The following is a 55,955-nucleotide window of genomic DNA, read 5'->3' as shown; positions in this document are numbered from 1 at the left end:
GGACGCGTTGTCACCTTCGGCATTCGAAACCCCGCCGACTACCGCGCAAAAGACGTGCGCTACACGTTGACCGGCATGCGCTTTACCGTCGCGCTGCGCGGCGCCAACCACACCTTCCACCTGCCCGTCTTCGGCGAGCATATGGTGTACAATGCCCTTGCAGCTATCGCCGTCGCCGACCTCCTGGGCATCTCCCCCGCGGCCATGCGCGAGGGGATGCGCCGTTTTCGCCCGCCCAAAATGCGCCTGCAGATGATCCGCGGCAAACAGGGGCGGCTGCTCATCAATGATGCCTATAACGCCAACCCGTCGGCCATGATCGCCGGGCTAGCGATCCTCCCGCACCTTCCGCACAAGGGCAAGCGCATCGCCGTCCTCGGCGACATGATGGAACTGGGCACCCTCACCCACTCGGGCCACAGACGCGTCGGCCGCTACATCGCCGCACACCGGCCTGTCGACGTGCTCGTGACGGTGGGCCGCTATGGCCGCATCATCGCCGAGGCGGCCCGCGAACGGGGCTTCGGACCCGTGTACACATTCCCCACCCGTGAAGACGCCCTCAAGTACCTGCTGAAGACGCCACCGGGTTCCGTATTGTACTTCAAGGCGTCGCGACGCCTGCGTTTTGAACGCCTGCTTCGTCCCCTGCGCAAGGATGAACGGTAACCCACCGCGCCCCGCGCCGGCCACTCTCACGCCTTCCGCCGGGAAGGCCGATGGGAGTGGCTTTTTGCGGCCCAATTTGTAATATAACAGTTTGCAAAACAGGAGATGTGTTATATAATGAAGACAGATCCCGCGCAAGGAGGTCTTCCTCATGCGTTCCCTGGCCGAGTTTTACGGGTGGACCACGCCGGAGATGATGCCGACGCCGTGGGACCAGGATGTGAAGCGGCAGCTTGTCTCCGCACGCCAACCCCTGGTGCGACGCTGCGAGTGCGCATGCTGCGGCGCCTCCTTCCTCGCTCCCCCGGGTTCGGTGCTCTACGAATGCGAACGCTGCCTCAACCAACGCGACGAATAGGGCTTGGCCGCAAACGCCAAACGGCCCCGGCTGCTGCCGCGAACCCTTCGCGGGCAACCGGGGCCGTTTCCCTTCGCCTTACATCCGCTCCGGCGCCGACACGCCGATGAGACGCAGACCGTTTCTCAGGACGGTCTGCACCGCCTTGGCCAGGGCCAGTCGCCCCTGCGTCAATTCGGCGTCATCGGTAAGGATGCGTTCGGCATTGTAGTAGCTGTGGAAGAGCGCCGCCAGGTCGTAGACGTACCGGACGATGCGGTGCGGCTCGAGCGCTTCGGCAGCCGCGACGATCTCTTCGGGAAACGCCGCCAGTTTCTTCATCAGGTCCACTTCTTTCTCCTCCGTCAGGCGGTGAAGACCCGCCGGCGGATCGGCGAGGGCAATCCCCTGTTCCGCCGCCTGACGGAACACGCTGCAGATGCGGGCATGGGCGTACTGAACGTAATAAACAGGGTTTTCATTGGACTGGGACACCGCCAGGTCGAGGTCGAAGTCGAGGTGCGTGTCCGGGCTGCGCGCGGTTAGGAAGTAGCGCATGGCGTCGACGCCGACCTCGTCCATCAGCTCGCGCAACGTGACCGCCTTGCCGGTGCGCTTGGACATGCGCACCTCCTCGCCGTTCTGGTACAGGCGGACGATCTGGTTGATGAGCACGACGAGCCGGTCCGGGTCATAGCCGAGCGCAGCCATCGCCGCTTTCATCCGCGGAATGTAGCCGTGGTGGTCGGCCCCCCAGATGTTGATCACCTTATCGAAGCCGCGCTTGAACTTGTCATCGTGATAGGCGATGTCCGGCGTCAAATAGGTGTACGTGCCGTCGCTCTTCACCAGGACGCGGTCCTTGTCGTCGCCAAAGGCCGTGGAGCGGAACCACACCGCGCCGTCCTTCTCGTAGGTGTGGCCGCGCTCGGCCAGCTCGTTCAAGATGGCCTCCACCTTGCCCGATTCGTACAGCGACGTCTCGCTGTACCATACGTCGAACCGCACGCCAAAGTCGGCCAGATCGCGCTTGATCTTGGCCATTTCCTTTTCCAGCCCATAGCGACGGAAGAAGGCCAGCCGCTCCTCGTCCGGCAGCTTGAGCAGCGCGTCGCCGTGCTCGCGGGCCAGCTCCCGGCCGAATTCGACGATGTCGTCCCCATGATAGCCGTCGGCGATCATCGGCACGTCCTCGCCGAGGGCCTGGCGGTAGCGAATCTCGATCGACTGGGCCAGCTTGGCGATCTGATTGCCGGCGTCGTTGATGTAGTACTCGCGCGTCACATCATAACCGGCCATTTCCAGCAAGTTGCACAGCGCGTCACCCAACGCCGCTCCCCGCGCGTGGCCGACATGCAGGCTGCCGGTGGGGTTGGCGCTGACGAACTCCACCTGTACCTTTTGTCCGCGACCGACGTCGGCCTTCCCGTACGCCTCGCCCATGGCCAACACTTCGCGCACCACGTCGGCCAGGTAGGAGTTGTCCAAAAACAGGTTGATGAAGCCGGGGCCGGCCACCTCCACTCGCTTCACCCCGGCCGCCGCCGGATCAAACCGGCTCACAATGGCCTCGGCGATTTGCCGCGGCGGCTGTTTGGCCACCCGGGTAAGCTGCATCGCGAGGTTCGTCGCGTAATCGCCGTGGGCTTTGTCCCGCGGCACATCCAGCTGGATCTCCGGCAAGGCGTTCTCCTCGATGCCCAGCGCGGCCAGTGCCGCCTTCTTCAGTTCCGTGACCAGCCGCGCCTTCACCTGTTCGGTTGCGTACATGGGCGCGCTTCTCCCTCCTTTATCATGACCGTTAACCGACGTTCGCCCATCGGCTCTCCCCCCAGCGTCCACGCATAGGCAATGCGAATGACCAAACCGGGCGGGTCCTCCGTTTCCGCCACGTCAACCGTCCGGGTGTGCGTGGTCAACGCAAAGCGTCCATACGGCGTGCTGAAGGTCCCCGACGTCACCGCACCAGGAACGAACACTTGTTCCATCGACCGCGCGCCGCGCCGCAGGAGCACCACCCGGTTCGGCTGCACCTTGAGGATGGTGGAGACACGCCCGTCGTCCTGCTCCTCGTCGTAGCGGACGTACCAGCCTTCCGGACGCCGATACAGGAAGCCTGTGTACATAAAGGCCTCCTGCCGCCCGTCCGCCACCGTCGCCAGTTCGATGCGTACCGGCCGTCCGCTATCCATCTGGCTCCCCCTTCCTGTCTTCGCTCCATTGTAGCCCTTTCCGCCGAGGAACACAAGCGGGTTGGTCACAAGCAACAAACGCCCTTTCCCACCCACAGGGCGGAAAAGGGCGTGCGTGCAGCAGGTCTTCCCCTCGCGCGTCACCGGACCCACCCGAGGAGAATTTCCCGCACCAGCTTGGCGGCCACGATCGGCGTCTGTTCCGTCGGGTCGTATACCGGGGCCACTTCCACAATGTCGGCGCCCACCACGCGCACATCGGAACGCGCAATGGCATGGATCGTCTCGAGCAATTCGCGCGACGTGATGCCGCCGGACTCGGCCGTGCCCGTGCCGGGCGCGAAGGCCGGGTCGAGGACGTCGATGTCGATCGTCACGTAGACCGGGCGCCCCGCCAGCTCCGGCAGCACCCGCTTGACGGGTTCCAGCACCTCAAAGGGGTAAAAATGCAGGTGCTGGCGGGCAAAGGCGAATTCCTCCCGGGTTCCCGAGCGGACACCGAAGGAATAGACGCGGTCCCCGCCCAACAGATCGACGGCCTTGCGAATCGGCGTGGCGTGGGACAACTCCTCACCCTCGTATTCCGTACGCAGGTCGGCGTGGGCATCGATGTGCACAAGCACCACGTCGGGATACGCCTCATGAACGGCCTGGATCACCGGCCATGAACAGAGATGTTCTCCGCCCAGGCCGAGGGGGAACTTCCCGTCGGCGAGGAACGTGCGCACCGCGTCGCGGATGCGCTCGAGGCTTCGCGCCGCGTTGCCGAAGGGCAGCGGGATGTCCCCCGCGTCAAAGTAGGCCACCTCGTCCAGATGCCGGTCAAGGTACGGGCTGTACTCTTCGAGGCCAATCGACGCCTCGCGGATGCGCGCCGGGCCAAAGCGCGAACCCGGACGAAAGCTGACCGTCCAGTCCATCGGCATGCCGTAGATCACGGCGCGCGCCTCGGCATAGCTGGCGCGGCTGGCGATGAAGACCTTGCCCGAATACGCTTCGTCAAACCGCATGCATCGTCCCCCCGATGGCTGCGGTGCGCAGGTGCCCGGCCCCTTACTCGCCGTCTTGTGTCAGGTCGGCGACAAACTTGGGCAAGCTGAAGGCTGCGCGGTGCAGCGCAGGCGTATAGTATTTTGTGTCGATGGCGCGGATGCGGGCTTCGTCGACGTCAAGCGGGTCATAGCGCTTGGAACCGAGGGTAAAGCTCCACAGCCCGCTCGGATACGTCGGGATGCTGGCCAAATACAGCCGCGTGATGGGGAAAAGGCTCTTGACGTCGCGGAACACGCGGCGGATAAGATCGGCGTTGAACCACGGCGACTCGGTTTGGGCCACGAACAGGCCGTCTTCACGGAGAGCCTCAAAAATGCCTTGATAAAACCCTTTTTCAAACAATCCGACGGCCGGCCCCACCGGATCGGTGGAATCGACCAGAATCACGTCATAGCAGTTGCGGTTCTCGGCGATGTGCTTGATGCCGTCCTCGATGCGCACGTCAACGCGCGGATCGTCCAACTTGCCGGCGATGGCGGGGAAAAAGCGCTTCGATGCCTCGATCACGGCGCCGTCGATCTCCACCAGCGTGGCCTTTTCCACCGAGGGGTGCTTCAGGATTTCGCGAATGGCCCCGCCGTCACCCCCGCCGACGACCAACACATGGCGCGGATTCGGATGGGTATTCAAGGCTACGTGGACGATCATTTCGTGATAGGCGAACTCGTCCACGTCCGTGGTCATCACCATGCCGTCAAGGACGAGCATGTTGCCAAACTGCTTCGTTTCAATCACGTCAAGCCGCTGATACGGCGTCTGTTCGGTATGCAGCGTGCGGTTGATTTTCGTGGTGATGCCGTGGTTTTCCGTTTGCTTTTCCGTATACCACAATTCCATCGGATTCCACCTCGTCCTCTTTCATACCTGATCATTGTAACGCACTTTCGGCAAAAGGCAAGGCCCTTTTGGCAAATGCCGTATAGGCAAAATCTTCGCACGGCTATACTGACAGGTACCGGCGGTAGGAAAACCGCATGCCAAGCTGGACGCGGGAAAGGAGGGGAACGCGTGCAAATCATGTGGGGCGACCCGCAGCCGAAGTGGGCCCGGCGGCTCAGGCGCACCCTTGTGCGGCTGCTAATCCTGACCGGACTTGTTGCCCTCTGTACGATCGCCGTTTTGCTCTACCTGCGCGCCCAGCCCCTGCCCAAAGGAAACACTTCCGCGACGACCGTGCTTCTGGCCGCCGACGGATCAATCCTCGATGAACTACACGGCGGCCAAAACCGAAAACCCGTCTCGCTCCGCGCCATCTCCCCCTACGTCATTGCCGCCACGCTGGCCGTGGAGGACCGGCGCTTCTTCGAGCACATGGGGTTCGACTGGCGGCGCATGGCCAAGGCGGTATACGTGGACCTCAAGGAAATGCGCTTTGCCGAAGGCGCCAGCACGATCACCATGCAGCTGGCGCGCAACCTGTACCTGAGCCACGAGAAAACGGTGGCCCGCAAGCTCAAGGAAGCGTTCTACGCCCTCCAACTGGAGCTGCACTACAGCAAGGAGCGCATCCTCGAGCTATACCTCAATCAGATTTATTATGGCCACGGCGCCTACGGCATCCAGGCGGCGGCGCAGACGTTCTTCGGGAAGGACGCCAAAGACCTCACCTTGGCCGAAAGCGCGCTCTTGGTCGGCCTGCCGAAGGGACCGTCCCTCTATTCCCCCTATCGCCACTTTGATCGGGCCAAGGCGCGTCAGAAAACGGTCCTCGACGCCATGGTGGCAACAGGCTACCTCCGGCCGGAGGAAGCCGCGGCGGCGTTGGCCGAACCGCTGCGCCTCGTGCCGCTTGACGCACGCATGCGCGAACCCATGGCGCCCTACTTTCGCGACGCCGTCGTGGACGTGTTGGCAGAACGCTACGGGTTGACCGAAGATCAGATCTTTCGCGGCGGGCTGCGTGTGCATACCACCCTCGATCCCAAGGTGCAGCGGGCGGCCGAGGAAGCGGTCAAGCAGCTCCTGCCCAAGGATCGTCCCCTGCAGGTGGCGCTCGTGGCCGTCGACCCCCAAACCGGGGCCGTGCGGGCCCTGGTCGGGGGACGGGACTACCGGGCCAGTCCTTACAACCGCGCCTTTGCGCGGCGTCAGCCGGGCTCCACGTTCAAGCCTGTGGTGTACCTCGCCGCATTGGAAAACGGGTTTACGCCGCTGACGCTGCAGCGAAGCGAACCCACAACCTTCACCTATGACAACGGAAGAACCTACACGCCCAAAAACTTCGGGGACAAGTACCCCAATGCCGACATCCCCCTGTACCAGGCCATCGCCCAATCGGACAACATCTACGCCGTCAAGACCCTGATGTTCCTTGGCCCAGACAAGGTGATCGACACGGCAAGGCGGCTGGGCATCACCTCGCCGCTGAAGCCGTACCCGTCCCTGGCCCTCGGCAGCATGGAGGTGACGCCCTTTGAGATGGCCTACGCCTACGCCGCGCTGGCCAACCTGGGCGAGCGGCCAAGCCCGCTCCTCGTCACACGAGTGGAAGACGCCAACGGCAACGTGCTGGTGGACGAACAGCCCACACACGTGCGCGTCGCCGAAGCCGCCCACGCCTATGTGCTCACCCACATGCTGCAGGGCGTCTTTGCCGAGGGAACGGGTTCCAGCGTCCGCAACCTGTTGAAGCGGCCGGCCGCCGGAAAAACCGGCACCACCGACTACGACGCCTGGCTGAGCGGGTATACGCCCCAGCTCGCCGTCACGGTGTGGCTGGGCTATGACGACAAGCGCCCGCTGCAAACCACCGCCGACGGGTACCTGGCCAAGCGGCTGTGGGCCAGCTTTGTCGAGCGGGCACTGGCCGACGTGCAACCGGCCCTGTTTCCTGTCCCCGACGGCGTGACGACCGTCTACATTGACCCGGCGACGGGTAAGTTGGCCACCGAAAACTGCCCCCGGCCCAAGGTCCTGGCCTTTGTCAGCGGCACCGAGCCGACAGATTATTGCCAGGCCCATTTGCCCGCGGGCAAACGGCCGGTGCCCCCGAACCAACGGGGCCCGTCCGATTCCCTCTGGCACCGCCTCAAAAACTGGTGGCGACCGTAGGCCCACGCGTGCCACCGGGGAAGATCCACGCGAAAAGGGACCGGCGCGAGACCGGTCCCTTTTCGCGTCCCTGTGTACGTGTGCATAAGCTTCTTTTAGTGTATCCGATGCGTGACGTCGCACACAACGACGTTGCGCAATTTGTCACAGAGCCTTCAATTTTCCTGCTCCCCCTGGCTATCGCCGCCCATCTCCTGCAGGCGTTTCTGCAGCGCCTCGCGCTGGACCTCAAACCCGGGTTTGCCGAGCAAGGCAAACATGTTCCGTTTGTACGCTTCCACGCCGGGCTGGTCAAAGGGGTTGACCCCGAGCAGGTAGCCGCTTACGCCGCAAGCTTTCTCGAAGAAGTAGACCAGTTCGCCGAACGCGCGCGCCGACAGCTCGGGCACGCGCAGCACGAGGTTCGGCACGCCGCCGTCAACATGGGCCAACACAGTGCCCTCAAAGGCACGCCGGTTGACGTGGTGCACGCTCGCGCCGGCGAGGAAGGCCAGCCCGTCGCCGTCAGTGCCGTCGTCGGGGATGGTCACATCGCGGGCCGGGCGCTCGACAAACAAGACCGTCTCGAACAGATGGCGCCGGCCGTCCTGGATATATTGCCCCATGGAGTGGAGGTCGGTGGTAAACTGCACCGACGCGGGAAAGATGCCCTTGTGGTCTTTCCCTTCGCTTTCGCCAAAGAGCTGCTTCCACCACTCAGCAAAGGTGGCCAGCGACGGCTCGTAGCCGACCAACAGTTCGACGGTGTAGCCCTTGCGGTACAGCGCGGTGCGGTACGCCGCATACTGGTAGGCCGGGTTATCGGCCAGGCGCGGCACGGCAAAGGCTTCGCGGGCCGCCTGCGCCCCTTCTATCATCGCCGCAATGTCGATGCCGGCCACGGCGATCGGCAGGAGCCCCACCGCCGTCAGCACCGAGTAGCGGCCGCCGATGTCGTCGGGGATGACGAAGGTTTCGTACCCTTCCTCCGCTGCCAGCCGGCGCAGGGCCCCCCGCGCCCTGTCCGTCGTGGCCACGATGCGCCGCCGCGCCACCTCCGGGCCCGCCGTGCGGTAGAGCCACTCGCGGATGACGCGGAAGGCGATGGCCGGCTCAGTCGTCGTACCCGACTTGGAGACGACATTAACGTACACCGTCTTGCCCTCAAGCTGTTCCAGCAGATGCGCCAGGTACGCGCCGGACAGGTGGTGGCCCGCAAAGTAGATCTCCGGGCCGCTCCGCTTGTCGCGCGGCAGCAGGTTGTAAAAGGGGGAAGTCAACATCTCGATGGCCGCCCGGGCCCCCAGGTACGAACCGCCAATGCCGATCACCACGAAAGCGTCGGCCTCATCGCGAATGCGCGCCGCCGTCTCCCGGATGCGCGCAAACTCGTCACGATCGTACGTCACGGGCCAATCAACCCAGCCCAAAAAGTCGGCTCCCGGCCCCGTTTTCTGATGCAGCTGATCATGGGCCAGCCGGACATACGGCTCCAGATAGGCCAACTCCCGCTCGGACACAAACGGCTGCGCGTGGCGCGGGTCAAAGGCGATGGACACGCCCATGCTTGCCTCCTCCTTCCCTGACAGAACATGCGCCCTCTTCAGGATGACACGGAAGGCCCGTTCCGGGCAAGAAACGGCGAGGTTGTGGTATGCTCAAGCCAGGTTTGCCCCCAACATTTCACGAAAGCGAGGTGCCCGCTGTGCGCATCGGCGTCGACATGGTGGACATCGCACGCATCCAAGCGCTCGCCGCCGACGAACGGTTCGTCTCGCGCGTCTTCACCCCGGCCGAGCGCGCCCTCCTCGAGGGCCTGCCGCCGCGGCGCCAGGCCGAAATACTGGCCGGCCGGTTCGCGGCCAAGGAAGCCGTTGCCAAAGCCCTGGGCACGGGGTTTTCCGGCGGCGTCCGCCCCCTCGACATCGAGACGCTGCGCGGCCCCTCCGGCGAGCCGGTGCTGCGGCTGCACGGCGAGACCCGGCGGCGGGCGGAGGCCCTCGGCCTTCGCAAGTGGCACGTCAGCCTGTCCCACACCCGCGATGTGGTCGTGGCCTTTGTGGCGCTCACCGGTGATACGGCTCCCCGCGCTGGATCTTGAAGGCGCGGTACAGCTGCTCAAGCAAGATCACGCGCACCAGCTGATGGGGAAACGTCATCCGCGACAGCGAAAGCCGCACGTCGGCCCGCTTCAGCACCGCGGGGGAAAGGCCCAGCGTCCCCCCGATGAGAAAGGCGACGCGGCTCCTGCCGTACGTCGCCAGCCGCCCCAATTCGGCGGCCAGCTCTTCCGACGACCACATCACGCCGTCCAGCGCGAGGGCAATCACATAATCGTCCGGTCCGAGGCGCTCGAGCAGCCGGCGCCCTTCCTTTTCCTTGATCTGCTCCGCGTCACGCGCCGACAGGCGGTCCGGCACCGGCTCGTCCGGTACTTCCACGAGGGCCACCGCGGCATACGGCCGCAAGCGCTTTGCATATTCAGCCACGCCGTCTTTGATAAAGCGTTCTTTTGCTTTTCCCACGCTCACGATGGTGATCCGCATCGACGGTCTCCCCTGCCGATTTTTTCACAACGGGATCCCAAAGGCCAACCAGATTTTACAAAAGCAGATTCAAAAAAACCTCATAACACGTTTACACTTTAAACACCTTTTTGTTTTTTAATAAAAAATGTGGAAATCAAATCCTTATCAGGGAGGGGAAGCATGCGCTTTCGACAGCACCTTGTCCACATCGTTCTCCTTCTGGTCGTCGCGTTGGCGGCCCTGCCGCTCGCCGCGGCCGCGGCCACGCCGGAACAGACGGTCGTCGAGCTGGTCAACGCAGAACGGGCTAAGGCCGGTCTGCCGCCGCTCGTTCACGACGCGCGGCTTAGCCAAATCGCCCTGATCAAGGCGCAAGATATGTACCGCAATCACTACTTCTCCCATACGTCCCCGACGTACGGTTCGCCGTTTGACATGCTGAAGCGGTTCGGCGTCTCGTATGCGTACGCGGGCGAAAACATCGCCAAGGGTTACCCGGACGCCAAATCAGTGATGGCCGGTTGGATGGGAAGTCCGGGCCACCGGCAGAACATTCTCCACCCGGCGTACGACAACATCGGGATAGCCCACTACAACGGAATCTGGGTGCAGCTGTTTACCGGTGATGCCACGGTTGGCGGTCAGGGTTCGGCAAGCGGCGTTCAGAAGCCCGCACAGCCGGGCGGAACACCGGCGGTCGTGCCATACACCGTTAAACCCGGCGACACGCTGTACCGCATTGCCAAAGCGTACGGCGTGCCGCTGTGGAAACTGATCGCCGCCAACCCGCAAATCAAAAACCCCAATCTGATCTACGTCGGCCAAACGGTCTACGTGCCCACACGGTAACGCCCAAGCGGTGAGCAGGATCACGCTGCTCACCGCTTTTCCGTTTCCGGCTTGGTGTCTTCCCCGTCCGGCGGCGCCCACACCACATAGGTGGCCACGCGGCCGCAGTAGCGACAGACGCGCTTGGCGATCTCCGGCATTTCGCTGAGCTCCGCCACGTGGTGCACGTCGTCGATGTGGGGCGCCACCTGCTGATGGTCAACGGCGTCGTCGAGGGCCATCTCCACGTGTTCCGGACAGCAGAGAATCCACATGCGTACCCTTTCCATCGCCTCCCGTTCCCCTCCTTCCTCCACGCGCTCCGGGGAAAGAAAAGGCCAGGGGGAGCGCCCCTGACCCTGATGGCCGGTTCGCCGGCCCGACGAGCGACCGCCTAGGACTGCGGGTCACTCATCAGTTTGACCTCTACGGTCTTTTCCAATCCGCCGCGGTACACGGTCACCCGCACCGTGTCACCCGGCCGCTTGTGCTTGTACAGGTATTTGCGCAGTTGTCCCGCGTTCTCGATTTTCTGGTCGTCCAGCTTCACGATCACGTCGTACTGCTGGAGCCCCGCGCGCGCGGCCGGACCCATCGGCGTAAGCCCCACGATGATGACGCCGTAGTCCACATCCGAAGGCAAGTGCAGCGGGTCGTCGTGCCAGTACTGCGAGGGAACCGATGCCACATCGCGGATCTGCACGCCAAGGTATGCGCGCTGGGGTTTGCCGTAGCGCACGAGGTCGTGCAGCACCGGCTCCGCGTCGTTGATGGGAATGGAAAAACCAAGGCCCTCCACGCCGGGAGCGGAGATCTTCGCACTGTTGATGCCGATCACCTGGCCGTTGATGTTGATGAGCGGCCCGCCGCTGTTCCCTTGGTTGATGGCCGCGTCGGTTTGGATCACGTCCAGCTCCCAGTCGACCTGTTTGTCGCCGTTGACATCCCGCGGAACCGTCCGGTGAATGGAGCTGATGATGCCCGCCGTAACCGAACGGGCAAATTCCAGCCCCAAGGGATTGCCGATCGCGACGGCCGGCTCGCCGACGCGCAGGTTGTCGGAGTTGCCGAACTGGGCCACCGCCTCGATGCCGTCATCCGGGATTTCCAGGACCGCGAGATCCATAAACGGGTCGACGCCCAGAAGCTTTACGTTCCGCACCCGCGCGCCGTTCGGCAAGACCACCTCCAGGCGACCTTCCCCGTTGGCGGCAGTCTCCACCACATGATAGTTGGTGGCAATGTGCGCACGGCCGTTCACCCGTTCGAAGACAAAGCCCGACCCCACTTCCCGATCGACGCTTTGCGTCGACCAAAAGTCCTCCTGCACCGTGACCACCCCGACCACCGCCTTCTCCACCTTGGCCACGGCGTCGGCGATGGCCGTGTTCACATCGACATTGATCGTGCGGTGTTCGCTGGGACCGGAAGGGGCGGGCGACGTGTCGCCGATGGGAGCGGGCTGGAGCGGTCCCCACCCCGCCGCCACCAGTCCGAAAAACACGACGAGCCCCCCGGCAATGCCCGACAAAAGGGGAACCCAAACGCGTGAAACACCCCGGCGACGCGGCGGGGCGGAAAATCCGTCATCATAAAAGCCCATCGCGGTCACCTCCACACGGTGCCCCGACAGGCGTGCCCGCGTCTCGGCGCGCCTGACGAGGTATGCGCAGTCCTCCTCGCGTCAAAGCTGGTACTGCACCATCCACCATCCTTCATTGTACCACTCCATCCTGATCCCGAGGAGGTCCCACCATGCGCAACGCCACGCTGCACGATGTCCACGTCCTGGCCCATCTGGCCGATCTGAAGGAAGACCTCTACCAGCAAACCCTGCTCACGACGGCGCTCATCGCGCTGCTAACCGAAAAGGGAATCCTGCACGACCGCGAACTGCTCGACAAATGCCGGCAGCTGGAGCAGGAGCTCGCGGCCGAGCTGCCGGCCCTCAGCCCAGATCATCCAGGCGCGTGGGACGATCGAAATACGTATCGAGCAACGTGAGGTCCTCGCCGTCCCGGAGCCCGTTTTCCTCCAAAATGGCCTGCACCGTTAAGCGGGCCAACTCCATGAGATTGTTGTCGCGGCTCAAATGAGCCAAGTACACCTTGGGACGCTCGCCGCCGATGATCTCCGCCAGGGCCTCTCCGCAGTCGTCGTTGGACAGATGGCCGACGTCGCTCAGGATGCGCCGCTTGACGCTCCACGGATAGGGCCCCATGCGCAACATCTCCACGTCGTGGTTGGCTTCGAAGATATACACGTCGGAGCCGGCCACCTTTTCTTTGATGCGGCTGCTGACATAGCCCAAATCCGTCGTCAGGCTCAGTTTTTGTTCCCCGTGGTACACGCAAAAGCCGACGGGCTCCGCCGCGTCGTGCGACACGCCGTACGACTCCACAAAGAGATCCCCAAACTGGAGCACCTCACCAGTCTCAAAGACGCGGCGCTGCTCGGGGGCAAGGGGACCCAGGCTGTCCCCGAGGGCCTCCCACGTGGCCGCGTTGGCGTAGACCGGCAGGTTGTACCGCCGGGCCAAAACGCCGACCCCTTTCACGTGATCGGCATGCTCGTGGGTGATGAGAATCGCGTCAAGCGACGCCGGGGAGATGCGCACCTCCTTGAGCGCCGCCTCGATTTGCCTCCCGCTGAGGCCCGCATCAATGAGCACATGGGCATGCGACGTTCCCACCACCAGCGCATTGCCCGTGCTGCCACTGGCCAGAATGGAATAGCGCATCCCCGACTCCTCCCGTCTCCCTTGTCCCATGCGTTCTCCCTCCATTATTTCAGGAGCAAGGACGCCCGTTCAAGAGACGGCGGACGCTCAATGCCGCCGGTGATGGCGTTGACGTAGTAGACACGGCCGGAAGCCAGGATGCGCCATACGGGCAGGAGGGCCTGCTCCTCGGAGCCCGTCGGATAGCCGGTATACCCGAGCTCAACGTGCTGGACAACGGCGCCCGGGGGAAGAAGTCCATTCCGGACGAGGGTAAACAGCGCGGCCTGCGGCGGCACCGCGGGATACGCGAGGCCCATTTGCCGCACTTCGGCGTACCGCTGCACATAGCCGCGCAGCACGCCGTTTTCCACCGTCGCTTCCACGGTCACGTCAAACAACGGCAAGTTGTTGACCGTCTGGACAAACACATGCCTGCTGTCCAGCGATTGCACCGGGTCGTACCGGTATTCGGGGAAGCGGAACACCTCGTCGGCCAAGCGTTCCGCGACCGCATCGGGCCGGGGACTCGGCACGTGCAGCGCCCGCTTCCACACCGCCAAAAGCAACCCTTGGTGCTCCCACACCTCTTTGCCGCCGGCGCGGATCGCTCCCAGGTCATACGGCGAGCGGACATAGAGCACGGCTACGTTGGGCACCGTCTCAGGAAGCGGAATCTCGACACGAATCCCCCACAGCTCCAGCAGGTCGCGCGTGGCATCCGCTGTCGCGTCGGCGCGGGATGACGCCGGTTCCCCGAGCACGCGGACCTTGTATACCTCGTGTCCGAGGAATAGGTCCAGCAGCAAGAAGGCGATGATAAGCAGCGTTTTCGCCCTACTCCAGTCCATGATGCCCCCGCCTCGTCTCCGCTTCCTGCCCGATCAGCAGCATCTCGCCCGTCGTACGCTCGAGAAGCCACACCGGCGTCAGGTCGACAAAGGTTTCGCGATAGCGGCACAGATAGGCCAGGCTCAACCGTTCGATGTCGCGGGTCGGGATGTGCCACGCCGCAAGCTGCCGCAGGACGTCCGCCACATGGGGCAGCGCCGTCGCCTCGTGCCCCACGTAGCGTTCCAGGCACACGGTGGAACGGGTGTACACGCGGACACCGCCTCCCCACACTTCCAGTTCCATGCGTCCTACGTCACGGCCCTCCGGCCCCACCAGCGGATACCCGTTCAGGTACTCGCGAAAGCGCACCCGCTGGCGACCGTCCTCCCCCTGCGTCAACCGAGCCAGGGCGAAGGATCCGGTCCAGCCCCCATGGCGGTTGACGAACTGGACGGCCATCGACAGGCCGTCGGGCTGCTTCACCGGCGTCATTTGGACGGTCCGGTCGTAATAGTCCAGCAGATAGTCCTTCCCCGCCATCTGTACCGTCCGATGGCCATCAGTGTAAACCATTCGGCCATCCGCCTCGCGCCCGGAACGGATCAGTCTCGGGTTGACGAACAGCGACTGCACAAAGGCGCGGTCGGGAATGGTTCGGTACTCGTAACGAAACTTTCGCACGCGAGGCGGATCGGCGGGCACGTACAACACGCGGGCCAGCCCGTCGCGCTCGTTGGGAGACGCGATCGGCATCGCCTCGACGCGAAGCGAGGCGCGGCCCATCTTCAGGTAGGCGTCTAGCGTCTGGGTGGTCAGGTTGGGCCGGGCCGCCACCGCCTTTCCGAGCGCATCGGACACCCAGTAGGCCCGTAGTCCCCCCTTCCCGTCGCGGTAGACCACAATGCGTCGCACCGTGGGAAGAACCGGCGCGAGGGCCTCCCTGTCGACCCCCAGCGGTTGCAGGAGGGTTACGGGAATTTCTCCTCCGAAGACCAGCTCGAGTCCCGTTCCGCGCCGCGCATACGCTTCCCACACGGTTCGGGTATAAGGCTCCGGAACAAAGCCCTGGAAGGTCCATTCGCGGAAGCGTACGGCGATCACGCCATGGATAGGTGTTCCCGGATAGGCAGCGGTGTGCGTGCCGTCGCCATGGTGAAACACCACTTCAACCGGGGTCACGACGTCAAAAAGCCCGCGCTTTTCCCCGATCGATGCGGTCGGCACATAGGTCTCCCCCTCGAGGGGCAGCGTCTCCGGGGCAGCGTCCCACAACTTCCAGGACAAGGCCGCGCTCAGCGCCACCAGGATGCTCAGCACCGCCGTCTTAACCCGTTCCCACATCGGCCGCTCGCGCCTCCTCGTCGAGGGGCAGGCGAACCGTCACCGTGGTCCCCCTGCCCACCTCGCTGTCGATGACAATCTCGCCGCCGTGGGCGCGAACAATTTCCCGGGCAATGGACAGCCCCAGCCCCGTTCCACCCAGCTCCCGGGACCGCGCCTTGTCCACGCGATAAAAGCGCTCAAAGACCCGCGGCAGGTCCTCGGCGGGGATGCCGATCCCCGTATCGGTGACGGTGACCGTCACCCACGGCCCGTCGGCGCGCGCGGAGACGGAAACGGTTCCCCCCGGACCGGTGTACTTGAGGGCGTTGGACAGCAAATTGTCAAACACCTGCAGCATCTTGTCCCGATCCAGAGAAATGGGCGGAAGCGGATCGGCCAAGGAGAGGGTCAAGGCGATGTTCCGCGCGTCGGCCTGGAACTGAAAATGTTCCTTCACCTGATACAGCAGGTGCGACAGGGACGTGGGGGTTTTTTCCATGCGCCACTGCTTGGAATCGATTTTGGACAATTGCAACAAATCGTGGACAAGGCGGATCATGCGTTCCGTCTCGTTTTGCGCCACGCGCAGAAAGCGCGGCCCGAGTTCGGGATCGCCCATCACGCCTTCCTGAAGCACTTCGAGATAGCTTTTGAGGGTGGTCAACGGCGTACGCAGCTCGTGGGACACGTTGGCCACGAATTCGCGCCGTTCCCGCTCGAGCGTTTCCTGCTCCGTGACGTCGGACAGCACGGCAATCACCCCGCGCCGCGCCGTGCCGCGACGGATGGGGGTGATGGCGATTCGCAGAAACCGCGGGCGGTGGGCCCCCTCCTCTTGCTCCACAATCCACGCCCCACCGGCACCCACACCGTCTTCCGGGTCGCGGTCCCTGGGAAACGGCAAGCATTCCACCAGCGGCAGCCCGAGAAGGGCGTCCTCGGTCCGGCCCAGCATGTGGGCGGCGCGCCGGTTGACGAGGATGACGCGACCGCGGGAGTCGGCCGCCACCACCCCGTCCTGCATGTTGGCCAGCACGGAGGCAAGTTTTTCCCGCTCTTCCTCATGGTCCGCCAGCGCCTTCTGCAGGCGCGCCGTCAGGTGGTTGAAGGCCCGGCCCAGCTGGCCGATCTCGTCGTCGCTGTAAATGCGTACACGACGGGTGAAATCGCCCTTGGCCATGGCATCGGTTTGCCGGATAATGTCCTGGATGGGGCGTGTAATGGTGCGCGACAGCGCCGCCCCCAGCACCGCAGCGAGCACAACGGCCAACACGCCCGCCGTGGCCAGGATGCCGTTGATCCGGTGCAGAACGCCGTACATTGGCTCCAGCGATGCCTTCACCCACACGGCCCCCAGCACGGCATCCCCCCGTTTGACGGGCACCGCCACCACCTGCACGCGATCACCCGTGCCCGGATCGTTCCGCACCGTCTCCGTCGGCGTGCCCAGAAGGGCACGGTACACTTCGAGATACCCGTTTTTCTTTCCCACCACATTCCCCGTGTCAAACGACGCCGCCAGGATGGTGCCGTTCCGGTCGATCACCTGCACCTCGCTGCCGATAACGGAGACGAAGCGGCTAACAAGCGTCGGCAGGTTGCCGCCGAGGTCCGCCGGCACCCCCTTTTCGGCATAGGCTGCCAGGTACGGCTCCACATGGGCCGCCAGCAAATCGGTCTGGGCGCGCACCGTGGTGCGAAAGTTCTCCAAATAGAACTGTTCAATGGCGCGCACGGAATACGCCCCCGCAAACTGGAGCACGAGGATCAGCAGAAGAATGTAGACGAGCACCACTTTGGCGCGGATCGAGCGAAACAGCCGCCCCATCGTCACACGCCCCCATCACCCGGAGCAGTGAGCAGGTAGCCGACGCCGCGGCGCGTGAGGAGATAAGCCGGCTGGCTGGGGCAATCCTCGATTTTCTCCCGCAGGCGGCGCACGGTGACATCAACGGTGCGGACGTCGCCGTAATAGTCGTACCCCCAGACGGCCTCCAGCAGGTGCTCGCGTGTCAGCACCTTGCCCCGATGCCGGGCGAAATAAGCCAACAATTCAAACTCGCGCTGGGTAAGCCGGATCGGTTGCCCCCGCTTGACCACCCGGTAGGCCCCCAGGTCGATGACCAGGTCCCCGATTTTCCAGACGTTCTTTTCGTCCCGCGCCCCGCGCTGCAACCGCCGCAGGTTGGCCTTCACGCGGGCGATCAGTTCCCGCATGCCAAAGGGCTTGGTGACATAGTCGTCGGCGCCGAGCTCCAGCCCCATCACGACGTCGAATTCCGCATCCCGCGCGGTAATCATGATGATGGGGACGTCCGATTCCTGGCGGATGTCGCGGCAAACGGCAAACCCGTCTTTTTTGGGGAGCATGATGTCGAGCAAAATGAGATCCGGCCTGTCGCGGCGCGCCTTTTCCACCGCCTCTTCGCCGTCGAAGGCCAGGAGGACGCCGAAGCCTTCCTTCTCGAGGCTGAATTTGAGGATCTCCGCGATCGGCCGTTCATCGTCCACCACCAAAATGCGCCCACGCATGGGCTTCCCCCCTCGCTCGACCTGCATTCGAACCCGGAAAGAAGCGGCGTTCGCCGGAAAACAAAAGCGCCCCCACCCGGGGGCACCCTTGTCGACTACAGGTAGCGCAGCGGATTCACCTTGACCCCGTTTCGGATCACTTCAAAGTGCAAATGCACGCCCGTAGCATGGCCGGTGTCGCCCATGACGCCGATCACCTGCCCTTTTTCCACCACGGCGCCGACGCGCGTTTTGATTCGGTCCAGGTGGCCATACAGGGTGCGCAGGCCGTTGCCGTGATCGAGAATCACCGTGTACCCATAATCACCGTTCCAGCCGGCAAACACCACGCGACCGTTGTCGGCAGCCAAGATGTCGCGGTTCCGGGCGCCGGCGATGTCGAGGCCGGTATGCATCTTGCCCCACCGGTAGTGGAATCCGCTCGTGATGCGTCCCCCGCGTGTCGGCCACGCCAATCTCCCCGTCCCTTTCGACGCGATCACCTTGGTTCCCTTCACGATTACCTTCGTCACCGGTTCGGCGAGCACCGCCTGCGACAGCAGCTCCTTGTTCACCAAGGCGCCGTTTTTCTTGACGAGCCGATAGGTGACGCGCTTCTGCCCGTTTTTCCCTTCCCGGATGACCCGCGTTTCCCCCTGCGGGAGGTGGGGATCCCGACGCACCTCGACGGCGAACGGCATCGTCTCGACCACCGTCACCTCTTCCACCGTTTTCACCGTCACCTTGGGCCGACGCGCCGTCACGTTGACCGTTTGCCCGATTTGCAACAGGGTACCCTCCGTCAGGCCGGGATTGAGCCGCTTAAGCTCGGCTGTTGTCAGGTTGTAGCGGGCGGCGATACAAGATAGGCAGTCGCCCGGCTGCACTACATGCCGCTTCGGCTCCGGCGTACCCGTCTCCAACAGCTTCCTCAACTCCGCTTCCGTCAGCACCTCGCGCGGGTCAACCTTTGCCGGCTCAACGTCGATGCGCTCGACAAACGACACCTGCCGCGTTGCGCGATTTTCCTCCGCTCGTGAGGCGATGGTCACCGCGCGCTTCGGGGAAGCAAGCTCCGGTGCATAGCTAGCCTTGATGGCATTGAGGACGCGCGCCACCGTCTGCGCATCGGGCGCATACGCCACCGTCTTGCCGTCGATCACCACCCGGACGGCCTCCGCCTTCACCCGGACGCGCTGGGCGAGGGTGCGCAACGTGCCCGCGTTGTCAAAGGCACCCTTATACGCCCGCCGCTCCGCAACGCGCAAGGACGCGTCCACGTGGAGGCGAAGTCCGTCATGCTGGGCAGCATATTTTCGGGTTTGGTTGTCCAGCCACGCGCGCACGATCCCCGGATCGCTCACGGTCCCGATGTACGCACCGTTCCAGTAGACATCGTACACCGTCCGCGCGTGCGCCTGGTAATGCTGAAACGCAAACGCCGCGGTGGCAATCAGAATGGACAGGACCACCACGCCCTTCGCCATGATTGATTTTTCCTTCATCGTACCCTCCTCGTCCTACCGAAAGGTTCTGCTCCCCACCCTCCTCCGCATTCCGACACGCGCCGCAATACGGAATATTCTGGAACATAAACAAAACGCGAGCAACGGCAGGTTTCGCTGTTCTCCTCCCCTCTTCGCCAAAAATGGACAAGCCTTGGCACGCTTTCCACTGTACCACAACTGATTTCCGACGATCAAGGTCAGATTTTGGAATAGGTTTCGACAACTTCGCAAACACTACCGGTACCGCACGCCAAACAAAAGGAGGGCACAAGATGGAGGAACGAACGATCCTGGCCGCCTTTCGCTCGGAAGACGACGCGCGCACGGCCGCGCGGCGGCTGCGCGATCTGGGCATCGCGGCGGTAGACATCGGCCGGGTACACCCGTACCCCCATGAGGGTGCGGCTGACCGGCCGACCCATCCGCTGACCGGGCGCATCCAGAGCCTGGCGAACCTCACCTTGGGGGCGGCGGACCCCAACCCCGATGCCGCCGCTCTGCTGGCCGCCGATGTGTCGGCCAGCGGCATGGCCGACGGCAATCCCTTCGAATTGGGCCGCGACATCGTCCTGACCGCCGTCGTCCCTGCCGCGCGCGCCGCGGAAGCCGAACGGATTGTGCGCGACGCGGGCGGAAGGCTGTAAAATCGTTCGCGTACGCTCTTCCCAACTCGATACATGAAAAATCCCCGCAAACTTCTGCGGGGATTTCTTTTCGCGATCACAATGTCCATACCGGCAACACGGCAAACGAATTCCTACGCCCACACCCCGCGCACCTCGTTGGTCTGGTCACGGCTCGGGCCGACGGAGAACAGCGACAGCGGGATCCCGGTCAACTGGGCAATCCGTTCGAGGTAGTGACGCGCATTGACCGGCAGCTCGTTCAGCGAGCGTACGCCGGTGATGTCCTCCGTCCATCCCGGCAGCTCCTCGTAGACCGGCTCGCACGCGGCCAGTACGCGCAAATTGGCCGGGAAGTGCTCGAGAATCTGCCCGTTGTATTTATAGGCCACACAGATCTTCACCGTCGGCAGGCCCGACAGCACGTCAAGGCAGTTGATGGACAGGTCGGTGATGCCGCTTACCCTCCGCGCGTGGCGGACAATCACGCTGTCGAACCAGCCGATGCGCCGCGGCCGTCCGGTCGTCGTGCCGTACTCGTTGCCCCGCTCGCGGATATAGTCGGCGATGTCGCCGTGAATCTCCGTCGGGAACGGCCCGTCGCCCACCCGCGTCGTGTAGGCTTTGGCCACGCCGACGACGTGGTGGATTTTCGTCGGGCCCACGCCGGCCCCGATGCATACACCGCCGGCGATGGGGTTGGACGAGGTAACGTAGGGATACGTCCCCTGGTCAATATCGAGCATCACGCCCTGGGCCCCTTCGAACAACACCCGCCGGCCCTGGTCGATGGCCTCGTTCAGCACGACGGAGGTGTCCGTGACGAAGGGACGAAGGATCTCCGCGTAATGGCGGTACTCCTCGTACACCGCGTCGAGATCGAACCCTTCCGTCTCGTACACCCGTTCCAACAGCCGGTTTTTCTCCGCCAAGTTGCGGGCCAGCTTCTCGCGGAAGACCTCTTCATCGAGCAGATCGGCGACGCGGATCCCCACGCGTGCCGCCTTGTCCATGTATGCCGGACCGATCCCCTTGCGCGTCGTTCCGATTTTGCCGGCGCCCTTGCGCTCCTCTTCCACAATGTCCAACTTGATGTGGTACGGCAGGATAACGTGGGCGCGGTCGCTGACGTACAGATTTGTCACCGGGACGCCGTTTTCCCGCAGGTACGCGAGCTCCTCGGCAAAGGCTTTGGGGTCGATCACCATCCCGTTGCCGATCACGCACACTTTCTCCGGATAGAAGATGCCCGAGGGAATGAGGTGGAGCTTGTATTTCTTCCCGCCGAAGGAAATGGTGTGCCCGGCGTTGTTGCCCCCTTGGTAGCGGGCCACCACTTCCGCCCGCTGGGCAAGGTAATCGGTCACCTTGCCCTTTCCTTCGTCCCCCCACATCGTGCCGACGACGACCACCGTAGACACCATGCGCCACCTCCGCTGCCAGTCTCGCCTGCGGCCTTCGCGGGCCCGCTCCGGCGGAACCTCGCATCACCGCAACCTTCGCGCACGTTCAGTGTAGCAAGGGCGTAAGGCCTTGTCAACGGAAAAACGAACAATATCCACATCAAACAAAAAATCGTTCGGTATCACGACGCCTCATCCTGCGCGTACCGGCGATCCAGGCTGACAAACTTGTTGTACTCCTTCAAGAAGACCAACTCCACCTTCCCTGTCGGCCCGTTGCGCTGCTTGGCGATGATCACCTCGACAATGTTTTTGCGGTCGGTCTCTGGGTCGTAGTAGTCGTCACGGTAGAGAAAGGCCACGATGTCGGCATCCTGCTCAATCGATCCGCTCTCCCGGATGTCCGACAGGATCGGGCGCTTGTCCTGCCGCTGTTCGACGGCGCGGCTGAGCTGCGACAGGGCGATGACCGGCACGTGCAGCTCGCGGGCGATGCCCTTGAGCGAGCGGGAGATCTCGGAGATTTCCTGCTGGCGATTTTCGGCGTACCGGCTGCGCCCTTGGATCAACTGGAGATAGTCGATCACCACCAGGCTGAGCCCGCGTTCCGCTTTCAGCCGGCGCAGCTTGGAGCGGATCTCGGTCACCGTGATGCCCGGGGTGTCGTCGATGAAAATGGGCGCCTTGGACAGGGTGCTGATGGCCATCGTCAGCCGCTCCCAATCTTCCTCTTCCAGGTACCCCGTGCGCAGCTTGTGGGCCTCGAGGTTGCCCTCGGCGCACAGCATCCGCGTGACAAGCTGCTGGGCGGACATCTCCAGACTGAAGATGGCCACCGTCTCGCCGCGGATGCCGACGTTCTGGGCAATGTTGAGGGCAAAGGCCGTTTTGCCCACGCTGGGACGAGCGGCCACGATAATCAAGTCCGACGGCTGAAACCCCGAGGTCATACGGTCAAGATCGGGATATCCGGACGCAACGCCGGTCACTTCGCCGCGGTGCGTGGCCAGAAACTCGATCTTCTCGTATGTCTCCAGCAACACATCCTTGATGGAAACGAACTGCCCGCGACTGCGCCGCTGGGAGATCTCGAGGATGTTGCGCTCGGCCTGGGAAAGAATCTCCCCCACGTCTTCCGTCTCGCCGTACCCCGTGCTGGCGATCTGGGTGGCCACGCGGATGAGCCGCCGCAGGAGGGCCTTCTCCTCCACGATCCGCGCGTAGTATTCCACGTTGGCTGCCGTGGGCACCGCGTTGGCTAGGTCGGTCAGATACGAGACGCCGCCGACCTCCTCGAGCCATTTGCGGTTTTGCAGCTCGGCCGTCACCGTGACGAGGTCGATGGGCTCTCCGCGCTCCAGGAGATCAATCATGCACTGGAAGATGCGCTGATGGGCCGTGCGGTAGAAATCCTCCGGCCGCACGATCTCCATAGCGGTGATCAGGGCCTCTTTTTCCAAAAAAACAGCCCCCAACACCGCCTGTTCCGCCTCGATGTTGTGGGGGGGCATGCGATCGAGAAACAGCTCGCTCATCGGGTCCTCGCCTCGCTTGAGGCTATCATTGGGATTCTTGCGCGCCTTATTCCTCCACGACGGTAACCGCGAGTTGAACCGTAACGTCTGGATGCAGCTTCACCGGTACCCGCACCGTGCCAAGGGCGCGAATCGGTTCGTCCAGCAGGATCTTTTTCTTGTCCACCGCCAGCCCCTGCTTGGCCAAGGTCTCGGCAATCTGCTTGCTGGTCACGGCGCCGAACAGCCGCCCGCCTTCGCCCGCCTTCGCGGCGATGGTCACCGTGGTCTTCTCCAGCTTTTCCGCCAACGCCTTGGCTTCGGCCAGCTCCTGAGCCTTGCGCTTCGCTTCGCTGCGCTTCTGCGCCTCCAGGGTTTTGAGGTTGCTTTCAGTGGCCTCAACGGCGAGCCCCCGCGGAATGAGGTAGTTGCGGGCGTATCCGTCGGAGACGGTCTTCACTTCCCCCTTCTTCCCTTGTCCCTTGACGTCCTTCAGAAAGATCACCTTCATGATCCTTTCCCCCCTTCATCGGCCACGGTTTCGGTTATGGCCTGTTTCAAGCGCTCGACGGCTTCGTCGAGGGACGTGTTTTTGAGCTGCGCGGCGGCGCTGGTCAGATGCCCGCCCCCGCCCAGCTTCTCCATGATCACCTGGACGTTGATGTCGCCCAGGGAACGGGCACTGATGTGCACCGTGCCGTCGCCCTTGTCGTTGACCACAAAGGATGCGCGCACACCGTTGAGGTTCAGGAGCTCATCGGCAGCCTGCGACATGACGAGGTGGGCATAGCGATCGTTCGTCCGGCAGGTGCAGAGGGCGATGTTGCCGGGCAACATCTGCGCGCTTTTGATGATTTCCACCCGCTTGGTGTACAACTCCAGGTCCTCTTTCAGCAGGTGCTGAACAAAGGTGGGGTCGGCACCAAGGCGGCGCAAGAACGACGCTGCCTCAAAGGTGCGCGCCCCGGTGCGCACGGAAAAGCTGCGCGTGTCGACGACGATCCCGGCCAGGAGGGCGGACGCCTCCAGCCGATCCATGGTCAGCTGGTCGCTCTGGTACTGCAGAAGCTCCGTCACCAGCTCGCAGGTTGACGAGGCGTACGGCTCCATGTAGAACAGCACGGGGTGGTCCACAAACTCTTCTCCCCGGCGGTGGTGATCGATCACCACCACGCGGTTCATCGCCTCAAGCAGCTCCGGTGCCATGACCATGGACGGGCGGTGGGTGTCGACGACGACCAGGAGCGACCAGGACGTGGCCAGATCGAAGGCTTGGTCCGGCGAAACGAAGCACCGGTGGAGCGCCTCGTGCTTGGCCACCTCGTCCATCAGCCGCTCGATCGCCGGGTTTACCTCGTCGAGGACGATGTAGCCGTCCCGGCCGACCGCCTGAACCATCTTGAGCACGCCAATGGCCGCGCCGACGGCGTCCATGTCCGCATGGCGATGGCCCATGATGAGGACGTTCTCGCTTTCCAGGATCAGGTCGCGCAGGGCGTGGGAAATCACCCGCGCCCGTACACGGGTGCGCTTCTCCACGGCGTTGGTTTTCCCGCCGTAGAAGACGATGCGCTCCCCACGGCGCACCGCGGCCTGATCGCCGCCACGCCCGAGGACGATGTCCAGTGTCGACTGGGCCAGCTGCCCGAGTTTGGCCAGCGACTCCTCCTCGGTCGCCACGCCGATGCTGAGGGTAAGGGGGATCTTGTTGCCCACGTGCAGTTCGCGCACGGTGTCGAGGATGTCGAAACGGGTCTGCTCCAGCTTGCTCAAGATGGCTTCGTTTAACACGGCAAAAAATTTGTCCGAGGCGAACCGGCGCAGGTAGAGATCATGGGCGCCGGCCCATTCCGTCAAGGCCGCCGTCACCGTCGACAGCAGCATGCTCCGCTGCTGTTCATCCATCCCCTGGGTCACTTCGTCCAGGTTGTCGAGATGAATGATGGCGAACACCGGCCGCTGGTCGCGATACCGCGTTTTCAGCCGGCACAGCTCGGTGATGTCGGTAAGGAGCACCATGCGCTCCTCGGGACGGACGGTCAGCTCATAGATGCGATCGTGAACGGAAAGCTCGTGAACCCCCGGTCGCGTCCAGTCCACCTGGTCCCCTACCGGCAACAGTTCCTCCAACGCCTCCCCGATCACGCGTTCCCGACCAACCAGGCGGGCAAAGGCCGGGTTGGCCCACTCGAGTTTGCGCGCATCGCTGTACAGCGCGACGCCAATCGGGAGGGTGGACAACACATCGTCGCCGGCTTTCTTCACGCGGTACTGAATCGTTTCCAGATAGGCTTTCAAATCGGCCTGAAACGCGCGCTCGGCCCGCGACACGAACAGCGCCAACGCCACGGTGGCCGCCAAGCCGATTACGCCCACCATCCAGTTGTAGAAAGTGAGGAGGACGCAGAGCGACAGGCACAAGAGCACCGCCAGACGCATGTGCATCCCGTGCCATCGCTGAAGCAAGAACCTTGGCATGGCTGTTCAACCCCTAGCGACGGATCACGTCCCGCATGCGGGTGGCCAAATCCACAATGCCTGCTAAACTCAGTATAAGAGAGAGGTACGGGAAAAGAAACAAAAGGATGACGACCGCGCGGGCCACCCACGGGCTCCACCCCCGAGCATCGGCGAGGAAAAAGACCAGCGACAACCCTTGCACGATGAACAGCATCGACAGCAGCGCTTGCCCGTTCCACGCCACGTTGGCCAGCCACGCCACATCGCGCACGCCGGGGATGAACAGCAAGACGGCCGACGCCAGATAGTAGTAAAGGAGCGAACGCGGAAGGCGCCAATCCTTCAAGGGGGCAAGCCGCCGCGCGGGAACGCCCAGTCGGCGCAACACATGACCGGCAGCCCACTGGTTGACCAGCGCCACCGTTGCCGCGCTCATCAGCAATATGGACGGGATGAGCTGGTGAAGCCACTGTTCCGTCTCACGCCATACGGCCGCTTGGCCATCGACGTTCACGCCCGCCCGCTCCACCATCTGTTCCGCTGCGCGCAGGCTTTCCCGCATCAGCGCGTCAAACTGCTCCACCAGATTGATTCCGAAGAACATGGCTAGGGCGACGAACAACACCAGCATGCTGGCCAATGCCGCCAAAAAGGCCAGCAGAACCGCCTGTTCCGCCGGGCGGCGCTTCCGGTGCGCGCCACCCAATGCCGCACCGACCGCGCCGGCGAACACGGCCCCCAGCACTGCGGGCAGGCCGAATAGGAACGCGGTAAGCGGCACGGCTACCGCGGCCACCCATAGCGAGGGCTTCCATCCCTGCCGGGCGGCGTAAACGGCAAAGGGCAGCGGAAGCAGGAGCGACAAGAACAGGCCGAGGGGCGTGTACGCCGACAGCGCCAGCATCACCACGTACAGCGCCAGGGCCACCGCACCCTCGGCAACCCCGCGAACCGACATCCCCACGCTGGTCACCTCAACAACCCGAAAAAAATAGGGAAAAAGGGACACCGCTGTGCCCCTTTTTCCGCCGGTTATTCCACTGTGTACGGCAACAGCGCCATTTGACGCGCGCGCTTGATCGCTTTCGTCAACATGCGCTGGTATTTTGCCGACGTTCCCGTTACGCGGCGCGGCAAAATTTTGCCGCGTTCGCTGATAAACTTCTTCAACAGGTCGACGTCCTTGTAATCGATTTTCTCGATCTTGTTCACCGTAAAGTAGCACACTTTTTTGCGCTTGTGGCGACGACCGCGAGCCATATCCGTCCCTCCTTTCCCACCGGAGACGATTAAAACGGCAAATCGTCGTCAGAAATGTCGATCGGTTGGCTATCCCCGGCGAAGGGATCGTCGTCGAACCGGGTCGAACGCCGCTCCGGCGCCTCAAGGGCGTCCATTCGACCGCCCTGCGCCGCCGCGTTCGATTCAAGGAAGCGCACGTTGTCGGCCACCACCTCGGCCACCTTGACGCGGCGCCCTTCCTGGTTTTCAAAGGTGCGGATCTGCAGGCGTCCTTCCACGGCCACCAGCCGCCCCTTCCGCAAGTACTGGGCGCACGTTTCGGCCAGCTGCCGCCACACGACGATGTCGATGAAATCGGTCTCGCGCTCCCCCTGCTGGTTGGTGAACGGCCGGTTCACCGCCAGCGAAAATGACGCGACGGCCACCCCGCTCGGCGTATACCGCAGCTCCGGGTCGTGTGTCAGGCGCCCGATCAGAATGACCCGGTTCAACATCCCCGATCCCTCCATCCCCTGGGTTCTCTGCCGAACTTGGCCACGCCCGCCGGCGGATTACTCGTCTTCGCGCACGATGAGATGGCGCAGGATGCCGTCGGTGATCTTGAGCACGCGATCGAGCTCCTTCACCGTTTCCGGGCGGCCCTGGAATTTCATCACCACATAGTAGCCTTCCCGGTACTTCTCAATTTCGTACGCCAGCCGCCGTTTTCCCATCGGCTCCACGCTGGTGACTTCCCCGCCGTTCTCGTTGACCAGCGTGCGGAACTTCTCGACGAGTTCCTTCGTCCGCTCCTCGTCGAGGTCCGGGCGCACGATGTACATCACTTCGTATTGCCGCATGCCGTTCACCTCCTTGTGGACTGACGGCCCCTTTCCGCCGAAAGGAGCAAGGAGTGTCTTGTCTTCACTTACGCTACATCAGTGTAACAGAAAAAGGAGGGCGACACAAGATTGTCGTCCGACAACCGCCGGCGGGAATCCCCGGAACCGCCCTCCGCCGGTTACACGTTAAACCGGAAATAGACCACGTCGCCATCCTGCATCACATAGTCCTTGCCCTCCAGGCGCAGAAGGCCTTGCTCCCGTGCCTGCGCCATTGAACCGGCGCGCACCAGATCGTCGTACGCCACCACCTCGGCGCGGATGAACCCGCGTTCGAAGTCGCTGTGGATGACGCCGGCCGCCTGGGGCGCCTTGGTCCCCTCGCGGATGGTCCAGGCCCGCACCTCTTTCTCCCCGGCGGTAAAAAAGGTGATCAGGCCGAGGAGGCGGTATGCGGCGCGAATGAGGCGGTCGAGGCCCGACTCGGCCAGCCCCAGCTCGGCAAGGAACAGGTCGCGATCCTCCCCGTCGAGCTCGGCAATCTCCGCCTCCACCTTGGCGCTGATGACGATCACCTCGGCCCCCTCTTCCGCCGCGCGCTGGCGCACCTGGGCCACGTACGGGTTGGCGTCGGCTCCCGCCGCCTCCGCCTCGCTGACGTTGGCCACATACAAGACCGGCTTGCTCGTCAGGAGATGCAACTCGCGCAGCGCCAGCCGCTCCTCGTCGGTAAGGGCCAGGCTCCTCGCCGGCTGACCGCTCTCCAAATGCGCCCGCAACCGTTCGAGAAGCGCGTACATCTCCTGCGCCTTTTTCTCTCCCGTCTTCAACTGGCGCTTGGCCCGCTCCAGGCGCTTGTCCACCGTTTCCAGATCGGCCAGGACCAGCTCCAGGTTGATCGTTTCCATGTCGCGCAGCGGATCGACGCTGCCGGCAACGTGGGTGATGTTGGGGTCGTCGAAGCAACGCACAACGTGGCAGATGGCGTCCACCTCACGAATGTGCGCCAGGAACTTATTGCCCAGTCCTTCTCCCTGGCTGGCCCCCTTCACCAGCCCGGCAATGTCCACAAACTCAAAGGTCGTGGGAACGGTGCGTTGCGGGTGGAACATCTCCGTGAGGACCCGCAACCGCTCGTCGGGCACGTCCACCACGCCGACGTTCGGGTCGATGGTGCAGAACGGGTAGTTGGCCGCTTCGGCCCCCGCCCGTGTAATGGCGTTGAACAGCGTCGACTTGCCAACATTGGGTAAGCCGACAATCCCCGCGCGCAAACCCATCGGTGTCACTCCTTCTCGCAAGGTCACGGCATCAGTATAGAAGGCTGGACCGGCCATGGCAAGGTGCGCCCGCGCAGTACCCCAACACAGTGAACACCCCCGCTTACAGGGCATCGGGGGTGTTCTTCGGCACCAGCACGCGCTTCAATTTCCGCTCAAACTTCAGACGGGGCATCAGCACGCTGTGGCCGCAGCCCCGGCACTTGATGCGGATGTCCATCCCCATGCGGATCACTTCCCACTCGTTCGTCCCGCAGGGATGGGGTTTTTTCATTTCCACAATGTCACCCAGTCCGAACCGCTTGCGCTCCATGGCACTCGGCCTCACGCCTGCACGTTGGGCCCGCACCTCCCGGCTTGCCTGTGTTTTGGCCTGATTGGGGTTCATTATACCCCAGGGTGTGGCCACGTGTCACGCCTGTGGAGACGTACGCTGAACCATAACCATGTGCGGCTGCAGGATGGGGATGCCGTGTCGGTCAAAGGCCTCCTTGATCATCTGCCGCATCGCGCGGGCCACGGCAAATTGCGTGTTGGGCTTGCACTCGGCCACCACCCGGAGCATCATCCCCGAGGGACTAAACTGCTCGACCCCGAGGACCTCCGGTTTGGCAATGAGATCCGAAAGCTCTCGATGGGCCTGTTCGAGAACCTCCTCGCGCAGCACGCGCATGGCCTTGTCCACGTCGATGTCGTACGCCAGGCCCACGTCGACCACGGCCAGGGCGTTGGCCACGGAGAAGTTGGTCACCTCGGTGATGCGCCCGTTGGGGATGATGTGCACCTCGCCGGTCCAGCTGCGGATTTTCGTCACGCGAAGCCCCATTTCGATTACGGTGCCCTTGTACTGGCCGACCTGGATGACATCGCCAACGGCAAACTGGTCCTCGAAAATGATGAAAAAGCCGGTGATCACGTCACGCACAAGGTTCTGCGCGCCAAAGCCGACAGCCAGTCCCACCACACCGGCGCCCGCCAGAATGGGGCGCAGGTCAAATCCCAACTGCCCGAGCACGAGCAGCATCGCCAGGAAATACAGCGTATAGGTGGCAACGTTGACCATCAACGAGGCCATCGTGCGCAGACGCCGTTCGTTGATGGCGATGCGCCCCTTGTCCCGTTGTTCAACGAGGCGCTCGATCACCGTGCGGGCCAGGCGAACAGCCAAATGCGTGCCGACAAGGATGGCCAAGATCTTCACGCCGACCGTGACCACGTGCAACCACAAGTCGGGATTGGCCACCGCGGCATAGAGCGAGCGAAACAGCTTCTGATACCACGCATCAAATTGCGTCCATTGCTCCACCGCCCAATCCATGTGGCTGTTCCCCCTCCGCAGAAGCATGCGCTTGCCCGCAACCGGCCTAGGTCGGCCGCTTCGTCTCTAATGCTAGCGGATAGGCCAGCACCCGCGCAAGCAGCGCCAAATTGCATAGACCGAAGAGCGGATAGAAGATGGCGACGAGGCGGGCAAATCCGAACTGGCTCACCAGGGCCACCAATACCGTGAGCACCAGGGCCACCGCCGCCGGTGAACGTCCCGTGCTTTCGGACAGCCGTCTGGTCAACCCGTAGACTCCGCTGATCGCTGTGGTGAAGAGGGCCAGCCACAAGACGGCGGTGACGACCAGGGCTGCCTGCGGAGGCAAGAAACGGGCCAACCAAAACAGGGGGATGTCCATCGCCTCCATCTCCGGGCCGGAATTCAGCAGCGCAGCGTTGTACAGCAGGGCCAGCCCGGCGAGCACCACATAGCTCGTCCCGGCGGCCACCGCGATCTCCCCCGTTCGCCGGATGGACGAGCCGAGCTGGGCGAGAACGGCAACCAAGGGCGACACATTCAAGGCAGCGTACACCACCGCCGAACCCCACACGGGCAGGGAGACCGGCGGGGGCTCCGGCTGCAACGGCGCATTCCACAGCGCGATGCTCACCACCGCGCCCAGCACCCCAATGAGCAGCGGGGTGACGATCAGATTGATGGCCAGCACGCCAGTGAGGCCCAAACTGACCATCACCCACACCAGCACCGCGATGACAACGACCCCCCATCGGTATGTGCCACCCCACTGGGCCACCGTGACGCCGCTGCCCGCAAACATAACCGCACTGAGGGAAAACCAATGGGCCAGCAACATCCCCTCGCAGAGGCGCGCCCACCACGGTCCCATCAGCGCCGTCAACACCGAGCGGGCCCGCCCGTCCCCAACCCGCTGGCCCAATCGCAACAGAAGCGCGCACGCGGTGACAAACAGGGCCATGGCCAACAGAATGCCCGCAGCCCCGGCGGGCCCATAGGAGGCGAAAAACTCCCAAATTTCACGCCCCGACGCAAATCCAGCCCCGATGGTCGTGCCAATGATGGTACAGCCGATGGATAGACCACGCTTCCACACCCCAACCCCTCCCACAAGCCGGCCCCACCTCCAGCGGTGTGCGCAGGTATATCCAGTGCGTTTCCGCTGTATACTGGGAATACTACCCTTTTTCCGGAGGGCACCATGAAACCACTTCGCAACGCGCTGGAGCGCCGTTTCCCTGTAAAGGTGGACTACCTCGACGAACGGGCCGTGGACTGCTTATCCCATCACCTGCTGCACACATTTATGCAGGATGTCCGACAAAAAGAACTGATTATCCTGTGCATCGGTACCGACCGGTCAACCGGCGACGCCCTGGGTCCCCTGGTCGGCAGCAAACTGGCGCGCCACCTCCCGGCCCCTATCCCGGTGTACGGCACGCTGGACCACCCTGTCCACGCTGTCAACCTGGTGGAAACCATCGGCCGCATTTCCCGCACCCACCGCGACCCGTACATCCTCGCCCTTGATGCCTGTCTCGGCCAATTCCAGCATGTCGGAACCATTACCCTCGACGAGGGACCGGTGAAACCCGGTGCCGGCGTACAGAAAAACCTTCCGCCCGTCGGTTCCCTTCACATGACCGGCATCGTCAACGTCGGCGGGTTTATGGAATACTTCGTCTTGCAAAACACACGCCTGTCGGTGGTGATGAAAATGGCCGACGTGATGGCGGAAGCCATCCTCCACGCCGTCCGCCGCTGGCAACAAAAAGAGACTGCCGCTCTCTCCTAACGGCAGCCTCTTTCTTTTTTCTCCCGCTCGCGAGAATCCGCTTTTCGTCAGAGCACCTTGAGCGCGCGCGGCAACACCTGGGCGGTCCACGTAGCGGCTACGGTGAGCTCGCCATCCAAGTGACCCGGCAACGGACGCGCCAAACTCAAGCGAATCTCCTTGCCCCGCAACAGAGTGATGGCCGCATCGTCGATGTGCCGGCCCCGAAACACGCGCGGAAACAACCGCAGCAGGCGGCCCGCACCGATTCCGCTCACCACGCACACATCCAGCTGGCCATCGTCGCCGGCGGCAAGGGGACAAATGTTCATGCCGCCGCCATAGAACGGCAGGTTGCTTATCGCCACCAGCCAGGTACGGGGAAACCGCAAGGCGCGACCGTCCACGTCGAGGGTTGCGGACAGCGGTTCATAGCGGGCCAGCACGTGCAACAGGCCGACGACGTAGGCCGCTTTTCCGATGCGCAGCCAATTGAGCCACCGCTTGTACGGCGACCGGTTGACCACCGCCGCCACCGTGCCGTCAAGTCCAATGCCCGCCGCATTGACCACGATCTCGCCGTTGACGCGAACGAGGTCGAGGGAACGCACGTGGAAGGCGCACAACCGGTTCCAGGCCGCGGCGGGTTCATCGGGAATCTTCAAGGCGCGGACAAAATCGTTCCCCGAACCGGCCGGCACACAGCCGAGCGGCACGCCTGTCTCCCACATGCCATTGACCACCTCGTGCACCGTACCATCGCCGCCGATGGCCACCACCGCTCTCACCCCGCGCCGCACCGCTTCTCGGGCCAGGGTGACCGCCTCACCCGGTCGCTGGGTGATCCACGCGCGGTACGGCACCTTCGTGCACACCAGCAGTCGTTCGAGGGCGCACCACACCTGCCTGCCGCGTCCACCTCCGGCCAGCGGATTCACCACAAAGCCCCATGGTCGCTCGTACACCGATTCAGAACCCCAGTCCCTCACGGATCACCCGAAACCCCGCTTCCACAACCGGCAGCACGGGCACGCTCAGGACAGCGATGACCAGCGCCGGCAACAGGTTGCCCACACGAATTCTTTGTAGGCCCAACAGGTTGATGCCTATCCCCGCAATCAACAAGCCCCCAACCGCCGTCAGCTCCCCAACCATGGCCTGCAGCATCACATCCGGCACGATGGCGGCGACGGCGTGGGCGCTGAGGGCGATCACCCCCTGGTAGACCAACACGGCCACCGCCGCGAAGATGACGCCGATGCCCATCGTCGCGCTGAACATAACCGCCGTAATCCCATCGAGGGCCGCCTTCAGGTACAGCACCGCATGGTTCCCGCGCAAGCCGCTCTCCAACGCCCCCAGCACGGCCATCGGGCCAATGCAGTAGACCAGCGCCGCGGTCACAAAGGCGGTGGCGATGTCCCCCCGTCCCCGTCCGAACCACGCTTCCAACCGGGCTCCCGCCTGCTGCAGCCGATCTTCCAGGCGCAACCCCTCGCCGATGGCCCCGCCGATCACCAAGCTGGCAATCACCACAAGGGGCCGATCCATCTCCAGCGCCATTTTGAGCCCGATCACCGCCACCGCCAACCCCAACCCGTGCATCAACGTTTGGCGAAGACGCTCCGGCATCCCGGAAAACCAAACCCCCACCACGGCTCCGGCGACAATGGAAAGGGCATTCACCACTGTTCCCCATAGCGCCATCCTCCATACCTCCGTCCGCTCCCCGCGGTCTGGTCTCCCGTACGCTCCTCGTCAGGAAAAGGCTTCGGCAATCTCGCGCACGGCTGCCGCCAGCGCCTCCACGTCATCGGGGCCATTAAAGTAGCCGAAGCTGGCCCGCACCGTCCCCCGGTCACCGGTCCCGACCGCTTCGTGGCCGAGGGGACTGCAGTGGAAACCGGCGCGCACCGCAATCCCATATTCGCGATCCAAAATGGCGGCCACCTCCGCCGGATCGACGCCGGAGACCGTAAACGAAACCACGCCAACCCGTTCAACCGAAGGAGGAGGCCCGTACACACGCACGCCGGGAATGGCCCTCAGCCGCTCGATTGTCTCCCGCGCCAGCCCCCATTCGTGGCGGTGAATGGTTTCCACGCCCGTGGCCAACACAAATTTGACCCCCTCGAGCAGCCCGGCAATGCCTGGGGTGTTGAGGGTTCCGCTTTCGTAGCGTTCGGGGCGAACCGCCGGTTGGTCAATGTCTTCAGAATGGCTGCCCGTGCCCCCATGCAGGAGCGGTTCGAGGTCCAGGTCGGGCGCGGCATACAATCCGCCCGTCCCTTGGGGCCCATACAGCCCCTTGTGCCCGGGAAAGGCCAACAGGGCAATGTTCATGGCCGTCACGTCGATGGGCAACACGCCGGCCGTCTGCGAGGCATCCACCAGAAGCGGGACCCCGCGCGGTCGCAAGCGCTCGCCGATGTCCGCCACCGGTAGAATCACACCGGTCACGTTGGAAGCGTGGGTGACGGCGACCAGCCGCGTGTTCGGCCGAAGCGCGGCGAGAAAGTCGTCGGCGGCAAACAAGCCGTCTTCCCGGGGCGGCACATACGTCACCTCCACCCCCCGCGTGCGGCGCAGATGCTCAAGCGGGCGGCGAACCGAATTGTGCTCCACGGCCGAGGCCACCACATGATCCCCCGGGCGCAGGTACCCCTTCAGGGCCTGGTTCAAGGCCTGTGTCGCATTGGCAAAAAAGAAAAGGTCACGGGGATCGCGCACGCCAAAGAGCCGCGCCAAATAGGTGCGAGCCTGGGCCACCACGCGGGCGGCCTTTTGCGCCAGCTCGTGCCCGCCGCGCCCGGGATTGGCAGCAAAGGCCTCCACACACGCCTTCATCGCCTCGGCAACGCCCGGCGGCTTGGGCCACGTCGAGGCGGCATTGTCCAGATAGCGGATGGTGCGCGTCATCCTGCCCCTCCTTCCGCCCACGAAATTCCTTTCTCACTCGGCGCTCCGGCCCACGATTAACGCCACAATGCGGTCCAGGTCCTCCCGCGACAGGTACTCGATTTCGATTTTGCCCCTGTGTTGCATTTGCCGAATCTTGACCGCCGTGCCGATATGCGCGCGCAACGCATCTTCGTACCGTGCCACCACCGGATCGCGATCCGCTTTCACCGCAGCCCTCCGCTTGCTCTGCGCCCTCTCCTTCGCCGCGCGCAACCGCTGCACGCGCGCTTCCAGTTCGCGCACGCTCCACTGTTCGCGGACCGCCTGCTTGGCCAACTCCATCCGCGTGGCGTCGTCCTCCACGCCAAGGAGGGCGCGGGCATGACCCATGGACAATGTTCCACGTGAAACATCGTCCTGGATCACCTTGGGCAACGTGAGCAGGCGCAAGAAGTTGGCCACGTGGGGGCGGCTCTTGCCCACCTTTTGCGCCAGTTCCTCCTGTGTCAGCTTGAAGGTTTCCATGAGCTTCTGGTACGCCTGCGCGATTTCAATGGGGTTGAGGTCTTCCCGCTGCAGGTTTTCGATCAGCGCAACCTGCATCACCTGTTCTTCCGTGAACACCTTGATGACGGCCGGAATCTTCGTCAAGCCGGCCAACTTCGCCGCCCGCCAACGCCGCTCCCCGGCCACGATATCGTAACCCTTGATGCCCTTCCGCACGATGATCGGCTGGACGACGCCATGCTCACGAATGGATTGGGCCAGTTCCGCAAGGGCCGCCTCATCAAACACCCGGCGCGGCTGGTAGGGATTGGGCCGGAGCTCGTCGATGGGGATCTCGGTGATCGTGTCATGCTCATCGGTATTGAGCTGGGGAATCAGGGCCTCCAATCCTTTGCCCAGCCGCTTAGCCACGCTCGATCACTTCCTTCGCCAGCTCCATGTACACTTCCGCCCCCCGACTCTTCGGATCGTAGGTGATAATGGGCTGGCCATGGCTCGGCGCCTCGCTCAAGCGCACATTCCGTGGGATGATCGTGCGGTAGACCTTGTCCTTAAAATACTTTTTCACTTCTTCGATCACCTGCAGCCCCAAATTGGTGCGCGCGTCGAGCATGGTCAAGAGGACGCCTTCGATGCGCAGGTCGGGATTGAGGTGTTTCTGCACCAGACGAATCGTGTTGAGCAGCTGGCTCAGCCCCTCCAGGGCGTAATATTCGCACTGAATGGGAATGATGACCGAGTCGGCCGCCGTCAGCGAGTTGACGGTTAGAATGCCCAAGGAGGGCGGACAATCGATCAGAATGTAGTCATAGCGGTCTTGCACCACGCCGAGGGCCTTGCGCAGCCGCACCTCCCGCGAGATCACCGGTACAAGCTCAATCTCGGCCCCCGCCAGTTGAATGGTGGCCGGAATGACGTCAAGGCCCTTAAGGTTAGTCGGCAGAATGGCATCCAATGGATTGATGTCGTTGATGAGCACATCGTAGATGCAGTACTGCACATCGGCCTTGTTGATGCCGATGCCGCTCGTGGTGTTGCCCTGCGGATCGATGTCAACAAGGAGCACCTTCTTCCCCAACGTGCTCAGGCACGCGCCCAGGTTGACGGACGTTGTCGTCTTCCCCACACCGCCCTTCTGGTTGGCCACGGCTATGATCTTGCCCATCCCCGCTCTCCGGTCTCCTTTCCGAAACGCTTGAAGTGTCCCAGTGGGATCCGTCCCCATTTTACCGTACGGATGATCCGAAACGAAGAAAAAGCGACGCATCCGGTCGCTTTTTCGCTATTTCCCGGGTCGGTTCTTGGGAATGCGGATGATGAATTGGTAATACTCTTCGCCGTCCTCCTCGTTCGTCTCAATGGGAAGTCCCGATTGCAAGACAAGGTCGATCGACTGCCGCAGGGTGTTGATGGCCAAACGCAGGTCGCGCGAAAACGCCTTCCGCTTGGCTCTGGGCCGGCGCGCGGTCCTGCCCAGCAATGCCGCGACGCGCTGCTCGGTCTGCTTCACGTTGAGCTCCTTGTCCAAAATCTCCTTCAACACCTTCAACTGCAGCGCTTCATCCTTCAACGGCAACAGCGCGCGCGCGTGGCGCTCCGTGATCTTCCGCTCCAACAGGGCCCGTTGCACCGACTCGGGAAGCGAAAGGAGGCGCAGCTTGTTGGCGATGGTTGACTGGCCCTTGCCAAGGCGCTGGGCCAAGCTCTCCTGGGTCAGGCCGTGCAACTCGATCAGCTGCTGATAGGCGGCCGCTTCCTCAATGGCTGTCAACCCTTCCCGCTGCAGGTTTTCGATCAGGGCGGCCGAGGCGGCCTGGGCATCGGTCATCTGCCTCACGATGGCCGGAATGGTGGCAAGGCCGAGCTTCTTTACCGCCCGCCAGCGCCGTTCCCCGGCAATCAATTCGTAGCGGCCGTCCTTTTCCCGGACCACGATGGGCTGAATCACGCCATGGGTGCGAATGGTCTGGCATAATTCCTCGATCTTCTCATCATCAAACACCGTACGGGGTTGAAACGGATTGGGTTCGATTTGATCGACCGGCAGCTGACGCACTTCTTCCGCGTTGGTTTTCTCGGCGAAGCCAAACCACCGCGTGAGCTGGTCCCGCATCTCTGCACCACCTACCGTGTAATTCACCCCGTTACCTATTCGGCGCCCCGTCTTGAAATTCCTTTTGCCGGTAGCGACTGCCCGCGCTGTTCCACGTGAAACATCGGGGCCTTCTCCCTCAGCGAAGGGGTTTTTTCTCCGGCACGCCCGGCTTGCGCGGATAGGCCGAAGGCGTTGGCGCACGCTTGGCGATAAACAGGAGGGTTCGTCCTCCGCCATTGGCCGGCAACGTGAAGCGCTCGATCCGTTCCAGTGCTCCGCCCAAGGCGACAAGGGCAGTCTGCGCTTCTTGCACCTCTTCTTCCACGTCGGCCCCCTTCATGGCAACAAACAGACCGCCCACGCGGACAAAGGGCAGACACAGCTCGCTGAGCACATTCAATCGCGCCACCGCGCGCGCGATGGCCATGTCATACCGCTCGCGGTGCGCGGGATCGCGCCCCACCGCCTCCGCCCGGCCGTGGATCAGGGTCACGCCGGTAAGGCCCAGCTGGCGCACCGCCTCCTCCAAAAAGGCAATCCGCTTCTTGAGGGAATCCACGATGGTGAGGGCCAGGTGCGGAAAGCGAAGTTTAAGGGGCAGGCCGGGAAAACCTGCCCCACTGCCGATGTCCACCAGCGACGAGATCCCGGAGAAGTCCACGTGGAAGGCGGGCGTCAGCGAGTCGTAAAAGTGCTTCAGCGCCACACCTTCCGGATCGGTGATCGCCGTCAAGTTGACGCGTTCATTCCATGCCACCAGCAGGCGATAGTAGCGATCAAAGGCCTCCCGCTCGGCCGCGGTAAGCGTCCACCCGCGCTCGGCGAGTGCTTCCGTCAAGTCAAAGGCCATGCCCCTACGCCCCTTTTTTCCTCTGTTCCAGATAGACCAAGAGAACGGAGATGTCGGAAGGGTTGACGCCGGAGATGCGCGACGCCTGCCCGATGTTGAGCGGGCGAATCTTGCTCAGCTTCTCCCGCGCTTCATAAGCCAACCCCGGAATTTTAAAGTAATCGATGTCCGGCGGGATGCGCTTGGCCTCCAATTTGCGCATGCGCTCTACTTCGGCCATCTGCTTGGCGATGTAGCCGGCGTACTTGACCTGGATCTCCACCTGCTCCGTGACCTCCGGCGGCAGCTCGTGGGGCGGCGGCGCCAGTTCGGCGATGTGCGCATAGGTCACCTCCGGCCGGCGCAGCAGCGTCTCGAGGGAGGTCACGTTTTGGATCTCCGTCGTCCCCAGGGCTCTCAGCTTCTCCTGTGTGACTGCATCGGGCCGCAGCGTTGTCTCGCGCAACCGCGTCAGTTCCTCCTCGATAAGCTGCTTTTTCCTCAGAAAACGGCGATAGCGCTCCTCGGAGATGAGCCCGATCCGATACCCAAGCTCGGTCAGGCGCAGGTCGGCGTTGTCGTGACGCAGAAGGAGGCGGTACTCGGCACGCGACGTGAGCAGGCGGTACGGCTCGTTGGTCCCCTTTGTCACCAGGTCGTCGATCATCACACCGATGTACGCCTGCGATCGGTCGAGAATTACCGGCTCTTTTCCCTGCACCTTGCGCGCGGCGTTGATGCCAGCCATGAGGCCCTGCCCGGCCGCCTCCTCGTATCCCGACGTCCCGTTCAGCTGCCCAGCAGTGAACAGGTTTTCCACGAGCTTTGTCTCCAGCGACGGCCACAGCTGCGTCGGCAGGATCACGTCATACTCGATAGCGTAGCCGGGACGCATCAGCTCCGCCTTCTCCAGCCCGGGGATGGTGCGCAGGATCTCCAGCTGCACATCCTCGGGCAGGCTGGTGGACAGTCCCTGCACGTACACCTCTTCCGTGTTTCGCCCCTCCGGCTCGAGGAAGATCTGGTGGCGCGGCTTGTCGGCAAAGCGCACCACCTTGTCCTCGATGGACGGACAGTAGCGCGTCCCGATGCCCTCGATCATCCCCGAATACATCGGCGCACGGTGGAGGTTGGCCTGGATGATCTCGTGGGTCCGGGCATTCGTGTAGGTCAACCAGCAGGGCAACTGCTCCTCCACCGGGACGAAGCTCGTCGTCTCATAGGAAAACGCCAGCGGCCCCGGATCCCCCGGCTGGATCTCCGTCTTGCTGTAATCGATCGACGGGCCGTAGAGGCGCGGCGGGGTCCCCGTTTTGAAGCGAGCCAGCTCAAATCCCAGCTCCATCAAGTTTTCCGACAGCCGGTTGGCCGGCTGCATGTTGTTGGGCCCGCTCTCATAGGACAGGTCGCCGATATACACCTTGCCGCGCAGGTACGTTCCCGTGGTGAGCACAACGGCCTTGGCACGGTACTCGGCACCGGTGCGTGTCACCACGCCGGTGCACACGCCGTTTTCGACGATCAGCCGCTCCACCATCGCCTGGCGGAGCGTCAGGTTGGGCGTCCGCTCCAGCGTCCGTTTCATCTCGCGCATGTAGAGCGCCTTGTCGGCCTGGGCCCGCAGCGCGCGGACGGCCGGTCCCTTGCCGGTGTTGAGCATGCGCATCTGGATGTACGTCTTGTCGATGTTGCGCCCCATCTCCCCACCGAGGGCATCGATCTCCCGCACCACGTGCCCCTTGGCCGGCCCCCCGATCGACGGGTTGCACGGCATGAGGGCAATCGTGTCCAGGTTGAGCGTGAGCACCAAGGTCCGGCACCCCAGCCGGGCAGCGGCGAGCGCCGCCTCGCACCCGGCGTGCCCGGCCCCGACAACGATCACGTCGTATTCCCCGGCAAAATAGGTGGTCGTCATGCCCATCCCTCCTTTTTCCGCGTCCCGCTGCGGCGCCGCGTCACTTGCCGAGGCAGAACTGGCGGAAAATCTGGTCGATCAGCTCGTCCGACGCCGTCTCGCCAATGATCTCGCCCAACCGATCGAAGCAGCGCTTCAGGTCGATGGCCACCGTGTCCACGGGAACGCCGGCCTCCACGCCGGCGACGGCCTCGTCCAACGCCTGGCGCGCCTCGCGCAAGAGGCGGATGTGGCGGGCGTTCGACACGTAGGTGAGGTCGCCGGACGGCACGTTTCCGGTGTAAAACTGCCGGGCAATGGCGTCCTCCAGCTTGTCGAGGCCTTCTTCCGTGCGCATTGATGTCAGGACCACCGGCCGATCGGCAAAGGCCGCCTGCACCTCCTCCAGCTCGATGCGCCGCGGCAAATCCGCCTTGTTGACGACCACGATGGTGTTGAGGGATCGGGTCATGTCGATCAGCTGTCGGTCGGTGTCGGTGAGCGGTTCATTGTGGTTGAGAACGAGGAGAACAAGGTCGGCCGTTTTGAGCACCTCGCGTGCCCGGTTCACGCCGATGCGCTCAACCAGGTCCTCCGTGTCGCGAATCCCCGCCGTGTCGATGAGGCGCAGGGGAATGCCGCGCACGTTAACCTGCTCCTCGATCAGGTCGCGCGTGGTACCGGGAATGTCGGTGACGATGGCCCGCGCCTCATGGGCCAGGGCGTTCAGCAGCGACGACTTGCCCACATTGGGCCGGCCGACGATCGCCGTGGCCACCCCTTCCCGGAGGATCTTGCCCTGGCGCGCCGTCTCGAGCAGGCGGTCAACCTCCGCGCCGATCTCCCGACACCGTTTGAGCAGGAGGTCCCGGGTCACCTCCTCCACGTCGTGCTCCGGGTAGTCGATGGTAACCTCGATGTGGGCCAAGAGCTCGACGATGCGCTGGCGCAGGCTGCGCACAAGCTGCGACAGGCGCCCCTCCATCTGCTGCAAGGCCACCGCCATGGCCCGGTCCGTCTTGGCCCGGATCAGATCCATCACCGCTTCGGCCTGGGCCAAGTCAATGCGGCCGTTCAGAAAGGCACGCTTCGTAAACTCCCCCGGTTCGGCCAGGCGCGCCCCATGGTCCAGCACGAGTTGAAGCACGCGACTTGTCGTCACGATGCCGCCATGACAGTTGATCTCCACCACATCCTCCCGCGTATAGGTGCGGGGGGCACGCATCACCGCGACGAGCACTTCCTCCACCGTCTCCTCCGTCGCCGGATCCACCAGATGGCCGTAATGGATCGTATGGCTGGCCACCGCCGTCAAGTCCTTGCCGCGAAACAGCTTGTTCACAATCGGAATGGCATCAGGCCCGCTGACGCGAACAATACCAATGGCCCCTTCCCCCAAGGGGGTGGCAATGGCTGCAATGGTATCGGTCTCCATGCCCTTCACTCCCGATGAAAGAAACACCCCTCAATCTCCGGTGCTACCATAGTAGCATACCCCCGGGAAAAACCGAAAAGGCGCGGGACGGCCCATCGAAACGCCCAAACAAAAAAGCCTGTGGACACCCACAGGATGCGCGGTTCCGTTTGCCGCAGGGCTTACGTTTCCTTGTACGCGATCACCACGTACCGGTGCGGTTCCTCTCCCTCGCTGTACGTCATCACGTTTCGCCACCCCTGAAGACGCGTGTGAATGATCTTCCGCTCCCCCGGCGGCATCGGTTCCAGCTTGACACTGCGGCGGGTGCGCACCACGCGGGCGGCCAACCGTTCGGCCAGGCGCTCGAGCGTCTGTCGGCGACGCTCGCGGTACTCCCCGGCATCGAGGACAATGCGCACCGGTTCGGCACCCGCCTTGTTGGCCACCACGTTCACCAGATGCTGCAGGGCATCCAGCGTCTGCCCCCGCCGGCCAATGAGCACCCCGAGGGAGCGGTCACCGCGCAACGAGATCCAGAGTTGGCGATTTCCGCGTTCCTCCACGACCACCTCGGCATCCATTCCAAGGACATCCAAAAGCCGGCGCAAAAACGCCACCGCTTCCTCGCGCGGATCGGGGAGGCGCGCCACCTCCACCCGCGCCTGCCCGATGCGGAGAACGCCGAACAGCCGGCGCGGCTCCTCCAGCACGCGCACCTCCACCCGATCCCGCGTCGTCTCCAGGAGTACCAGCGCCTTTTCCACGGCCTCGTCGACCGTCTTCCCCGCCACCGTCACCCGCTTCACTTCGCGGTACCCTCCTGCGGCTGCAAGTACCCAATGCGCTTGAGCACAAGGGTTTGCCCGATCGTAAACAGGTTGCTAAACACCCAGTACAAGGACAGCGCCGACGGCAGGGTAATGGCGATAAACAGAATCATCGCCGGCATGATGAACAAAAACAGCTGGGCCTGCGGGTTGTTGTTCGTCGTCCCCATCACCTTTGACTGCAGGTACGTCGTCACCGCAGCCAGAACGGGCATCAGGTAGTAGGGATCCGGCGCACCAAGGTTCATCCACAAAAACGAGTGGGTGCGCACTTCTTCGCTGCGCATGATGGCGTAATAAAAGGCGATCAAGATCGGCATCTGGATGAGCGACGGCAGGCACCCCGACAGCGGATTGACGTTGTGCTTCTGGAACAGCTTCATCGTCTCTTCTTGGACCTTCTGCGGATCGTTCTTGTACTTCTCGCGGATCCGCTGCATTTCCGGCTGCAGAACCTGCATCATGCGCATGCTGCGCATTTGCTTCATCATCAGCGGCAGCAACAGCAAGCGGATGATGATCGTCACCGCCAAGATGGCCAACCCGTAGCTCCCAAACAGGACCTGCGCCGACAGGTCCAGCATCAGCTTCAGGGGATAGACAAAAAAGCGGTCCCAGATCCCATTGTTGGGATCAATCGGCTGCATCTGTTGCGGCGAACACCCGGTCAGGGCGAGCATCAGGATGGCTACAACCAAGGTCAACCAAACGACTCGTCGACGCGTCAACGCCCGATCCTCCTTCACTGCCCGCTTCCACAAACCTTACGGAACCGGATCATACCCGCCCGGATGAAAAGGATGGCATTTCATCACGCGCCGGAAGGCAAGAGCCAGACCTCTCCGAACACCGTACTTGGCCACCGCCTCGTAGGCATACGCCGAACAGGACGGGTAAAACCGGCACACCGGCGGCTTGAGGGGCGAAATCCACCGCCGATACGCCCGAATCAGCGCCAACGTTGCGGCTTTCACGACGACGGCCGACACCCCTCCTCCGTGATGAGACCGGCGCGGCGCAACACGTGGCCGACGCTCCGCACCATCTGGTGATAGTCCAGTTCGATCGCTGGAGCCCGGGCGATGAAGACAACGTCAACGCCCGGCCGAATCTTGTCTGCATGGGCGCGCACCGCTTCCTTGATCAGGCGCTTGACGCGGTTGCGCACCACGGCTTTCCCGAGTTTCTTGCTCACCGACACGCCGACGCGAAACGTCCCCCCATCGGAGCGCGGAAGGACGTAGACGACCAGTTGTCGGTTGGCCACCGATTGGCCGTAACGAAACACGCGCTGAAACTCCTCGTTCTTGCGCAGCCGTCGCTTGCGTTCCACGCGCCATACGCCACCTGTTCCCTAACAGTTGGACACGGAACCGTTTCGATCTTCATTATAATTCTTTCGCCAGAAAAGTCACGCCAAACCTTTGTCCTCTTCCACGCCTTGCGGATGCGCGTGAAAAAAGGCCACACCCGCGGTGGCCCCTTACGCAGACAGCACTTTTCTCCCCTTGCGGCGGCGATTGCGCAACACCTTCCGCCCGTTTTTCGTGCTCATGCGCTTGCGAAACCCGTGCACTTTCTTCCGCTTGCGATTGTTCGGCTGAAACGTGCGCTTCATCCCCTACCACCTCCTTCGCCGGTATCCACGCGAACAAGCCACACAGTCTTACTTATCGTACTGAACTCCGGCGTTCGTTGTCAAGCGCCGACGACCGCGCCGGCTGTGAATGTTCCATCCACAACAATCGACGCGTTTCGACAGCTCTGTGCACAGATTGTACACAAGATCTCGTATTGTTGATAACCCCGAACCACAAGGTGTTGAGGTTGTGGAAAAATACGAAAAACCCTTGTCCAATGCGCTTTTCCCGTGCTATGATGGTTGTGTTTTCCCCAGTGGATAAGTGGCCGACACCCCACCTTTTATCCACAATTGGGGATATTTTTGTGCATAGTTCGGGTGTATGTGGATAAAAAACTGCGCGGCGTCTGTGGATAACTGCCCTCGCCTTTCGCGACGTTTTGCGCCCCGTCGACATCTTTTTATCCACATTTGTCCACAAGAACATGTGAATAACTCCCGAGGGGTGAGCACGGTGGACAAGAGGGTTGGCGAGCTGTGGCACCACGTTCTCGCCGTGATCGAAGGCCGCCTGTCCAAACCCAGCTTTGAAACCTGGCTCAAGTCAACCGAAGCCATCGCCCTCCAGGACAACACCGTCATCGTGGCCGCGCCGAACGAGTTCGTACGCGACCACCTCGAACGGTCCTACACCGCCCTGATCCGGGAAACGCTGCAGGAAGTGGCCCAACAGGCCCTGGACGTCAAATTCGTGCTCCCGCCGCAGCACGACGAAACCGAGAGTAGGTCCCCTTCCCCTTCTTCTCGCCAACCGCGCTCGGGATCGGCCCTGGCCGATGACATGCCGCAAACGATGCTGAATCCCAAGTACACCTTTGACACCTTCGTCGTCGGGCAAAGCAACCGCTTCGCCCATGCGGCCTGTCTGGCTGTAGCCGAATTGCCGGCAAAGGCGTACAACCCGCTGTTCATCTACGGCGGTGTCGGCCTCGGCAAAACGCACCTGATGCACGCCATCGGGCACTATGTGCTGCAGCACAACCCCGGCGCCAAGGTGGTCTACCTGTCCTCCGAAAAGTTCACCAACGAATTCATCACGGCCATCCAATACAACCGGACTGAAGACTTCCGCAACAAGTACCGCAAAGTGGACGTCCTGTTGATCGACGACATCCAATTTCTTGCCGGGAAAGAGCGCATCCAGGAGGAGTTTTTCCACACGTTTAACGCGCTGCATGAGGAAAATAAGCAGATCGTCATCTCCAGCGACCGGCCGCCGCGGGAAATCCCCACCCTGGAAGACCGGCTGCGTTCCCGTTTCGAGTGGGGCTTGATCACCGACATTCATCCGCCGGATCTCGAAACCCGCATCGCCATCCTGCGCAAAAAGGTGAAAGCCGAAAACCTCGACATTCCCGACGACGTGCTGCTGTACATCGCCAACCAGATCGACTCCAACATCCGCGAGCTGGAAGGTGCCCTCCTGCGCGTCGTCGCCTATTCCGCCGCCCACCAACGGGACATCGACCTGCCGCTCGCCGTGGAAGCCCTGCGGGACATCGTCTCGCCGTCCAAGCCGCGCAAGATCACCATCGCCGACATTCAGAAGGTCGTCGGGGCGCACTTCGGTCTGCGCCTCGAAGACCTAATCGGCAAGAAGCGAACGAAGAACGTCGCCTACCCGCGGCAAATCGCCATGTATTTGGCCCGCGAACTGACCGACGCCTCCCTGCCCAAGATCGGAAGCGAATTCGGCGGCCGCGATCATACCACCGTGATCCACGCCCATGAAAAGATTTCCCGCGAATTGCAAACCAATCCCGAACTGCAGGCCCTCATCCAGCAGTTGACCGAACAGCTGAAACATCAGCCGTAGCCCAGTTGTGTATAACTCTCCCTGGCCTATGCACAGGTTGTCCACATGTGCATAGGCGTTTTTTCTTGCCCTGCAGGAAGTTATCCACTGTGACCACATCGCTGATGACGATGATGACGAGTCCCAAAAGATCATCTTATGCAAGACATAAACCGCGTATGCCAGATGCAGGCGAATCGATCCAAATCGGAAGGATACCGATCTGCATCCGCTATACCTCCCCGGGGTACACGTATGAACCATCCCTTCGCGCGCGTGTCAACTCACATAAAAACCTAACCGAAGTGAAACCGATCCCTCACGTAAAAACCTAACCGAATACTCTTGGCAAGAGGCTCCCTCAGGTAGGAAAATGGAGTTGAGGTCTACCCGACCTCAAGAGGTTCTTGGTTAGGTGGCTCGGGGGAGGGAGCCCAAGGACCCCGAGCCACGATTTTTTCGAGCTCATCATGAAGATCGAGCGGGTTGAGCGTTTCAAACTGAGCCTTGAGCACGTGTTCCATCTCCGGTTTTAAGGCGCCGCTTTCGATCAGGCGTTGGAAAGGCGTGCGGGCTTGGTCGAAGCGTTTGCGAATGCGCTTGCCTTCGTAGGATTTTTCGACGACCTTGCGGGTGGGCAAAAAGAGATTGGCGTAGGGGTCGAGGAGGGCATAGACGGCGTTGAGCCACTCCACAGCCTCTGGGGTGTCGTAGCGGGCATAGCCCACGATCTCGCGAACGAACTGGCGGTTTTTCTGTTCGACATGGGGGTTGTCGTTTTTGCGGTAGGGACGGCTGCGCATAAACGCAATCCCCTTTTGCCTGCAGAAACGGAGGAGATGATGGTTCAAGAACTCGGAACCGTTATCGCTGTGGAGGGTATGGACAGCTGTAGGCCACTGAGAGAGGATGGATTCCAAGGCAGCGAAGACGGCTTTTTGGCTTTTGCCGAGGATGGCCTGGCGGCGGCTGTAGCCGGTGACCATGTCGGTAACCGACAAGGTGCAGGCGAACTGGCCGGACGAGTCGCCGCCATTGTGTTCGACGAGATCGATTTCCAGGGCGCCGGGGCGGGATTCGTTCCAAGGGAGCCGGCCTGCAGGGATGTCCCTTTTCAAGCGATTGGTGGGTTTGGGGCGCATAAAGCGTCTGGGTTTGGGCGAATCGAATTCCTTCAGGCGCCGAGCGAGCGTAGATCGGCTGATTTGGGCGAGTTGCTGGCGGATGAGCGAGGTTAAGCGAAGTTTTCCATGGCGTTCTAAATGCTCGGCAGTCGGCAGGAGGACCGGATGGAGGCGTTCGGCACAAGGGTAGTCAAGGGCTTCCCAAACGGTTCGGATGACAGGGAGCGCTTCTTGATACCGCTTGGGCCGTTTGCGCCGGATCTGTTTGGGTTTCCACTCCGGGCCGTTGAGAACCTGGATAGCGTACTTGCGGTGATACCCCAGCACGCGCGTGACTTCATCGAGAATGCGCGACTTTTCTTTTCGGGACGAGGCTTTGGCATACCATTTCCGGATTTGTGTAAGGTATTCGCGACGGCTTTGAAGAGACATGGTCACGTCACATCCCCCTCGGTAAGATTTCGATGTGAGTGATCCAGTCTCCCTTCGGTTAGATTTTAGCTGAGCGATTGCGGCGCGTTGACACCCTTTCGGTACTGCGCAATAATTAGATGATATGGACCTCATGTAACGTGCCACGCTGCTGGCCACTGTGGACAAGGCAACTTGGCCCTGTTCCGTCCTGTTTGCTATGCTGGTGTTGATCCAAAAGGTGGAGGAGTGCCATGAAACTCACCATTGATCGCAGTCGCCTGGTGAGCGCCCTGCAACAGGCTGCCAAAGCCGTATCGGCACGCACGACCATCCCCATCCTGACCGGCGTAAAGATGGTGGCAGACCCATACGGCGTCACCCTGACCGGAAGCGATTCGGATGTAGCCATTCAGTGCACCGTTCCGTGCGAGGAGGACGACCGCATCCTCGTGCACCTCCAGCAACCGGGCAGCGTGGTCATCCCGGCTTCGTACTTTCTGGACATCATCCGCAAACTTCCTGGCGACACGGTGGAAATCGAAGTAAACGAGCGGTTTACGGTTGCGTTGCGATCCGGCCCGTCAGCCTTCCACCTCAACGGGATGGACGCCGACGATTACCCCCGTCTCCCGCAGGTGGAAGAGGGGATCGGCTTTGCCGTACCGAGCGACCTGCTGCGGACGATGATCCGGCAGACGGTGTTTGCCGTGTCCGCATCGGAAACGCGTCCCATTCTCACCGGCGTGCAGTGGACGCTGGAAGAGGGTCGCCTGCGCTTTGTGGCCACCGATAGCCATCGTCTGGCAACCCGAACGGCACAGGTGGAAGCGGATGCCGAGGCGCGCGTTTCCGTTGTGGTGCCCGGAAAGAGCCTGCAGGAGCTGGCCCGGACGCTGGAGGAAACCCGCGAGTTGGTGGATGTCTCCGTGGCCCAGAACCAGCTGATTGTGAAAGGCAAGCACATCCTGTTCTACTCGCGCCTGCTGGAGGGTACGTATCCGGATACGTCGCGCATTATCCCGACCGCCAGCAAAACCAACCTCGTGGTTGAGACGAAGGAATTCCTAGCCGCAATCGAGCGGGCCTCTTTGATCGCCAAGGACGGAAAAAACAACGTGGTCAAGCTGTGGGTACGCCCCGACCAGACCGTGGAACTTTCATCGCACAGCCCGGAGATCGGGAAGGTCACCGAGGCGGTCGCGGCCCGCGCGGTGGAAGGGGAAGAACTCAAGATCGCGTTTAATGCCAAGTACATGATGGATGCCCTGCGCGCTGTCGATGCGCCGGAGGTGGCGATCCGCTTCACGGGGGCAATGAGCCCGTTCGTGCTCAAGCCAACCGACCACGACTGGACGTTGCACCTCATCCTGCCCGTGCGCACGTACTGACGGCGCGCCCTGGGAGGGGAAGGATGAGCATGGCCGAGCGAACCGTGTACATCTCCACGGACATCATTACGTTGGGGCAGCTGCTCAAGCTGGCCGACGTCATCGCCACGGGTGGACAGGCCAAATCCTTTCTCGCGACCCACGAGGTGTGCGTGAACGGGGAGCGGGAGACACGGCGCGGGCGCAAGCTGCATCCGGGCGACGTGGTGGCGGTCGACGGTCGGCTTCAGGTGCGCGTGGCACGTCGCGACGGCAACCGGACGGAGGACGCATAGGAACCGTGCGGCTGACCGAATTGGTCCTGGACCGTTTCCGCAACTATGCCGCCCTGCACCTCACCTTCGACGCGCCGGTGACGCTGTTTGTCGGCCGCAACGCACAGGGCAAGACCAACCTCCTTGAGGCGATCCACGTGCTGGCCTTGGCCAGGTCCCACCGCAGCGCGCGCGATCGCGAGCTCGTGCAGTGGGGACAGGAGGCGGCGGGGGTCAAAGGGCGCGCCGAGCGGGAGGACGGGCGGCGGGTGCGCCTCGAGGTGCGGCTGGGCCCAAAGGGGAAAACGGTCAAGGTGAACGGCGTCGAAAAGCGACGCCTCAGCGAGTACGTGGGGCACCTGAATGCCGTCCTGTTCGCCCCGGAGGATCTCAGCCTGGTCAAAGGCTCGCCGCAGCACCGGCGCCGTTTTCTGGACATGGCCATCGGCCAGGTCAGTTCGGCCTACCTCCACGACTTGAGTGCGTATCTCAAGACCTTGGCCCAGCGCAACGAGCTGCTCAAAACGGCTCGGACGGCCGGTCGTGCGGTGGAGCCGCTTCTGTCCGTTTACGACGAGCAACTGGCCACCCTGGCGGCGAAACTGCTTCGCAAACGGCTGGCCTTTGTGCGAAAATTAGAGGGATGGGCCCGCGCCATCCACGCCGCGATCACCCAGGAAACCGAAACCCTCTCCCTGCGGTACGTGTCGACGGTGTCCCTTGACGCCGTCGACGTCGAGGAGGAGGCCGTGCGCGCCCGGGTACAGGAGGAGCTTGCCCAGCTTCGCCCGCGCGAACGCGAGCGCGGCGTCACCCTGGTCGGGCCGCATCGTGACGACCTCGCTTTTTTTGTGAACGGCTACTGTGTGCAAACCTTTGGCTCACAGGGCCAGCAGCGCACCGTAGCGCTGGCCCTGAAGCTGGCGGAAATCGAATTCATCCGGGAAGCGGTGGGCGAGGCGCCCATTCTGCTTTTGGACGATGTCCTATCGGAACTGGATGCCAGCCGACAGCTTCATCTCTTGTCGGCCATCCAGGATCGCGTGCAGACCTTTGTGACGGCAACGGGGGTGGAGGGCGTGGACCACGAGTTGGTGCGACACGCCGCCCGCTACCGCGTCGAGCAGGGGCAGATTCAACCGGAAGGATGAGGGGAATGTTTATCCACCTTGGCGGCGATTGCACGGTGTGGGCACGGGATGTGGTGGCGATACTGGATGAAAAGCTGATCTCGGCATCCAAGCGGACACGTGAGTTTGTGGAGGCTCATCAGGCGAGGGGTCGCTATGTGGCCGTTGCCGCCGATGCCGTCAAATCCTACGTGGTGACGACCCACGGGTTGTACGGCTCGCCCATTTCGTCGACCACGCTGAAGCGGCGGGCGTTCGGTGTGCGCGCGGCCGATGTTGGCGCGCGTCGCCTGCGCCCAAAGGGGACGGACGAAAGCGAAGGTGAAGCGCATTGAGCCTTGAGCAGAAGCAACACACCTACGACGAAAGCCAAATTCAGGTTCTCGAGGGCCTCGAGGCGGTGCGCAAACGCCCGGGGATGTACATTGGCTCGACGGGAGTCCGCGGGCTGCACCACCTGGTATGGGAAGTGGTGGACAACAGCATCGACGAGGCCATGGCCGGTTTTTGCGACGACATCCAGGTGATCGTGCACCCTGACGACAGCGTTACCGTCATCGACAACGGCCGCGGGATTCCCACCGGTATCCACGAGAAGACCGGCAAGTCGACGGTGGAGACGGTGCTTACCGTGCTCCACGCCGGCGGGAAGTTCGGCGGCGGGGTGTATAAGGTATCCGGCGGCTTGCACGGCGTCGGCGTCTCCGTTGTCAACGCCCTGTCGGAGTGGCTGGAGGTGGAGGTGAAGCGCGACGGCAAGATCCACCGCCAGCGCTATACGCGGGGAAATCCCGACCACGAGTTGAAGGTGGTCGGGGAGACGGACGAAACGGGGACGCGGGTGACGTTCAAGCCCGATCCCGAGATCTTCACCGAGACGACGTCGTTTGACTACGACACGCTGGCCAACCGGCTGCGCGAGCTGGCGTATCTCAACGCCGGCCTGCGCATCACGCTGGTCGATGAACGGACGGGGAAGCAAGAGGTTTTCCAATACCAGGGCGGCATCGTTTCCTTCGTCAAAACCCTCAACAAGAGCCGCAACGTGCTGCACCCCGAGCCCATCTACGTCAGCGGAGAGAAGGACGGTATTTTCGTCGAAGTGGCCCTGCAGTACAATGACGGCTACGCGACGAACCTGTATTCCTTCGCCAACAACATCCACACCACCGAAGGCGGCACCCATGAGGTGGGCTTCAAGAGTGCCCTTACCCGCGTGATCAACGAGTATGCGCGCCGGCATAACCTGCTCAAGAACGCCGACACCAACCTGACCGGCGACGATGTCCGCGAGGGCCTGACCGCCATTGTCAACGTGCGCATTCCCGAGCCGCAGTTCGAGGGGCAGACGAAGACGAAGCTCGGCAACAGCGAGGTGCGCGGCATCGTCGAATCGCTCTTTGCCGAACGGTTTGCCACGTTTCTCGAGGAAAACCCCGTGGTGGCGCGGAAGATTGTGGAGAAGGCCGTTCTGGCCGCCCGCGCCCGCGAGGCCGCGCGCCGCGCCCGTGAGCTGACGCGGCGCAAGAACGCCCTCGACGCCGCATCGCTGCCGGGAAAGCTGGCCGATTGTGCCTCGCGCGACCCGGCGATGAGCGAGTTGTTCCTCGTCGAGGGGGATTCGGCCGGCGGTTCGGCCAAGATGGGGCGTGACCGGCAGTACCAGGCCATTCTTCCCCTGCGCGGGAAGATTCTCAACGTGGAGAAGGCCCGCCTCGACAAGATCCTGTCCAACGAGGAGATCCGCGCCATCATCACCGCCATCGGCACGGGGATCGGCGACGACTTCGACCTGAGCAAGGCGCGCTACCACAAGATCATCATCATGACCGATGCCGACGTCGACGGTGCGCACATCCGCACGCTCCTGCTCACCTTCTTCTACCGCTTCATGCGCGAGCTGATTGAGGCCGGCTACGTCTACATCGCCCAGCCGCCGTTGTATCGCATCCGCAAGGGCAAGGTGGTCCGCTATGCGCACAGCGAAACGGAGAAGGAAGCCATCCTGCAGGAGATGGGCGGCAAAGGGGAGCCGGAGATTACCCGCTTCAAAGGGCTTGGCGAGATGAACGCCGACCAGTTGTGGGAGACGACGATGGACCCGGAAAGCCGCACCCTGCTCCAGGTCACCCTTGAAGACGCCATCGAGGCAGACCGGGTGTTCGAAATGCTGATGGGCGACCGCGTCGAGCCGCGCCGCGAATTTATCCAAGAACACGCCAAGTTCGTCCGCAACCTGGACATCTGACCGGACGCCAGTCTTCCCCGGCGTAAATCGGGGCGGCAATCTCGCTGGAACGGAGGGAAGGGATGAGCACGGAACCGCGCATTCAGGCAGTCGACATTTCCGAGGAAATGAAGAGCTCGTTCCTGGACTATGCGATGAGCGTCATCGTCAGCCGCGCCCTGCCGGATGTCCGGGACGGGCTCAAGCCGGTGCACCGGCGCATTCTGTATGCGATGAACGAGATGGGGCTGACGCCGGACAAGCCGCACCGCAAGTCGGCCCGCATCGTCGGCGACGTCATCGGGAAATACCACCCGCATGGCGATGCGGCGGTGTACGAGTCCCTCGTTCGCCTGGCGCAGGACTTCTCCTGCCGCTATCCTCTCGTGGACGGCCACGGCAACTTCGGCTCCGTCGATGGCGACGCCGCGGCGGCGATGCGGTACACCGAGGCTCGCCTGGCGCCGCTGGCCACGGAGCTTCTCCGCGACATCAACAAGGATACCGTCGACTTTGGCGACAACTACGACGGCACGGAGAAGGAGCCCCTCGTCCTGCCGGCCCGCTTTCCCAACCTGCTGGTCAACGGGGCGGCGGGAATCGCCGTGGGAATGGCCACGAACATCCCGCCACACAACCTGGGGGAAACCATCGACGCCCTGCTCCTGCTCATTGAGAACCCCGAGGCGACGGTCAAGGAATTGATGACCAAAATCAAGGGGCCGGATTTCCCGACGGGGGGCATTATCCTCGGCAAGGACGGCATCCGCCGCGCCTACGAGACGGGCCGCGGCAGCATCGATATCCGTGCCAAGTGCTCGATCGAGGAGGCCAGCGGGGGCAAGACGCGCATCGTCGTTGAGGAGATTCCCTTCCAGGTGAACAAGGCCAAGCTGATCGAGAAGATTGCCGAGCTCGTCCGCGATAAGAAGATTGACGGCATTACCGATCTGCGCGACGAGTCGAGCCGCGAGGGGATGCGTGTCATCATCGAGCTGCGCCGCGACGTCAATCCGCGGGTGGTACTGAACAACTTGTACAAGCACACGGCGCTGCAGACATCCTTCGGCGTGAACATGCTGGCCCTCGTCAACGGGGAGCCGAAGGTGCTCAACCTGAAAGAGGTGCTCGTCCACTACCTCGATCACCAAAAAGAGGTGATCCGCCGGCGCACCCAATATGACCTGCGCAAGGCGGAGGCGCGGGCGCACATCCTCGAGGGGTTGCGCATCGCCCTTGACCACATCGACGCCATCATCGCCCTGATTCGCGCCTCGCATACGGTGGACGAGGCCAAAGGCGGCCTGATGGAACAATTTGGCCTTACCGAGGAGCAGGCCCAGGCCATCCTGGACATGCGTCTGCAGCGCCTTACCGGCTTGGAGCGGGAGAAGATCGAGACCGAGTACGCCGAGCTGGTGCAAAAGATCGCCGAGCTGCGGGCCATCCTTGCCGATGAAAAGAAGATTCTCGCGATTATTGCCGAGGAACTGAAGGAGATCAAGGAGAAGTACGGCGACGCGCGGCGCACGCGCATCACCGCCGACGTGGACAACATTGACGAAGAGGACCTCATCCCCGAGGAAGACGTGGTGGTTCTCCTGACCCATCGCGGGTACATCAAGCGCATGCCCGTCTCCACCTACCGCAGCCAGAAGCGCGGCGGGCGGGGCGTGCAAGGTTTGAGTCCCCGCGAAGGCGATTTCGTCCAGCACCTGTTCATCACCAATTCGCACCACTACCTCCTGTTCTTCACGAACAAAGGGAAAGTCTACCGCCTCAAGGCGTATGAGGTGCCGGAATTCGGCCGCACCGCGCGGGGCATCGCCCTGGTCAACTTGATCCAGATCGAGCCGGGCGAGAAGGTGAACGCCGTCATTCCGGTGGCCTCCTTTGATGAGGAAGCCTACCTCTTTTTTGCCACCAAGCAGGGCATCGTCAAAAAGACGGCCCTCAGCGAGTTTGAGAACATCCGCAAAGGCGGCCTGTTCGCCATCAACTTGCGCGACGATGACGAATTGGTGGGGGTTCGCCTCACCGACGGTAAGCGGGACATTCTCCTCGGCACCCGTTTGGGGTTGTCGATTCGCTTCCCCGAGGATGACGTGCGTCCGATGGGCCGTGCGGCGACGGGGGTGAAGGGCATCACCCTGGAGGAGGGCGACGCTGTCATCGATATGGACGTCGTCCGCGACGGCACCGATGTTCTGGCCGTGACGGCCAACGGGTTTGGCAAGCGGACGCCGATTGACGAATACCGCGTGCAGTCTCGGGGAGGCAAGGGGATCCTGACGATCAACCTGACGGAGCGTGTAGGCCCCATCGTTGGCTTGAAGGTTGTCGAGGAAGGCGACGACTTGATGATCGTTTCTTCGGGTGGCGTGGTGATCCGGCTCCATGTTGCCGATATCCCCGTTCTGCACCGCAATACGCAGGGGGTACGCCTGATCCGCATGGAGGACGGGGAAGAGGTGGCCACGGTGGCCCGTGTCGAACAAGACGCCGACAAGGATGAAGAAGCGTAAGGCGGGGGGTGATCCCCCGCTTTTTTATGCTGGAGAATGAGGGTTCTTCCGGTTGGCGTGTTTGGCACGGATTGTTCCCCTTCCCATTGGTGAGAAGGAGGGGGTGGCGTGGCTGCCGTTTTTCTTGACGGAGGATTTGTTGCGTGGCAGACTCGATTTCGCCGTGAGAAAACGGAAGTCCATAAGGACGTAACTTTCTCGGCTCTAAGTCAATAACTGTGGATGGGAGGTCAACCAAGCCAAGGGTATAAAAGCGAGGAGCATCTTTCGCACATAGATCTCACGGTTACGGAAGCCGTAGCTGATTCGTTTGAGCAGCTTGATCTTGGTGTGCACGCCCTCCGTGTAGCCGTTCGAAACACGCCAGGTGTGGTAAGCCAGAATCGCCTCGCGCCAGCGGCGGAGCGTGCGTCCCCACTGCAGGAGCGCGGCATCGCTTGCCGACTGGGCCTCAAAGATCACGCGGTCCAGGATGGCTGCGGCTTCGTCTCGATTGGAAGCACGGTAAACGTCTCGCAGCTGCTCTTTGACCCAGTGAAAGTGGGCCACGTTCTTGTGATGCTTCCGAATGGCGGCAAGCTGGGCAGCTTGGCGTTCGGTGAGGTCGTCCTCGTTCTTCAAAAGCGGCCAGCGCCTCAGGCGCACCCCGGTCACCTGCTGTTCCACAAGCCGTGCTTCGTCAACCCGCCGATTCGCGTCCTGGATGACGTGAAACGGATCCGCCACGATGACAGCGCCGGGCAAAGCGCGCTTCACGGCATGACGCCAAGCATCCTTCAGGTCGATGCACACGGCCTGAATCCGCTGACGAACCGTCTCCGGCAGCTGGCGCAAAAAGCGCTCCAGTGTTTTCATGCGGTCATCCGGCAAGATGGCCAAAAGGCACCGTTTTGGCCACACGCATGTGACCGTAACCATCATGTCACGGCCACGATAGCTGTGTTCATCGATGCTCAGCACGAACGCATCAACATCCCGGAGGGCTTCCTCGAGATTTACCTGCTGGCCTACGCACCGGAAAAGCAGACGGCGCAAGG

55 protein-coding genes and 3 pseudogenes (2 of these 58 cut by a window edge) are annotated in these 55,955 nt (G+C 62.7%); 15 read left to right on the top strand and 43 right to left on the bottom strand.

Annotated elements, in window-relative coordinates; genetic code table 11:
* Positions 1 to 669: the end of a UDP-N-acetylmuramoyl-tripeptide--D-alanyl-D-alanine ligase gene (locus ACYQ0Z_RS04870; protein WP_459864892.1), read on the top strand. The gene continues 711 nt to the left of window position 1, outside the view; only the last 669 of its 1,380 coding nucleotides appear in the window; the start codon falls outside the window, past its left edge; its stop codon occupies positions 667 to 669.
* Positions 670 to 820: 151 nt separating this feature from the next.
* Positions 821 to 1,027, top strand: a complete 207-nt coding sequence (locus tag ACYQ0Z_RS04865; protein WP_459864890.1) for a hypothetical protein — start codon at positions 821 to 823, stop codon at positions 1,025 to 1,027.
* A gap of 78 nt (positions 1,028 to 1,105) precedes the next feature.
* Here ACYQ0Z_RS04865 and argS read toward each other — a convergent pair whose 3' ends face one another.
* The 4 genes from argS to speE form a co-directional block, all read right to left on the bottom strand.
* A complete protein-coding gene (gene argS, locus ACYQ0Z_RS04860) occupies positions 1,106 to 2,776 on the bottom strand; it encodes an arginine--tRNA ligase (protein ID WP_459864887.1) in 1,671 nt (556 codons plus the stop codon).
* Positions 2,755 to 3,198: a YwiB family protein gene (locus ACYQ0Z_RS04855; RefSeq protein WP_459864884.1), complete on the bottom strand. Its 444-nt coding sequence runs from the start codon at positions 3,196 to 3,198 to the stop codon at positions 2,755 to 2,757. The genes argS and ACYQ0Z_RS04855 overlap by 22 nt, the downstream gene beginning before the upstream one ends.
* 140 nt (positions 3,199 to 3,338) lie before the next feature.
* Positions 3,339 to 4,208, bottom strand: a complete 870-nt coding sequence (speB, locus tag ACYQ0Z_RS04850) for an agmatinase (protein ID WP_459864881.1) — start codon at positions 4,206 to 4,208, stop codon at positions 3,339 to 3,341.
* Between the two features lie 43 nt (positions 4,209 to 4,251).
* A complete protein-coding gene (gene speE, locus ACYQ0Z_RS04845; protein WP_459864878.1) occupies positions 4,252 to 5,088 on the bottom strand; it encodes a polyamine aminopropyltransferase in 837 nt (278 codons plus the stop codon).
* A gap of 180 nt (positions 5,089 to 5,268) precedes the next feature.
* Here speE and ACYQ0Z_RS04840 point away from each other — a divergent pair, with 180 nt between their 5' ends.
* Positions 5,269 to 7,302, top strand: a complete 2,034-nt coding sequence (locus tag ACYQ0Z_RS04840; protein WP_459865158.1) for a transglycosylase domain-containing protein — start codon at positions 5,269 to 5,271, stop codon at positions 7,300 to 7,302.
* 155 nt (positions 7,303 to 7,457) lie between these two features.
* On the opposite strand, the gene ACYQ0Z_RS04835 is transcribed toward ACYQ0Z_RS04840, so the two are convergent.
* Positions 7,458 to 8,846 carry a glucose-6-phosphate isomerase gene (locus ACYQ0Z_RS04835; protein ID WP_459864875.1) on the bottom strand — a complete coding sequence of 463 codons (1,389 nt, stop codon included), beginning with the start codon at positions 8,844 to 8,846 and terminating at the stop codon, positions 7,458 to 7,460.
* Between the two features lie 89 nt (positions 8,847 to 8,935).
* Between ACYQ0Z_RS04835 and acpS the strand changes: the two genes are divergently transcribed.
* A complete protein-coding gene (acpS, locus tag ACYQ0Z_RS04830) occupies positions 8,936 to 9,382 on the top strand; it encodes a holo-ACP synthase (RefSeq protein WP_459864872.1) in 447 nt (148 codons plus the stop codon).
* Here acpS and rlmH read toward each other — a convergent pair.
* Complete coding sequence (gene rlmH / locus ACYQ0Z_RS04825; protein ID WP_459864869.1) at positions 9,348 to 9,827, bottom strand: 23S rRNA (pseudouridine(1915)-N(3))-methyltransferase RlmH; 480 nt, start codon at positions 9,825 to 9,827, stop codon at positions 9,348 to 9,350. The genes acpS and rlmH overlap by 35 nt on opposite strands.
* A gap of 261 nt (positions 9,828 to 10,088) precedes the next feature.
* On the opposite strand from rlmH, the pseudogene ACYQ0Z_RS04820 reads away from it, so the two are divergent.
* Positions 10,089 to 10,430, top strand: a pseudogene (locus tag ACYQ0Z_RS04820) (CAP domain-containing protein); the annotation flags it as partial.
* Between the two features lie 257 nt (positions 10,431 to 10,687).
* On the opposite strand, the gene ACYQ0Z_RS04815 reads toward ACYQ0Z_RS04820, so the two are convergent.
* Together ACYQ0Z_RS04815 and ACYQ0Z_RS04810 are read right to left on the bottom strand one after the other, a co-directional pair.
* Positions 10,688 to 10,927, bottom strand: a complete 240-nt coding sequence (locus ACYQ0Z_RS04815; protein WP_459864867.1) for a CxxH/CxxC protein — start codon at positions 10,925 to 10,927, stop codon at positions 10,688 to 10,690.
* Positions 10,928 to 11,031: 104 nt separating this feature from the next.
* A complete protein-coding gene (locus ACYQ0Z_RS04810) occupies positions 11,032 to 12,240 on the bottom strand; it encodes a S1C family serine protease (protein ID WP_459864864.1) in 1,209 nt (402 codons plus the stop codon).
* Between the two features lie 152 nt (positions 12,241 to 12,392).
* On the opposite strand from ACYQ0Z_RS04810, the gene ACYQ0Z_RS04805 reads away from it, so the two are divergent.
* On the top strand, positions 12,393 to 12,641 hold the full coding sequence (locus ACYQ0Z_RS04805) for a hypothetical protein (protein WP_459864861.1): 249 nt from the start codon (positions 12,393 to 12,395) through the stop codon (positions 12,639 to 12,641).
* On the opposite strand, the gene ACYQ0Z_RS04800 is transcribed toward ACYQ0Z_RS04805, so the two are convergent.
* The 7 genes and pseudogenes from ACYQ0Z_RS04800 to ACYQ0Z_RS04770 form a co-directional block, all read right to left on the bottom strand.
* Positions 12,586 to 13,377, bottom strand: coding sequence for an MBL fold metallo-hydrolase (locus tag ACYQ0Z_RS04800; RefSeq protein ID WP_459864858.1), 792 nt, complete (start codon positions 13,375 to 13,377; stop codon positions 12,586 to 12,588). The two genes, ACYQ0Z_RS04805 and ACYQ0Z_RS04800, sit on opposite strands and share 56 nt — an antisense overlap.
* Before the next feature lie 44 nt (positions 13,378 to 13,421).
* Positions 13,422 to 14,207, bottom strand: a complete 786-nt coding sequence (yycI, locus tag ACYQ0Z_RS04795; RefSeq protein ID WP_459864855.1) for a two-component system regulatory protein YycI — start codon at positions 14,205 to 14,207, stop codon at positions 13,422 to 13,424.
* A complete protein-coding gene (locus ACYQ0Z_RS04790) occupies positions 14,194 to 15,531 on the bottom strand; it encodes a YycH family regulatory protein (RefSeq protein ID WP_459864852.1) in 1,338 nt (445 codons plus the stop codon). Before ACYQ0Z_RS04790 ends, yycI begins: the two co-directional genes overlap by 14 nt.
* Positions 15,515 to 15,871, bottom strand: a pseudogene (locus ACYQ0Z_RS04785) (sensor histidine kinase); the annotation flags it as partial. The gene ACYQ0Z_RS04790 and the pseudogene ACYQ0Z_RS04785, both read right to left, overlap by 17 nt.
* Before the next feature lie 165 nt (positions 15,872 to 16,036).
* Positions 16,037 to 17,341, bottom strand: a pseudogene (locus tag ACYQ0Z_RS04780) (histidine kinase dimerization/phospho-acceptor domain-containing protein); the annotation flags it as partial.
* A gap of 2 nt (positions 17,342 to 17,343) precedes the next feature.
* Positions 17,344 to 18,045: a response regulator YycF gene (gene yycF, locus ACYQ0Z_RS04775; protein WP_459864849.1), complete on the bottom strand. Its 702-nt coding sequence runs from the start codon at positions 18,043 to 18,045 to the stop codon at positions 17,344 to 17,346.
* A 95-nt stretch (positions 18,046 to 18,140) separates the two neighbouring features.
* Positions 18,141 to 19,529: a peptidoglycan DD-metalloendopeptidase family protein gene (locus tag ACYQ0Z_RS04770; RefSeq protein ID WP_459864847.1), complete on the bottom strand. Its 1,389-nt coding sequence runs from the start codon at positions 19,527 to 19,529 to the stop codon at positions 18,141 to 18,143.
* Between the two features lie 275 nt (positions 19,530 to 19,804).
* Between ACYQ0Z_RS04770 and ACYQ0Z_RS04765 the strand changes: the two genes are divergently transcribed.
* A complete protein-coding gene (locus tag ACYQ0Z_RS04765; RefSeq protein ID WP_459864845.1) occupies positions 19,805 to 20,176 on the top strand; it encodes an SPOR domain-containing protein in 372 nt (123 codons plus the stop codon).
* 113 nt (positions 20,177 to 20,289) lie between these two features.
* Here ACYQ0Z_RS04765 and ACYQ0Z_RS04760 read toward each other — a convergent pair whose 3' ends face one another.
* The 12 genes from ACYQ0Z_RS04760 to ACYQ0Z_RS04705 form a co-directional block, all read right to left on the bottom strand.
* Positions 20,290 to 21,576, bottom strand: coding sequence for an adenylosuccinate synthase (locus tag ACYQ0Z_RS04760; RefSeq protein ID WP_459865156.1), 1,287 nt, complete (start codon positions 21,574 to 21,576; stop codon positions 20,290 to 20,292).
* Between the two features lie 164 nt (positions 21,577 to 21,740).
* A complete protein-coding gene (dnaB, locus tag ACYQ0Z_RS04755; RefSeq protein ID WP_459864842.1) occupies positions 21,741 to 23,093 on the bottom strand; it encodes a replicative DNA helicase in 1,353 nt (450 codons plus the stop codon).
* Positions 23,094 to 23,139: 46 nt separating this feature from the next.
* Positions 23,140 to 23,583, bottom strand: coding sequence for a 50S ribosomal protein L9 (gene rplI / locus ACYQ0Z_RS04750; protein ID WP_459864839.1), 444 nt, complete (start codon positions 23,581 to 23,583; stop codon positions 23,140 to 23,142).
* On the bottom strand, positions 23,580 to 25,550 hold the full coding sequence (locus ACYQ0Z_RS04745) for a DHH family phosphoesterase (RefSeq protein WP_459864836.1): 1,971 nt from the start codon (positions 25,548 to 25,550) through the stop codon (positions 23,580 to 23,582). The genes rplI and ACYQ0Z_RS04745 overlap by 4 nt, the downstream gene beginning before the upstream one ends.
* A 13-nt stretch (positions 25,551 to 25,563) precedes the next feature.
* A complete protein-coding gene (locus ACYQ0Z_RS04740; protein WP_459864833.1) occupies positions 25,564 to 26,541 on the bottom strand; it encodes a YybS family protein in 978 nt (325 codons plus the stop codon).
* Between the two features lie 23 nt (positions 26,542 to 26,564).
* A complete protein-coding gene (gene rpsR / locus ACYQ0Z_RS04735; protein ID WP_459864831.1) occupies positions 26,565 to 26,792 on the bottom strand; it encodes a 30S ribosomal protein S18 in 228 nt (75 codons plus the stop codon).
* 29 nt (positions 26,793 to 26,821) lie between these two features.
* Positions 26,822 to 27,268 (bottom strand): single-stranded DNA-binding protein, encoded by a 447-nt coding sequence (ssb, locus tag ACYQ0Z_RS04730; protein ID WP_459864829.1) that lies wholly within the window; start codon positions 27,266 to 27,268, stop codon positions 26,822 to 26,824.
* Positions 27,269 to 27,325: 57 nt separating this feature from the next.
* Positions 27,326 to 27,613, bottom strand: coding sequence for a 30S ribosomal protein S6 (gene rpsF / locus ACYQ0Z_RS04725; RefSeq protein ID WP_459864826.1), 288 nt, complete (start codon positions 27,611 to 27,613; stop codon positions 27,326 to 27,328).
* Between the two features lie 161 nt (positions 27,614 to 27,774).
* A complete protein-coding gene (ychF, locus tag ACYQ0Z_RS04720; protein WP_459864824.1) occupies positions 27,775 to 28,875 on the bottom strand; it encodes a redox-regulated ATPase YchF in 1,101 nt (366 codons plus the stop codon).
* Between the two features lie 103 nt (positions 28,876 to 28,978).
* On the bottom strand, positions 28,979 to 29,188 hold the full coding sequence (locus ACYQ0Z_RS04715; RefSeq protein ID WP_459864821.1) for a DUF951 domain-containing protein: 210 nt from the start codon (positions 29,186 to 29,188) through the stop codon (positions 28,979 to 28,981).
* Positions 29,189 to 29,287: 99 nt separating this feature from the next.
* Positions 29,288 to 30,193, bottom strand: a complete 906-nt coding sequence (locus ACYQ0Z_RS04710; protein ID WP_459864818.1) for a mechanosensitive ion channel family protein — start codon at positions 30,191 to 30,193, stop codon at positions 29,288 to 29,290.
* 46 nt (positions 30,194 to 30,239) lie between these two features.
* Entirely contained in the window at positions 30,240 to 31,271 is a 1,032-nt protein-coding gene (locus tag ACYQ0Z_RS04705) for a YkvI family membrane protein (RefSeq protein WP_459864816.1), read from the bottom strand.
* A gap of 105 nt (positions 31,272 to 31,376) precedes the next feature.
* Between ACYQ0Z_RS04705 and yyaC the strand changes: the two genes are divergently transcribed.
* Positions 31,377 to 31,970, top strand: a complete 594-nt coding sequence (gene yyaC / locus ACYQ0Z_RS04700) for a spore protease YyaC (RefSeq protein ID WP_459864814.1) — start codon at positions 31,377 to 31,379, stop codon at positions 31,968 to 31,970.
* A 47-nt stretch (positions 31,971 to 32,017) separates the two neighbouring features.
* On the opposite strand, the gene ACYQ0Z_RS04695 is transcribed toward yyaC, so the two are convergent.
* From ACYQ0Z_RS04695 to rpmH, 14 genes are all read right to left on the bottom strand, one after another.
* Positions 32,018 to 32,914, bottom strand: a complete 897-nt coding sequence (locus ACYQ0Z_RS04695) for a diacylglycerol/lipid kinase family protein (RefSeq protein ID WP_459864812.1) — start codon at positions 32,912 to 32,914, stop codon at positions 32,018 to 32,020.
* Positions 32,915 to 32,918: 4 nt separating this feature from the next.
* Positions 32,919 to 33,656 (bottom strand): DUF554 domain-containing protein, encoded by a 738-nt coding sequence (locus tag ACYQ0Z_RS04690; protein ID WP_459864810.1) that lies wholly within the window; start codon positions 33,654 to 33,656, stop codon positions 32,919 to 32,921.
* A 51-nt stretch (positions 33,657 to 33,707) separates the two neighbouring features.
* Positions 33,708 to 34,868 (bottom strand): aminotransferase class V-fold PLP-dependent enzyme, encoded by a 1,161-nt coding sequence (locus tag ACYQ0Z_RS04685; protein WP_459864807.1) that lies wholly within the window; start codon positions 34,866 to 34,868, stop codon positions 33,708 to 33,710.
* Positions 34,869 to 34,901: 33 nt separating this feature from the next.
* A complete protein-coding gene (locus ACYQ0Z_RS04680) occupies positions 34,902 to 35,768 on the bottom strand; it encodes a ParB/RepB/Spo0J family partition protein (protein ID WP_459864805.1) in 867 nt (288 codons plus the stop codon).
* The gene (locus ACYQ0Z_RS04675) at positions 35,761 to 36,522 is read right to left on the bottom strand and encodes a ParA family protein (RefSeq protein WP_459864803.1); all 762 of its coding nucleotides are present in this window, start codon (positions 36,520 to 36,522) and stop codon (positions 35,761 to 35,763) included. The genes ACYQ0Z_RS04680 and ACYQ0Z_RS04675 overlap by 8 nt, the downstream gene beginning before the upstream one ends.
* Positions 36,523 to 36,639: 117 nt before the next feature.
* A complete protein-coding gene (gene noc, locus ACYQ0Z_RS04670; RefSeq protein ID WP_459864801.1) occupies positions 36,640 to 37,470 on the bottom strand; it encodes a nucleoid occlusion protein in 831 nt (276 codons plus the stop codon).
* 118 nt (positions 37,471 to 37,588) lie between these two features.
* Positions 37,589 to 38,302: a 16S rRNA (guanine(527)-N(7))-methyltransferase RsmG gene (rsmG, locus tag ACYQ0Z_RS04665; protein ID WP_459864799.1), complete on the bottom strand. Its 714-nt coding sequence runs from the start codon at positions 38,300 to 38,302 to the stop codon at positions 37,589 to 37,591.
* A 4-nt stretch (positions 38,303 to 38,306) separates the two neighbouring features.
* Positions 38,307 to 40,196: a tRNA uridine-5-carboxymethylaminomethyl(34) synthesis enzyme MnmG gene (mnmG, locus tag ACYQ0Z_RS04660; protein WP_459864796.1), complete on the bottom strand. Its 1,890-nt coding sequence runs from the start codon at positions 40,194 to 40,196 to the stop codon at positions 38,307 to 38,309.
* A gap of 40 nt (positions 40,197 to 40,236) precedes the next feature.
* Positions 40,237 to 41,610, bottom strand: a complete 1,374-nt coding sequence (gene mnmE / locus ACYQ0Z_RS04655) for a tRNA uridine-5-carboxymethylaminomethyl(34) synthesis GTPase MnmE (protein WP_459864794.1) — start codon at positions 41,608 to 41,610, stop codon at positions 40,237 to 40,239.
* Between the two features lie 161 nt (positions 41,611 to 41,771).
* On the bottom strand, positions 41,772 to 42,398 hold the full coding sequence (jag, locus tag ACYQ0Z_RS04650; protein ID WP_459864792.1) for an RNA-binding cell elongation regulator Jag/EloR: 627 nt from the start codon (positions 42,396 to 42,398) through the stop codon (positions 41,772 to 41,774).
* Positions 42,395 to 43,099 (bottom strand): membrane protein insertase YidC, encoded by a 705-nt coding sequence (yidC, locus tag ACYQ0Z_RS04645; RefSeq protein WP_459865154.1) that lies wholly within the window; start codon positions 43,097 to 43,099, stop codon positions 42,395 to 42,397. The genes jag and yidC overlap by 4 nt, the downstream gene beginning before the upstream one ends.
* Positions 43,100 to 43,183: 84 nt before the next feature.
* Positions 43,184 to 43,393 carry a membrane protein insertion efficiency factor YidD gene (gene yidD / locus ACYQ0Z_RS04640; protein ID WP_459865151.1) on the bottom strand — a complete coding sequence of 70 codons (210 nt, stop codon included), beginning with the start codon at positions 43,391 to 43,393 and terminating at the stop codon, positions 43,184 to 43,186.
* Complete coding sequence (rnpA, locus tag ACYQ0Z_RS04635; RefSeq protein WP_459864790.1) at positions 43,390 to 43,752, bottom strand: ribonuclease P protein component; 363 nt, start codon at positions 43,750 to 43,752, stop codon at positions 43,390 to 43,392. Before rnpA ends, yidD begins: the two co-directional genes overlap by 4 nt.
* Before the next feature lie 150 nt (positions 43,753 to 43,902).
* Positions 43,903 to 44,037, bottom strand: a complete 135-nt coding sequence (gene rpmH, locus ACYQ0Z_RS04630) for a 50S ribosomal protein L34 (RefSeq protein WP_459864788.1) — start codon at positions 44,035 to 44,037, stop codon at positions 43,903 to 43,905.
* Between the two features lie 478 nt (positions 44,038 to 44,515).
* Here rpmH and dnaA point away from each other — a divergent pair, with 478 nt between their 5' ends.
* Positions 44,516 to 45,877 carry a chromosomal replication initiator protein DnaA gene (dnaA, locus tag ACYQ0Z_RS04625; protein WP_459864786.1) on the top strand — a complete coding sequence of 454 codons (1,362 nt, stop codon included), beginning with the start codon at positions 44,516 to 44,518 and terminating at the stop codon, positions 45,875 to 45,877.
* Positions 45,878 to 46,242: 365 nt separating this feature from the next.
* Here the strand turns inward: dnaA and ACYQ0Z_RS04620 are convergent, their stop codons facing one another.
* A complete protein-coding gene (locus ACYQ0Z_RS04620) occupies positions 46,243 to 47,412 on the bottom strand; it encodes a DDE-type integrase/transposase/recombinase (protein WP_459863705.1) in 1,170 nt (389 codons plus the stop codon).
* Between the two features lie 233 nt (positions 47,413 to 47,645).
* Between ACYQ0Z_RS04620 and dnaN the strand changes: the two genes are divergently transcribed.
* The 6 genes from dnaN (at position 47,646) to gyrA (ending at position 54,918) form a co-directional block, all read left to right on the top strand.
* Positions 47,646 to 48,782 (top strand): DNA polymerase III subunit beta, encoded by a 1,137-nt coding sequence (gene dnaN / locus ACYQ0Z_RS04615; RefSeq protein ID WP_459864783.1) that lies wholly within the window; start codon positions 47,646 to 47,648, stop codon positions 48,780 to 48,782.
* A gap of 29 nt (positions 48,783 to 48,811) precedes the next feature.
* On the top strand, positions 48,812 to 49,057 hold the full coding sequence (yaaA, locus tag ACYQ0Z_RS04610; RefSeq protein ID WP_459864781.1) for a S4 domain-containing protein YaaA: 246 nt from the start codon (positions 48,812 to 48,814) through the stop codon (positions 49,055 to 49,057).
* A gap of 5 nt (positions 49,058 to 49,062) precedes the next feature.
* Positions 49,063 to 50,187: a DNA replication/repair protein RecF gene (recF, locus tag ACYQ0Z_RS04605; protein ID WP_459864779.1), complete on the top strand. Its 1,125-nt coding sequence runs from the start codon at positions 49,063 to 49,065 to the stop codon at positions 50,185 to 50,187.
* A gap of 5 nt (positions 50,188 to 50,192) precedes the next feature.
* Positions 50,193 to 50,501 carry an extracellular matrix regulator RemB gene (remB, locus tag ACYQ0Z_RS04600; protein ID WP_459864777.1) on the top strand — a complete coding sequence of 103 codons (309 nt, stop codon included), beginning with the start codon at positions 50,193 to 50,195 and terminating at the stop codon, positions 50,499 to 50,501.
* The gene (gene gyrB / locus ACYQ0Z_RS04595; protein WP_459864775.1) at positions 50,498 to 52,414 is read left to right on the top strand and encodes a DNA topoisomerase (ATP-hydrolyzing) subunit B; all 1,917 of its coding nucleotides are present in this window, start codon (positions 50,498 to 50,500) and stop codon (positions 52,412 to 52,414) included. Before remB ends, gyrB begins: the two co-directional genes overlap by 4 nt.
* Before the next feature lie 62 nt (positions 52,415 to 52,476).
* The gene (gene gyrA / locus ACYQ0Z_RS04590) at positions 52,477 to 54,918 is read left to right on the top strand and encodes a DNA gyrase subunit A (RefSeq protein WP_459864773.1); all 2,442 of its coding nucleotides are present in this window, start codon (positions 52,477 to 52,479) and stop codon (positions 54,916 to 54,918) included.
* Between the two features lie 204 nt (positions 54,919 to 55,122).
* Here gyrA and ACYQ0Z_RS04585 read toward each other — a convergent pair whose 3' ends face one another.
* A protein-coding gene (locus ACYQ0Z_RS04585) for an ISL3 family transposase (RefSeq protein WP_459863364.1) crosses the window boundary here: on the bottom strand, positions 55,123 to 55,955 show its 3' portion. The gene runs 388 nt beyond the window's last position; only the last 833 of its 1,221 coding nucleotides appear in the window; the start codon falls outside the window, past its right edge; it ends in the stop codon at positions 55,123 to 55,125.

This window comes from Calditerricola yamamurae (assembly GCF_054654135.1).
This window is presented reverse-complemented; position numbering and strand designations above follow the sequence as displayed.

Bases quoted from the DNA above. Each gene is read 5' to 3' on its own strand.
- ACYQ0Z_RS04620 (WP_459863705.1), bottom strand. From the start codon at position 47,412: ATGTCTCTTCAAAGCCGTCGCGAATACCTTACACAAATCCGGAAATGG.
- gyrA (WP_459864773.1), top strand. From the start codon at position 52,477: ATGAGCACGGAACCGCGCATTCAGGCAGTCGACATTTCCGAGGAAATG.
- remB (WP_459864777.1), top strand. From the start codon at position 50,193: ATGTTTATCCACCTTGGCGGCGATTGCACGGTGTGGGCACGGGATGTG.
- ACYQ0Z_RS04745 (WP_459864836.1), bottom strand. From the start codon at position 25,550: ATGCCAAGGTTCTTGCTTCAGCGATGGCACGGGATGCACATGCGTCTG.
- ACYQ0Z_RS04800 (WP_459864858.1), bottom strand. From the start codon at position 13,377: ATGCGCTATTCCATTCTGGCCAGTGGCAGCACGGGCAATGCGCTGGTG.
- dnaB (WP_459864842.1), bottom strand. From the start codon at position 23,093: ATGAGCGAGCTGTTTCTCGATCGCATGCCCCCCCACAACATCGAGGCG.
- ACYQ0Z_RS04765 (WP_459864845.1), top strand. From the start codon at position 19,805: ATGGAGGAACGAACGATCCTGGCCGCCTTTCGCTCGGAAGACGACGCG.
- speB (WP_459864881.1), bottom strand. From the start codon at position 4,208: ATGCGGTTTGACGAAGCGTATTCGGGCAAGGTCTTCATCGCCAGCCGC.
- yaaA (WP_459864781.1), top strand. From the start codon at position 48,812: ATGGCCGAGCGAACCGTGTACATCTCCACGGACATCATTACGTTGGGG.
- ACYQ0Z_RS04865 (WP_459864890.1), top strand. From the start codon at position 821: ATGCGTTCCCTGGCCGAGTTTTACGGGTGGACCACGCCGGAGATGATG.
- ACYQ0Z_RS04805 (WP_459864861.1), top strand. From the start codon at position 12,393: ATGCGCAACGCCACGCTGCACGATGTCCACGTCCTGGCCCATCTGGCC.
- mnmE (WP_459864794.1), bottom strand. From the start codon at position 41,610: ATGGAGACCGATACCATTGCAGCCATTGCCACCCCCTTGGGGGAAGGG.
- yidC (WP_459865154.1), bottom strand. From the start codon at position 43,099: ATGCTCGCCCTGACCGGGTGTTCGCCGCAACAGATGCAGCCGATTGAT.
- ACYQ0Z_RS04840 (WP_459865158.1), top strand. From the start codon at position 5,269: ATGTGGGGCGACCCGCAGCCGAAGTGGGCCCGGCGGCTCAGGCGCACC.
- ychF (WP_459864824.1), bottom strand. From the start codon at position 28,875: ATGGGTTTGCGCGCGGGGATTGTCGGCTTACCCAATGTTGGCAAGTCG.
- ACYQ0Z_RS04675 (WP_459864803.1), bottom strand. From the start codon at position 36,522: ATGGGCAAGATCATAGCCGTGGCCAACCAGAAGGGCGGTGTGGGGAAG.
- speE (WP_459864878.1), bottom strand. From the start codon at position 5,088: ATGGAATTGTGGTATACGGAAAAGCAAACGGAAAACCACGGCATCACC.
- ssb (WP_459864829.1), bottom strand. From the start codon at position 27,268: ATGTTGAACCGGGTCATTCTGATCGGGCGCCTGACACACGACCCGGAG.
- noc (WP_459864801.1), bottom strand. From the start codon at position 37,470: ATGCGGGACCAGCTCACGCGGTGGTTTGGCTTCGCCGAGAAAACCAAC.
- rlmH (WP_459864869.1), bottom strand. From the start codon at position 9,827: ATGCGGATCACCATCGTGAGCGTGGGAAAAGCAAAAGAACGCTTTATC.
- argS (WP_459864887.1), bottom strand. From the start codon at position 2,776: ATGTACGCAACCGAACAGGTGAAGGCGCGGCTGGTCACGGAACTGAAG.
- ACYQ0Z_RS04690 (WP_459864810.1), bottom strand. From the start codon at position 33,656: ATGGCGCTATGGGGAACAGTGGTGAATGCCCTTTCCATTGTCGCCGGA.
- ACYQ0Z_RS04810 (WP_459864864.1), bottom strand. From the start codon at position 12,240: ATGGGCTTTTATGATGACGGATTTTCCGCCCCGCCGCGTCGCCGGGGT.
- mnmG (WP_459864796.1), bottom strand. From the start codon at position 40,196: ATGACGACCACCTATTTTGCCGGGGAATACGACGTGATCGTTGTCGGG.
- ACYQ0Z_RS04770 (WP_459864847.1), bottom strand. From the start codon at position 19,529: ATGAAGGAAAAATCAATCATGGCGAAGGGCGTGGTGGTCCTGTCCATT.
- ACYQ0Z_RS04815 (WP_459864867.1), bottom strand. From the start codon at position 10,927: ATGGAAAGGGTACGCATGTGGATTCTCTGCTGTCCGGAACACGTGGAG.
- ACYQ0Z_RS04855 (WP_459864884.1), bottom strand. From the start codon at position 3,198: ATGGATAGCGGACGGCCGGTACGCATCGAACTGGCGACGGTGGCGGAC.
- ACYQ0Z_RS04685 (WP_459864807.1), bottom strand. From the start codon at position 34,868: ATGACGCGCACCATCCGCTATCTGGACAATGCCGCCTCGACGTGGCCC.
- rplI (WP_459864839.1), bottom strand. From the start codon at position 23,583: ATGAAGGTGATCTTTCTGAAGGACGTCAAGGGACAAGGGAAGAAGGGG.
- rpmH (WP_459864788.1), bottom strand. From the start codon at position 44,037: ATGAAGCGCACGTTTCAGCCGAACAATCGCAAGCGGAAGAAAGTGCAC.
- acpS (WP_459864872.1), top strand. From the start codon at position 8,936: ATGCTCAAGCCAGGTTTGCCCCCAACATTTCACGAAAGCGAGGTGCCC.
- rsmG (WP_459864799.1), bottom strand. From the start codon at position 38,302: ATGGCCTTTGACTTGACGGAAGCACTCGCCGAGCGCGGGTGGACGCTT.
- rpsF (WP_459864826.1), bottom strand. From the start codon at position 27,613: ATGCGGCAATACGAAGTGATGTACATCGTGCGCCCGGACCTCGACGAG.
- rpsR (WP_459864831.1), bottom strand. From the start codon at position 26,792: ATGGCTCGCGGTCGTCGCCACAAGCGCAAAAAAGTGTGCTACTTTACG.
- ACYQ0Z_RS04790 (WP_459864852.1), bottom strand. From the start codon at position 15,531: ATGTGGGAACGGGTTAAGACGGCGGTGCTGAGCATCCTGGTGGCGCTG.
- ACYQ0Z_RS04835 (WP_459864875.1), bottom strand. From the start codon at position 8,846: ATGGGCGTGTCCATCGCCTTTGACCCGCGCCACGCGCAGCCGTTTGTG.
- yycI (WP_459864855.1), bottom strand. From the start codon at position 14,207: ATGGACTGGAGTAGGGCGAAAACGCTGCTTATCATCGCCTTCTTGCTG.
- dnaN (WP_459864783.1), top strand. From the start codon at position 47,646: ATGAAACTCACCATTGATCGCAGTCGCCTGGTGAGCGCCCTGCAACAG.
- yyaC (WP_459864814.1), top strand. From the start codon at position 31,377: ATGAAACCACTTCGCAACGCGCTGGAGCGCCGTTTCCCTGTAAAGGTG.
- yycF (WP_459864849.1), bottom strand. From the start codon at position 18,045: ATGCGTGGGCGCATTTTGGTGGTGGACGATGAACGGCCGATCGCGGAG.
- ACYQ0Z_RS04715 (WP_459864821.1), bottom strand. From the start codon at position 29,188: ATGGAGCGCAAGCGGTTCGGACTGGGTGACATTGTGGAAATGAAAAAA.
- ACYQ0Z_RS04710 (WP_459864818.1), bottom strand. From the start codon at position 30,193: ATGGATTGGGCGGTGGAGCAATGGACGCAATTTGATGCGTGGTATCAG.